The sequence below is a fragment of the Streptomyces sp. NPDC014734 genome (assembly GCF_043083325.1).
Classification (GTDB): domain Bacteria; phylum Actinomycetota; class Actinomycetes; order Streptomycetales; family Streptomycetaceae; genus Streptomyces.
Map to the genome: position 1 here is coordinate 419,581 of NZ_JBIBYN010000003.1, position 57,671 is coordinate 477,251.

The following is a 57,671-nucleotide window of genomic DNA, read 5'->3' on the forward strand; positions in this document are numbered from 1 at the left end:
CCGCCCAGCGTCACCTGGACCTCGTCGGCGCCCGCCCGCAGCGCCGCGAGCGCGTTCGCCAGCGACAGGCCGAAGTCGTTGTGGCAGTGCGTCGAGATCCGTACGGACGGCGGCACCCAGGACCGGACCTTGGCGATCAGCGCGCCGTACTCCTCGGGCACGGCGCAGCCCGTGGTGTCGGCGAGGATCACGCAGTCCGCGCCCGCCTGGACGGCGCTGTCGCACAGCGCGTGCACCAGGTCGTCCGCGCCCCGGCTGGCGTCCTCGATGCCCACCGACACGTGGCTCACCCCCAGCGACCGGGCGAAGGCCACGCTGTCGGTGATCTCGTCGATGGACTGTTGGCGGGTGATGCCCCGTTTGTGCGTCAGATGGATGTCGCTGCCGGTGGCCACGAGCTGCACCTCGTGGTTGTCGGTGCCGGCCGCCTCCACGGCGGTCTCGATGTCGCTGCGCATCGTCCGGGAGAACGTCGCCAGCCGGGCCCGCCTGAGTTCCTGGGCGATCAGCCGGGTCGCCTCGAAGTCGCGGGGCGAGGAAGCGGGGAACGCGGCCTCCACCACGTCGACGCCGAGATCCTCGATGCGCCGGGCCATCTCCACCTTGTCGTCCGGCTGCATCGCGTTGCCGGGCGCCTGCTCCCCGTCCCGCAGCGTGGTGTCGACCACGGCGATCCGCCGGGTCTGTGCCGGTGCTGTCATGGGTCCCTCCGTCAGTCAGTGGTCGGTCCGAGTCAGTGGTCGCTCCGGCCGCCCGCTCAGTCGCCGACCCGGCCGGGCACCGCGCCCGCCCAGTTGCCGGCGAACCGTTCCGCCCTCGCCTCGTCGCGGAAGGCGTACGTCTTCAGCAGCCAGCGCTCGCGGGCCCGGTCGTGGTCGTTGACCTCGATGCGTTCCCGGTTGTGCAGGCCGTCCTGGTTGGCGAAGGTGAACAGGTCGCCGGTGCGGATGCGGTGCCGGGTGCGTTCGGCGCGGGCGAGCGAGTTCTTCAGGGCGATCAGCGCGTCCTTCGCCTCGTCCGGGCTGCCGGCGGCGACCGTGGTGTGGGTGTCCAGGTACCGGAAGCTGTACGCGTTCTCCAGGATCGGGTGGTGCCCGGACTGGGTCAGACCCTGGTTCGCGTCCTTGGAGACGACGTCGAAGGGGGTGACGAAGTACGGCTCGCGCAGCACCTCCTGCTCGACTTCCGTGAGCCGGGCCAGCAGCTCGCGCCCCGACACGAAGCCGGTGTAGACGAGGTCGCCCTCCGGGCAGCGCATGCCGAGCAGGGTGATGAAGTCCGCCCGCACCCGGTGCGCGGTGCGGTCGTTGTGGAAGACCAGCTCGCCCTCGGTGAAGCCGGTCTGCTGACCGGCGTACTGGTCGTGCGCGATGACGTCGGTGAAGAAGTCCCCGTTGAAGCGGGTCGCGTACGCCAGCAGAGGAGCGCCGGTGAGCTGTGAGAACAGCGTGTGCAGGGCTTCGGCGACGAAGGTGGTCTTGCGCGCGTACTTTTCGGCGAGCGGGTCCGCGTTGCCCAGCAGCGGGATCTCGTCGTCCAGCGGGCAGTTGCGCAGGACGTGGACGTCGACCCCGTCGCGCCGGTCGGCCCGGATGCGGTCGCACACCTCGGTGAGGAAGGACGGCACGGAGCCGGAGGCGACGAGGTCCGCCACCGCCTGGGCGAAGGCGGGGTAGTCCCGGTAGGGATTGCCCCGGACCGTCGTGAGGACGGAGTGCAGGGAGCGCCGTTCTGCTTCGGTGAGTTCGTGGGTGAGGTGCATGCCGATCGGTTCCTGACGGATGGGCCGACGTTCAGGCCGGCGAGGGGACGACGGTGAGGAGGAAGGCGGCGAGGCGTGCCAGGATCTCCCTGAGCGCCTCCGGGGGATTGGTGAGCGACAGGCGTACGTGCCCCTCGCCGCCGGGGCCGAACGCCGAGCCCGGGGTGACCGCCACGGCGGCCTCGGACAGCAGCCGTGAGGCGAAGGCGGTGTCGGTGAGGCCGGTGGCCCGGATGTCGGCGAGGACGTAGAACGTGCCGGACGGCGGCCTGGCGCGCACCCCGGGCAGGGCGTTCAGCCCCGCCACGAGCAGCCGGGCCCGGTCGGCGTAGGCGTCCGCCATGGCCCGCAGCGACTCCTGCGGTCCGGTGAGCGCGGCCAGCCCGCCGCTCTGCACGAACGACCCCGCGCAGGCCACCGTGTGCTGGTGGACGGCGAGCATCGCGGCGACGAGGTCGGGCGGACCGGCCGCCCAGCCGAGCCGCCAGCCCGGCATCGCGTACGCCTTGGAGAAGCCGTTGACGGTCACGGTGCGGTCCGCGCAGCGCGGGCGGGCCGCGATGCTGAGGTGCCGGGCACCGTCCAGGACCAGCTTCTCGTAGATCTCGTCGGTGACGATCAGCAGGTCGTGGTCGAGGGCGAGCTTCTCCAGGTCCGCCGCTTCCCGGGGGGTGAGCATGCGGCCGGTCGGGTTGTTGGGGGTGTTGAGCACCAGGGCCCTGGTGCGGGGTGTGACGTGCTCCTCCAGGCGCGAGAGGTCCAGTGCGAAGCCGTCGTCGGCGGACAGGGGAACGCTCACCGGGACCGCGCCCGCCAGCCGTGCCATCGCCCGGTAGCTCACCCAGCTGGGCGTCGGCACCAGGAGTTCGTCGCCCGGATCGAGGAGAGCCATGAAGGCGGCGAAGAGAGCGTGCTTGGAGGACGGGGTGACCAGGACGCCGGTGTTCGCGTCGACGGCGACGCCGTTGTCCCGCAGCAGTTTCGCGGCGATCGCCGTACGCAGCTCGGGCAGCCCCCGGCTGGCCGTGTAGTGGGTGAACCCGTCGGCCATCGCGCGGGTGGCGGCCTCGGTGACATGGGCGGGCGTGTCGAAGTCGGGGTCGCCGCCGCCCGCATCCAGGACGTCGACGCCCTGCGCGCGCAACTCCTTGACCCGGTCGTTCAGCCGGACGGTCACCGACTCGGTGACCGTGGCGCAGCGCGCCGCGATCCGGCCGCTCATGCGGGGGTGGACACCGGCAGGCCGGACCTGCGGCGTCGCTCGTAGGCGGCGATGGCGTCCTCGTGCCGGAGCGTCGCCGCGATCTGGTCGAGCCCTTCGAGCATGCGGGCCCGGGTGTCCTCGTCCAGGGCGAACCCGGCCTCCAGCCCTTCGGCGCGGACCGTCCTCGCACGCAGGTCGACGGTGATCGCGGTGTCCGGCTCGGCCTCGATCCGCTGCCACAGCTCGTCGACCGTCGCGTGCGGCAGGGTCACCGTGAGCAGCCCCGCCATCAGGGAGTTGGCCCGGAAGATGTCCGCGAAGCTCGGGGTGATCACCACCTTGAACCCGTAGTCCTGAAGCGCCCACACGGCGTACTCGCGGGACGATCCGGTGCCGAACATCTCTCCGGCGACGAGGATGGAACCGCCTCGGTGGGCGGGCTGGTTGAGGACGAAGTCGGGATCCTTGCGCCAGTCGCCGAACAGGCCGTCCTCGAAGCCGTTGCGCCGGTGGGTGGCACAGAACCGGCCCGGGATGATCTGGTCGGTGTCGACGTCGCGCCGTCGCAGCGGCACGGCGGTCCCGGTGTGGACGGTGAACTTCTCCATGCGGGTGACTCCTCGCTCACAGATCGGCCGGTGCGGCGAGCCGCCCGGTGACGGCGGTCGCGGCGGCGACCGGGGGCGACACGAGATGGGTCCTGGCCCCGGGCCCCTGGCGGCCCTCGAAGTTGCGGTTGCTGGTGGAGGCGGAGCGGGTGCCCGCGCTGAGCCGGTCCTCGCCCAGCGACACGCACATCGAACAGCCCGCGGCCGCGCGGAACTCGGCCCCCGCCCGCAGGAAGACCTGGTCGAGCCCCTCGTCGACGGCCTGCGCCCGGACCCGCATCGAGCCGGGCACCACCACCATGCGCACCCCGTCGGCCAGCTTCCGCCCGTCGAGCACCTCGGCGGCGGCCCGGAGGTCCTCGATGCGGCCGTTGGTGCACGAGCCGAGGAAGACCAGGTCGATGGGGACGTCCCGGAGCGCGGTACCGGGCCGCAGGTCCATGTAGTCCAGGGCGCGGTGCGCGGCGGCGCGCAGCACGGCGTCCTCGAACTCCTCCGGCGCGGGCACCCGCCCGTCCAGCGGGACGCTCTGCCCCGGGTTGGTGCCCCAGGACACGTACGGGGTCAACTCGCCCGCGTCGGCGGTGATCTCCTTGTCGAAGACCGCGTCGTCGTCGGAGCGCAGCGACAGCCAGTACGCGCGCTCCTCGGCCGAGGGGTGGTCCAGGTAGTCCAGGGTGGTGCGGTCCGCGGCGATGATCCCGGCGGCGGATCCCATCTCGACCGTCATGTTGCACAGGGTCATCCGGGCTTCCATCGACATGTGCGCGATGGCCTCGCCCCGGTACTCCACGATGTGGTCCTGGCCCGCCTGGGTGCCGTACCGGGCGATCAGCGACAGCACGAGGTCCTTGGCGGTCACCCCGGCGGGCAGCCGCCCCTCGACGGTGACCCGCATGTCGCGGGGACGCCGCTTGGGCAGCGTCTGCGTGGCGAGGACGTGCTCGACCTGGCTGGTGCCGATGCCGAAGGACAGGGCGCCGAAAGCGCCGAGCGTGGTGGTGTGCGAGTCGCAGCACACGATCGTCATCCCCGGCTGGACCAGGCCCAGTTCGGGGGCGATGACCGCGTAGATGCCCTGTCCGGGCCGGCCGAGCCGGTGGAAGGGGATGCCGAACTCCGCGGAGTTGCTGCCCATCAGCCTGCGCTGGGCGCGCCTGCCCTCGTCCGGGTCCGGCCGGTCCACCGCGATCGTCGGCGTGCTGTGGTCCTCGGTGGCGACGGTCAGGTCCGGCCTGCGCACGGTCCTTCCCGCGGCGCGCAGCCCGTCGAACGCCTGCGGGGTGTTGACCTCGTGCAGGAGCTGCATGTCGATGTAGAGGAGATCCTCGCCGCCTGTGCCGCGCCGCACGAGGTGGGACTGCCAGATCTTCTCCGCGAGGGTCGTTCCCGCCATACCTAGTGGCCTTTCGCCGCAGGAGGGGAGTGAGGCGTACGGGAGCCGCCGCGCCCCGGGGAGCGGCGGGCCCTTCTTCGCTGAGCCCATGGGAGCACGCACGGCGCGCGCCGCACAGTCGACCGCGGTGGGTGTACTCCTCCGCCTTTTCCGGTGCCTCCACCTTTGATGGAGCCGATCCCCCTCCAACGAGCGAAGACGACGCCCGGCGATCTTGCCATGCTCGCGGTCACGCCCCCGCTGGAGAGCGGTCACAGTCCCCGCGAGAGAGCGGCCACGTCCCCCGCAAGTGATCCGAAAGGCCACCGGTGGAGCCGACAGAATCCGATTCCGTTGCCCCGACGTCCCTGCTCGAAGGCTTCCTTGCCTCCGTGCGGCGCTTCCCCGAGCACACCGCCGTACGGTCCGCCGGCCAGTCCCTCAGCTACCGCGAGCTCGACCGGGCGGCGCACGCCCTCGCCGCCCGGATGACGGGCGGCGAGGGCCCGGTCGTCGTGTACCTGGGCCGCGGCGCGGAGATGATCGTCGCGGCCGTCGCCGCGCTGAGGGCGGGTGCGTCGTACGTTCCCGTGGACCCGGCGACGCCCCGGACCCGGGTCGAGCTGATCCTGAAGGAGGCGGGGGCCCGGCTCGCCGTCACCTCGCGGGAGCTGGCCGACGACCTCGCGGGCATGCTGCCGGTGCTGCTCACCGACTCCGGCGCAGGACCGGCGGACGAGGCCGCCGCCCACGAGGACGACGCCGCCCCCGTGCCGCCGACGGACCCCTCTTCCTGCGCGTACACCATCTTCACCTCGGGAACCACCGGCCGCCCCAAGGGAGTCGAGGTCTCGCACCGCAACGTGCTCGACCTGATCGAGTCGACCCGGCCGCTCTTCGACTACGGCAGCGACGACGTGTGGTCGCTGTTCCACTCCTTCGCCTTCGACTTCTCCGTGTGGGAGATGTGGGGGCCGCTGCTCACCGGCGGCAGTACCGTCGTCGTGCCCGACGAGGCGACGAGGGACCCGGCCGCACTGCGTGCGCTGCTGCGCGACGAGGGCGTCACAGTGCTGAGCCAGACGCCCAGCGCGTTCGGCGCGCTCGCGGAGGAGGAGACGCGCCACCCGGAGCGGTTGCCGCTGAAGTGGGTGGTGTTCGGCGGGGAGGCGCTGCGCTTCGCCGACCTGGCGTCCTGGATGGACAAGTACGGGGACGACGCGCCCGGGTTGGTCAACATGTACGGGATCACGGAGATCACCGTGCACGCGACCTACCGGCGGCTCACCCGCGCCGACCTGGACGAACGGGCGAGCCTGATCGGCATGCCGCTGCCCGGCTCCGGCATCGTCCTGGTCGGCCAGGACCTCGTCCCGGTGCCCGACGGCAGCGCGGGCGAGATGGTCGTCACCGGGCCCGGCGTCGCACTCGGCTACCGGGGACGGCGCGAACTCACCGCCGAACGCTTCGTCCTGCTGCCTTCGGGGGAACGCGGCTACCGCTCCGGCGACCTCGCCCGCCGCCGCCCCGACGGCGACCTCGAATACCTCGGACGCGCCGACGACCAGGTGAAACTGCGCGGCTTCCGCATCGAGCCCGGCGAGATCGAGGCGGCGCTGCTGCGCCACCCCGGCGTCCGGGCCGCCACCGTCGTGCTGCGCCCGCTGCCCACCGGCGAGCCAGGCCTGGTCGGCTACGTCGTGGGCGACGCCGACGCGGACGCACTGCGCGCGCACGCCGCCGCCGCGCTGCCCGACTACATGGTGCCCGCCGCGTTCGTCGCCCTTGACGCGCTGCCGCGCACCGCCAACGGCAAACTCGACCGGGCCGCACTCCCGCAGCCGCAGGCCGCCCCCGCACGCGGGCGCGGCCCGGCGACCCTGCGCGAGGAACTGCTCTGCGAACTCTTCGCGCAGGTGCTGGGCAGGCCACAGGTCGGCGCGGACGAGGACTTCTTCGCCCTGGGCGGCCACTCCCTGGCCGCGATCAGGCTCGTCAACCGGGTCCGCTCCGTGCTCGGCGCGGAGGCCGGACTCCAGGACCTGTTCGACGCCGCCACCCCGGCCGCGTTCGCCGGGCGGCTCTCCGCCCCCGCCACCGGGCCCGCGCTCACTCCGCGCGAGCGGCCCGAGGAGATCCCCCTCTCGCACGCCCAGCGCCGCCTGTGGTTCCTGCATCGCATCCACGGCGGCTCCGCCGCCTACCACGTGCCCTACGCCCTGCGCCTCACCGGAACCCTCGACGTCGCCGCACTGCGCGCGGCGCTCGACGACCTGGTCGCCCGGCACGAAACCCTGCGCACCGTCTACCCCGAGCGCGACGGCGTGCCCTTCCAGCGGGTCCTGCCGGACGCCCGGCCCGAACCCGCCGTCGTCGGAGTGGCCCGCGAGGACCTGGAGGAACGCCTGCGCGAGGCGGTCGCCCGTCCCTTCGACCTCGCCGCCGACCTCCCGCTGCGCGCCACCCTCCTGCGCGTCGACGACGACGAGAGCGTCCTGCTCGTGGTGGTCCACCACATCGCCGCCGACGGGTGGTCCATGACCCCCCTCTTCCAGGACCTCGCCGCGGCCTACACCGCGCGTACGGCGGGCGGTCCGCCCGCCTGGGAGCCGCTGCCGGTGCAGTACGCCGACTACACCCTGTGGCAGTCGGAGCTGCTCGGCGACCTTGAGGACCCGGACGGACTCGTCGCCCGCCAGAGCGCGTTCTGGGCCGAGGCCCTGCACGACGCGCCCGCGGAACTCGCCCTGCCCACCGACCGCAGCCGCCCCGCCACCACCCGCTTCCGGGGAGGCCGGGTGCCCCTGCGCGTCGACGCGGCCCTGCACGCGCGTCTCGCCGCCTTCGCCCGCGAACAGGGCGCCACGGCCGCGATGGTCCTCCAGGCGGCGGTGGCCGGACTGCTCACCCGCATGGGGGCGGGCACCGACCTGCCGCTCGGCGTGCCCATCGCGGGCCGCAACGACGAAGCACTGCACCCCCTCGTCGGCTTCTTCGTCAACACCCTCGTCACCCGCACCGACACCTCGGGGGACCCCAGCTTCGTCCGCCTGCTGGCCCGGGTCAGGAAGGCCGGACTCGCCGCATACGAGCACCAGGACCTGCCCTTCGAGCGCCTGGTGGAGATTCTCAACCCGGAACGCTCCTCGGCCCGCCACCCCCTCACCCAGGTCGTCGTCGGCGTGCAGCCCGCCATCGCCGCGGACCTGACCATGCCCGGCCTCGACGTGGCGGCGCGGCCGGTCGGCGACCCCACCGCCAAGTTCGACCTGTCGCTGAGCTTCGAGGAGCACCGGAGCGCGGACGGCGCTGCCGCCGGCCTCGACGGCACCGTCGTCTACAGCACCGACCTCTTCGACCACGCCACCGTGGAGAACCTGGTGGAGCGCCTCGCGCACTTCCTCCGGGCCGTCGCCGACGACCCCGCCGCCCCGCTCAGCCGTATCGACATCCTGGGCGACGAGGAACGACACCGGCTCCTCGTCGAGTGGAACGACACCGCGGCGCCGCCCGTCGAGAGCCCCACCGTCGCCGCCCTCTTCGAGAAGCAGGCCGACCGGGGCCCCGACCGGCTCGCCCTGGTCCAGGGCGCGACCCGCTGGACGTACCGGGAACTCGACGAGCGTGCCAACCGGATCGCGCACGTGCTGCGCTCCCTGGGTGTCGGCGTGGAGGACATGGTCGGACTGTGCCTGCCGCGCGGACCCGAGTTCGTCGCCGCGGTCCTCGGCGTTTGGAAGGCGGGGGCCGCCTACACGCCCCTGGAGCCCGGCCACCCCGCCGAACGCCGCGTGTACATGCTGACCGACAGCGCGGCCGGGGTGCTGCTCACCTCCGGGGACCTCGCGGCGGACATGGAACTGCCCCCGGACGTCCACCGGGTGGCGCTGGACGCCGACGCACGGCTGTCACGAGCTCCCGTCACCCGGCCGCCCCTGACCACCACCGGCCGCAACCTCGCGTACGCCGTCTACACCTCCGGCTCCACCGGCGCGCCCAAGTGTGTCCTGCTGGAGCACCGCGGCGTCGTCGGACGGCTGCGGGACGTGGCCGAACGCTTCGAGCTGACCCCCGACGACATCAACCTCCAGGTGATCTCCCTCGGTTTCGAGGTCCCCGTCCGGGAGTTCTTCGGTCCGCTGTCCGTCGGAGCCGCCGTCGCCCTGCTGCCGCCGGACGGCGAGCGCGACCCGGCCGCCGTCGTCAGGACCATCCGCGAGACGGGGGCGACCGTCGCCATCTGCGTCGTCCACTCGCTCCTGGAGGCGCTCCTCGCCTACGACGCGAACCCCGCGGACCTCGCCACGCTGCGCCTGGTGGGCACCGGCGGCGAGATCCTGCGCCCGGCCGAGGCCGATACCCTGATGAACGTCTGGGGCTGCCGGGTCGTCAACCAGTACGGCCCCACCGAGACGACGATGATGGCCTGCCTGCACACCGTGCGGCCCGAGGACCTCACCGGGCGCATCCCGGTCGGCCGCCCCCTCGCCGACACCCGGGTGTACGTGCTCGACGACACCCTGAGCCCGGTGCCCGTGGGCACCCCCGGCGAGGTCTACCTGGCGGGCTCCGGGCTGGGGCGCGGCTACCTCAACCAACCGGCCCTCACCGCCTCCCGGTTCGTTGCCAACCCCTTCGGCGCGCCCGGCGAACGCATGTACCGCAGCGGTGACACCGCCCGGTGGCGGGCCGACGGCAACCTGGAGTTCGTCGGCCGCACCGACGACCAGGTCAAGATCCGCGGCTTCCGGATCGAACTCGGCGAGATCGAGGCCGTGCTCGCCGCGCACCCCCAGGTCGCGGCCACCACCGTCCTCGCCAGGGAGGACCGGCCCGGCGACAAACGCCTCGCCGCCTACGTGGTCCCCGCCGCGGCGGGGACCCCCGACCCGGCCGCCCTGCGCGACCACCTCGCACAGCGGCTGCCCTCGCACATGATCCCGCCGACGTTCACCGTCCTGGACGCGCTCCCGCTGCGGCTCAACGGCAAGGTCAACCGCGATCTGCTGCCCGTCCCCGACGCCCCGGACACAGGCTCCGGCGCACCGCGCAACCCGCGCGAGGACATCCTGTGCCAGCTCTTCGCGGAGGTGCTGGGCCTGCCCGAAGTAGGCGTCGACGACGACTTCTTCCACCTGGGCGGCCACTCCCTGCTCGCCGCCCGGCTCATCAGCCGCATCCGTACGGCGCTCGGCGTGGAGCCTTCGATGAGCGCCCTGTTCGCGGCCCCCACTCCCGCCGCGCTCGCCCGCGGCCTCGACGCCGGGAACAGCGGCGACTCCCTGGAAGTCATGCTGCCGCTGCGCCCCCGGGGCGACCGCGAGGCGGTGTTCTGCATCCACCCCGGCGGCGGACTGAGCTGGAGCTACGTCGGACTGCTGCGCCATCTCCCGCCGCAGTTCCCGCTCTACGGCGTCCAGGCGCACGGACTGCGCTGCCCGGACGAGATGCCCGCGACGATCGAGGAGATGGCGACCGACTACATCGAGCGGATCGAGAAGGTCCAGCCCGAAGGCCCCTACCACCTGCTGGGCTGGTCCCTCGGCGGCATGGTCGCCTACGAGATGGCCGTCCAGTGGCGGGCCCGCGGGGCCCGGACCGGGATGCTCGCCCTCCTCGACTGCTACCCGGGAATGCCCGACCACTTCCGGGTGGACGACGCGACCATGCTGCGCTCCCTGCTGGACCCCGAGAACCCCGACGCCGTCCCGGAGGAGGGCTCCGCCGAACTCGGCAAGGCGCTGGAGATCGTCAAGAAGGACACCGGCGCGCTCACCAGCCTGACCGAGCCGCAGATCGTGGCCCTGCTGAAGACCATGGCGCACAACCGGAAGATCGTCCGCGCCTACGAACCGACCTGGTTCGACGGCGACGTGCTGTTCTTCCTCGCCACGCAGAACCGCGTCGAGGACGCCCCGACCGCCGAGGTCTGGCGGGAACACGTGGGCGGCGCCCTCGTGTCCCACCCGGTCGAGGCGGCGCACATCACCATGGCCAACCCCGAGCCGCTCGCCGAGATCGGCCGCATTGTGGCGAGCGACCTGGAGGAACGATGAAATCCGATCTGCTGATCCTGAAGGACCGGTCCGTCCTGGCCCTGCTCACCGCACGGTCCGTCTCCCTGCTGGGCAACGCGATCATGCCGATCGCGCTGGCCTTCGCGATCCTGGACATGCCCGGGGGCTCCGCGACCGTACTCGGTCTGGTGCTCGCGACCCGCATGGTGACCCAACTGCTGTTCGTCCTGCTCGGCGGGGTCTTCGCCGACCGGCTGCCCAAGCAGCGCCTGATGATCGGTGCGGACGTCGCGGCGGGGGCCGTCCAGGCGGTGGCGGCCCTGCTGATCATCGGGGGGTCGGCGTCGCCCGTTGCGCTCGCCGGTCTCGCCGCGCTGAGCGGCGCGGCGGCCGCCCTGTTCGAACCCGCGTCCCGGTCCGTGATGCCGGCGCTGGTCGACGGTGACTCCCTCCAGTCCGCGAACGCCCTGCTGAAGCTGTCCATGCGCGGCGGCAGCATCCTCGGCGCGGCTCTCGGCGGCATCCTCGTCGCCGTCATGGGCGCCGGACACACGCTCCTCGTGGACGCCGGGACGTTCTTCGTGTCGGCCCTGCTCCTTACCCTGGTGCGCACCGTCGCACCGGTCGCCAAGGGGCCCGCCAAGACGATGCTGACGGCGCTGCGCGAAGGCTGGCAGGAGTTCACCGCCCGGCAGTGGGTGTGGGTGATGGTCACCCAGATGGCCGTCGTCAACGTCCTGCTGGCCGGATCCTTCTACGTCCTGGGGCCGGTCGTCGCCAAGCAGACGTACGGCGGAGCCACCGGCTGGAGCACCGTCCTCACCGTCCAGGCGATCGGCTTCGTGGCGGGCACCCTGGTCGCCATGCGCATCCGGCCCGCCCGGCCCATCCGGGTGGCCGCCCTGGCCACGGCGGGCTTCCCGCTCTCCCTGTTCCTGCTGGCCGCCCAGGCCCCGCTGGCCGCGGTGTGCGTGGCCGCCTTCGCCTCCGCGATCTTCATCGACGTCTACGAGGTCATGCTCGACACGACCCTCCAGAAGAACATCCCGCCCGAGGCGCTGTCCCGCGTCATGTCCTACGAAGCCCTGGGCACCTTCGCCCTGGTACCCCTCGGCAGTGCCATCGCCGGCCCCGTCTCCCACGGACTGGGCGTCGGCCCCACCCTGGCCTGGGCCGGAGCCCTCATCGTCGCGGCGGGCGTCGTGACCTTCCTGCTGCCCTCGATCCGTGCGGTGCCGCCGGTCAGGCCCGAGGAACTGGAGGAAGCGCGATGACCGGTTTCACCCACTGGCTGCTGCGCCGCCCCGCCGACGAGGCGAAGGCCCGTGTGTTCTGCTTCCCCTACTCGGGGGTCGGCGCGTCCATGTTCAACCGGTGGCCGCGCTGGCTGGACGGCGACGTGGAGGTGTGCCCCATCCAGTTCCCGGCCCGCGAGAACCGCATCCGGGAGCCGCACTTCGGCACGTACCAGGCGCTGTCGGAGGACATCGCCGAGGCGCTGGCGCCCCACCTCGACCGGCCGTACACCTTCTTCGGCCACTGCGCGGGCGCGCTGCCCGCCTACGAGACGGCGCTGCGCCTGGCCGAGTCGGGGCACCCGGAACCCGCCCGGCTCGTCGTCTCCGCGCAGGCCCCGCCGCACCACTGCCCGCACGACCGGTTCCTGGACCTCGACGACGCGCAACTGGGCGCGGAACTCGGCGCGATCGCGGTGGCACGCGGCGGCGAGGCGCACCCGCTGCTGATCGAGCTGACCCTCTCCGTCCTGCACCAGGATCTGGAGGCCAACCGCGTCTACACCCGGCCGCGCACATCGCTGCCGGGCCCCGTCAGCGTCGTGAACTGGTCGGCCGACCCCGAAGTCGACCTCGCACTGCTCGACGACTGGCGCGGCTACGCCGACGACGTGCAGTTCCACGAACTGCCCGGCGAGCACTACACCTTCCTCACCGCCCCACCGGAACTCCTCACGCTCCTGCGGAAGGGCTGACACAGTGGACGCCGCAACCTCCCTCGTCTCGGTCTTCACCGAGTGCGCCCGCGCCCATCCCGACCGCCCCGCCCTCGGGGACCTCAGCTACGCCGGGCTCGACGCCCGCACCAACCGCGTCGGCCACCAACTCCGTGCGGCGGGCGTGCGCACCGGCGACGTCGTCGGAGTCCGCGCGCCCCGCGGCGAGGAGACCGTGGTGCTGCTCCTCGGGATCCTGAAGGCGGGCGCGGCCTACCTCGCCCTGGACCCCGGGCAGCCCCTCGACTGCCAGCGGCAGATGCTGGCCGACGCGTCGGCGACCGTGCTGTTCGACCTCACGGGCCGGGCGCGGGGCGCCGGGACACCGGCTCCGGGTGCGGGGGAGACCCACGACTTCCCCGGCTGCCGGGTGCTCGCGGAAGTCGACGACGAGGCGCCGGACACCCCGGTGGACGCGGGCGTCGGGTCCGCGGACCTCGCCTACGTCGCGTACACCTCGGGCTCCACGGGCCGCCCCAAGGGCGTGGCCGTACCGCACCGGGCCGTGCTGCGGCTGGTGGTGGACGGGGACGTCGTCGACGCCGGTCCGCAGGACGTGTTCCTGCACTTCGCGCCGGTCGCGTTCGACGCCTCGACGCTGGAGATCTGGGGCGCGCTGCTCAACGGGGCCCGCCTCGCCGTCATGCCGCCCGGCGCGCCGTCCCTGACCCGGCTGCTCGACTTCGTACGGGACGAGCGGGTCACCGTGGCGTGGCTGACCGCGGGACTCTTCCACCGGGCCGTGGACACGGGACTCACCGGGCTGCCGCACCTGCGGCGGCTCATCGCCGGAGGCGACGTGCTCTCGCCCGGCCACGTCGAACGCGCCGTGCGCGACCTGCCGCACGCCACCGTCGTCAACGGGTACGGGCCCACCGAGAACACGACGTTCACCTGCTGTCACCCGGTGACGACGCCGGTCGAGGACAGCGTGCCCATCGGCCGCCCCGTCCGCGGCACCGGCGTCCACCTCCTCGACTCCCGGCTGTGCCCGGTCGCCGACGGCGAGGTCGGCGAGATCTACGCCACGGGCCCGGGCCTCGCGCACGGCTACGTCAACGACCCGGCCGCGACCGCGTCCCGCTTCGTCGCCGACCCCTACGGACCGCCGGGCTCCCGCATGTACCGCACGGGCGACCTCGCCCGCCGGACCGGGAGAACCCTGCACTTCCTGGGCCGTGCCGACGGCCAGGTGAAGATACGGGGCTTCCGTGTCGAGACGGACGAGGTGGCCGCCGCGCTCCTGACCCACCCCGGCGTCCGGCAGGCGGCCGTGACCGCCCCGTGGCGCGACGCCCGGCCCCGGGAACGCGTCCTGACCGCCCACGTCGTGACCGCGCCCGGCGCGTCCGTCCTGGACGTCCGCGCCCACCTGGCCCGGCTGCTGCCGCCGTACGCCGTGCCCTCCCTGATCCGCACTCTGGACGCCCTGCCGCTGCGGGACAACGGCAAGGTGGACCGGACCGCCCTGGAAGAAATCGGCCCCCTGGAACGCCCCGCGGTCAACGCCGCGCACCGGCAGCCGGAGACGGGCCTGGAGGCGGCCGTCGTCCAGCTGTGGTCGGACCGGCTGGGTACCGCGGGCGTCGGCGCCGACGACGACTTCTTCGAACTGGGCGGCCACTCGCTGCTCGCCCTGACCATCACCGGCGAAATCCTGCGGATGTACGGAGTCGAAGTGTCACCGCTCGACTTCTACCTCGACCCGACCCCCGCCGGACTCGCCCGCACCGTCCGGAGAGCCACGCGAGGAGACACCCGGAACGAGTCGCGGGAGGACGCGGACAGAACGACGCCGGAGGCCGCGCGGCCCGCCATGCGCCATCCCGCGCCGGAGGTCTCCTCGTGAGGATTCCCCCGGCCCCGTCCGGCCCCCTCGACCCGGCCGGCATCGACCTGTTCGACCCGCACGTGCACGCCGAGGGCGACCCGCACGCCGTCTGGACCCACCTGCGCGCGCAGGCCCCGTTGCACCGCCAGACCCTGCCCGACGGGCGTGCCTTCTGGTCGGTGACCCGCTACCACGACGCCTGCCGCGTCCTGTCCGACCACCGCGACTTCACCTCCGAGCGCGGCAGCCTCCTGCACCAGCTGGGCCGCCACGACGCGGCAGGCGGCCGCATGCTCGTGGCGACCGACCCGCCGCGCCACACCGAACTGCGCCGCCCGCTGAACCGGCTGTTCGCCCCCGGCGCGCGGGCGGGCCTGGAACAGCGGCTGCGCACCGCCGCCCGGTGGGTGCTCGCCCCCGCCGCCGCACCGGCGGAGTGGGACCTGGCCGAGCGGGCGCGGGCGCTGCCGATGGCGGTCGCGGGCGCGGTGCTGGACCTGCCCGAGGAGGACTGGCCCGAACTGTTCCGCTGGACGGCGTCCGCCGCCGCCCCCGACGACCGGGACCTGCGGGTGGGCGGCAGCTCCGCCGCGACCCTGGCCGTCGCGCACCACCAGCTGTTCGCCTACTTCACCGACCAGGTGGCCCGGCGCAGGGGAACCGCGGGCGAGGACGTGATCCGGCTCCTGATGAGCATGCGGGCGGGCGACCGGCCGCTCACGGACGAGGAGGTCGTCGTCAACTGCTACAGCGTGCTGCTGGGAGCCAACGCGACGACGCCGCACACCGTCTCGGGCACGGTGCAGGCCCTCATGGACCACCCGGAGGTGTTCCGCGCGGTCGCACGGGACCCCTCCCTGGTGCCCGGACTGGTGGAGGAGGGACTGCGCTGGACCTCGCCCGCCAGCAGCTTCCTGCGCCACGCGGTCGAGGACACCGAGCTGAGCGGCGGCGTGGTGCCCGCGGGGGACGCCGTCGCGGTCTGGGTGGGCTCGGCCAACCGGGATGAGCGGGTGTTCACCGACCCGTTCCGCTTCGACCCGGGCCGTACCGGCAACCGGCACATCGCCTTCGGCTTCGGACCGCACTACTGCCTGGGCGCGGCAGTGGCCCGGCAGACCCTGCGGATCTTCTTCGAGGAGGTCTTCGAGCGGGTCGCCGAGTTCCGGCCCGCCGGGGAGCCGCGGCGCCTGGTGTCGAACTTCGTCGCGGGCCTGGCCCGGCTGCCCGTCCACACCCGGCCGCGAACGTCCTGAGCACCGAGCCCTCCGGCCGCGCACGCCCCTAAGGAGCAGAACATGAGCGCCGACACCGACGAGATCGCGGCAGCGTTCCGCACGATCCTGAGCCGGCACCTCGACGGCCAGGGGATCGGCCTGGACGACGACTTCTACGCGATGGGAGGCGACTCCCTGACCGCCCTCAGAGTGGTCGCCGACGCGAACGCGCAGGGCATCGACGTCACCCTGCGGGACGTCCTGCACCATTCCACCCCGCGCACGCTCGCCGCCCACCTGGCCGCCAGGGACGATGAGGCGGCGGACGACCGTCCAGCCACCGGCGGCCTCACCGCCACGGACCGGGCACTGATGCCGCCCGGGCTGGCCGGTGCACTGCCCGCGTCCGCTCTCCAGGTCGCGATGATCTACCTGTGCGACAGCAGCGCGGACCCCGGGCTCTACCACTCGGAGTTCAGCTGGGAGGTGGGCGAGCCCTTCGACGAGCCCCGCTTCCGCAGGGCGCTGGCGGCTCTGTGCGAGCGGCATCCGGCGCTGCGCTCCTCCTTCGACCTCGGCACGTACTCCGTACCGGCGCAGTTGTTCCACCGGAGCGTCGAAGTACCGCTGGTGGTGGGCGCGGCCCCGGACCGCGACACGGCGCTCGACTGGACCGGCGCACCGCTGTTCCGGTGCGGGGTCGAGCCCGCACCGGGGTCGTTCCGGGTGACCCTGCGCGTCCATCACGCCCTCGTCGACGGCTGGGGCTACGGGCGGCTGATCGTGGACCTCCTCGCCCTCTACCAGGAGTCGCCCCTGCCCGGCCTGCCGCAGGGCGTCGAGCAGGCGTTCCTCGACGCCGAGCACGCACAGCTCGCCGACCCGGCGGCCGTCGAGTACTGGCGCGGACAGGCGGGCGAGCCCGTGCTCTTCCCCGGGTCCGCCCGCTTCACCGGGGCCGCCGACGCCCGGGAGAGCGTGGAGTTCCCCCTGCCCGACCCTCTGGTTGCCTCCCTCAAGGACACGGCGAAGGAGCTGCGCGTCCCGCTCAAGTCCCTTGCGTTCGCCGCCCACGCGCAGGCCCTTGCCGTGCTCACCGGTCACAGCGAGACCGTGACGGGCCTGGTGGTCAACACCCGGCCGCAGACCGAGGGCGCCGACCTCGTCGCCGGGCTCTACCTGAACACCGTGCCGGTCCGCGTCCGGGCCCGCGGCTCCTGGCCGGACCGGGCGGTCGCCGCGCTGGTCGCGGAACGCAACGCGCGACGGCACGCCGCGTACCCGCTCGCCCACATCGAGCGCGAACTGGGCCGTCCGGCCTTCGAGGCAACCTTCAACTTCACCCACTTCCACCTCTACCGCGACCTCGACGGACTGGACGGCCTCGACGTCGGGGGCTGGCGAGTACGGGGGAAGCCGAGCTTCCCGTTCCGGGTGGACTTCGAGCTGGAGGGGCTGGAGGCGGGCAGTCGTGTCGTCGTCGCGTACGACCCGGAGCGGCTGCCCGAGGCGCGGGCGAAGCGCTACGCGGACCTGTTCGAGCAGGCGCTCGGCGAGGCGGCCGCCGCATGAGGCGGCCGGCCCGCGACCGCCCCCTCCTGGCGATCGCCTACGACGACGGGGCCGTGTCCCCGGGCGAGGTGGGGGTCGCTCTCGCCGATCTGGGCGATGTCGTGTTCCTGGTGCCCGACACGGCGCACGTGGCCGCGATGCGCCCGGTGCTCGCCCAACTCGGCGACGTACGGGACCTGTCGGGCGACGCGCGGAGCGACGCGGAAGCCGTGCGGGAACTCGCGCCGGACGTGCTCGTGACGTTCAGCGAACGCTTGATCCGGACCACCGCGGAGCTGGCCCGGGCGGCGGAACTGCCCTACCACACCCCGGACACCGCACTGCTGCTCACCGACAAGACCCGGCAGCGGGCCGCCCTGCGGGCCGCCGGGGTGGACGACGTGCGCACGGCTTCGCTGGACTCCCTGGCCGACTGGCCCGCGGCCCTCGCCCACGTCGGACTGCCCGCGGTCGTCAAACCGGTGCGCGGCGCGGGCAGCCGCCACACCCACCCCGTGCACGACGAGGAGGAAGCACTGCGCGTCCTGTCGGAGGTCTTCGCCGACCTGCCGCCCGCGCCGTCCGGTGAACCGCGGCTGACCATGGAGGAGATGCTGGTCGGACGCGACCGGCTGCCGCTGGGGGACTACGCGTCGGTGGAGAGCCTGTGCGGGCCCGAAGGCGTCACGCACCTCGCCGTCTCCGGCAAGCTCCCGCTGGTCGCCCCCTTCCGGGAACCCGGCCGCTACTGGCCGACCCAGCTCCCCGACGGCGAACGGCGGGCGGTCCTGGACCTGGTGACCCGTGCGCTGGAAGCGTTGGGCGTACGGCACGGCCTCACTCACACGGAGATAAAACTGACCCCCGAAGGGCCCCGGTTGATCGAGGTCAACGGCCGTATCGGCGGCCACGTCAACGGCATGGCCCGCACCGCGTGCGGCGTGGACCTCGTGCACGCGGCTGTGCTCCAGGCGCTGGGCCGCCCCACCGGCCTGGGGCCCCTGCGTCCCGACCGCGTTCACTTCCAGCACAACGGCCTCGCCCCGGTCCGGCCCTGCCGGCTGGTTTCCGTGGACGGGGCGGCCGCGGTGCGCGGCATGGCGGGAATCAGCGGCTACCGCAGCTTCGTACGACCGGACGAGCGGCTGCCGGGCGGTGCCATGACCCGCGAACTGGACGTGCTGTGGGGCGTCGCCGACACCCACGAGGAGATGGTGCGGGTCGTCCGGGACGCCCTCGACACCCTCCACTACACCTTCGACTTCACCGACCCGCAGGGCGGAGCGCATCCCACCGGAGCACCGACGGGCCTGCGCACCGTGGCCGCGTCCTCCTGCGGCGCCTGGCAGGACGTACCCGCTCCGGAACCCGCCTGTGAACCTGCCCGCGGGTCCGCGCGGACCCACTCCCAACCCGCCCCCGAAGGAGCCTCATGAGCACTCCCGCCGCCGCCTCTCCCGTCATGGCCCTGATCGACATCATCGACGGGCAGCGCTGGGACGACCTGAAGTCCGTCCTCGCCCGGGACTGCGTGATCGAGCGCCCCGGCTCGCAGCCCATGGTGGGTCTCGGCCGGATCGAGCACTTCTACCGCAACGAACGCCAGGTACGGCACGGGAAACACGCGGTGGACCGGGTGGTCGCCGACGAGGCCGCGGCGGCCTGCTGGGGCACGTTCCGCGGAGAGACCCCCGACGGCTCCGTGATCGAGGCCCGTTTCGCCGACACCTTCGTCCTGGCGGACGGTCTCATCCAGCGCCGCACCACCTACGTCCACGCACCGGCCCACTGACACCCCTTCGCGCACACCGGCCGGGGGGGGGGGGGGGGGGGGGGGGGCCCCCCCCCCCCCCGGCGCCCCCCCCCCCCCCCGGCCCCGGGGGGGGGGGGCCCGGGGGGGGGCCCCCCCGCCGCTCGTGCGGTCACATCCGGAACGGGTGAACCGTGTGCCGTATCTGTACGAGTGCTCTCGCAGGCACCGTCGGGAAGAAGGCCGAATCGGCCCGGGACGGCGCAGTGGCTGCGGGGACGGCGGTCTCGGCAACCCGGGCGCCGGTCGTGCGGTCCGTCGCCCGGGTTGCCGCTCAGTCCATCCCCAGCCCGCCCAGGAACCACGCCTCCGCGGCCCGGACGCGTGCCTCGCACTGTGCGCGGTCGGTGCCCGTGATGACGAAGGCGGCGAGGAAGTCGCCCGAGTGGCAGGCCTCGCCGACCTCGTCGCCGATTTCGGCGAAGCAGTGGTACTTCGCGACGCCGTCGGGGAGGTTCTCGGGGTCCGGCAGGGCGCGCAGTCGGCCCGGACGGCGGGTGAACAGCAACTGGCAGGCCAGTCGGTCGGGTTCGCGGCGGTGTGTGGGGCCCACGGGCAGTCCGAGCATGCGGCGCACCGGGTATTCGGCGGGGTCGAAGCCGAACATCGCCTGCTGGACGTCGCGGACCCCGGCGCCGCCCGCCCGGCAGGCGGCCTCGCAGAGCACCAGGTCGCCCTGCGGAGTGACGAACACCTCGATGTGGAAGGCGAAGTCGGTGCCGCCGCCGAACGCGTCGAGGAGCCGTTCCGCGAACTCCCTCAGCCGGTGCGTCAGCGGGTCGGTCGCGTCCAGCGCGATGTCGACGCGGGCCTTGCGGTCCGTGTAGTCGGCGAGGGCGTACAGGTACATGGACGGCCACAGGGTGGTGATGCCGCCGTCGAGGAACGTCCCGTCGATGTGGCACATCCGGCCCTCGACGTAGGCCTCCACGAGCCAGGCGGGTTCCCCGGCGTCGTCGGTCGGCTCGGCCTGCTCGCGCCAGTGCGCGTACTCCTGCTCGGTGCGCAGGATGCGCAGCCCGATCGAACCGGCGCCCCGGCGCGGTTTGACCACCACGGGGAGGCCGTGCTCGGCGGTGAAGGCGTCGAGGTCGTCCGTGCTGCCGAGCAGCGCGTGCGGGGCCACCGCGATTCCGGCCGCCAGGGCGGTCCGCTTCATCACCCACTTGTCGCGGTAGGGCACGGCGGACTCCGGTTGCTGGCCGCGCAGGCCGAAGCGGCGGCGCAGCAGCGCGGCGCGCTCGATGTCGTTCTCCTGGCAGGCGACGACGTCGCTCACCCCGTAGCGCTCGATGAGTTCGGCGGCGCGTCGTGCGACGTGCGCGCCGTGGTCGTAGTCGTCCAGCGCCTCGGCGTGCACGTAGGGCGCGTGGCCTGGCAACTCCTCGTTGTTGAGCTTGAGTTGTTCGGCGGAGGCGAGGAGGACGAGGTCCGTGCCGAGTCCGTCGAGCCACTTCTCGTACGGGTTGGCCCGCAGGGAGCCGCGGTGCAGAACGAGCGTGGTCATGCCGGTTCCCCTTCGTTCCAGATGCTGACGTAGCGCTCACCCGTGTCGGGCAGCAGGGTGACGACGGTGCGGCCCGCCTGTTCGGGGCGGCGGGCCACGAGCGTCGCGCCGTACACCGCGGCGCCCGAGGACAGCCCGGCGAAGATGCCCTGGTGCCGGATGAGGCGGCGGGCGGTCTCCAGCGCCGCCCCGTCCGGGCAGGTGAGGACCTCGTCGATCAGTGAGACGTCCGTGGTGGGGGAGACGAAGCCGCCGTTCAGGCCCGGAATGCGGTGCTGGCCGCCGAACCCCTGCGACAGGACGGGCGAGTTCTCCGGTTCGACGGCGACCACCGTCAGGTCCGGGTTGCGTTCCTTGAGGCAGCGGCCCGCGCCGGTCAGGGTGCCCCCGGTGCCGACACCGCAGACCAGGACGTCGACCCGGCCGCCGGTGTCGGCCCAGATCTCCGGGCCGGTCGTCTCGTAGTGGGCGCGGACGTTGTCGTCGTTCTCGTGCTGGCGGCTGTACCAGGAGCCGGGCGTGGACCGCTGGATCCGTTCGGCCTCGGCGATGGCACCGGCGAACCCGTCCGCGCTGGGCGTCTGCACGATTCCGGCGCCCAGGGCGCGCAGCAGACCGACCCGCTCCGGGGTGGCGCTGTCGGGCAGCACCACCGTGCACCGGTAGCCGCGGGTCGCGGCCATCGCGGCCAGCGCGATGCCGGTGTTGCCGGAGGTGGACTCGATGACGGTGCCGCCCGGCGGGAGGTCACCGCGCTCCTCGGCCCCCCGCAGCATGTACAGGGCGGCGCGGTCCTTGCTGGACGCGTACGGATTGTGCGACTCCAGCTTCGCCAGGACGTCCACGGAGGCGTCGACACCGGGCAGGGCGAGCCGGACGAGCGGAGTGTTCCCGATGAGTTCGTGCAGATGGTTCGCGACGCGGCGGTGGGGGACGAGTGTGGTCATGGCGGACTTTCTGTGCGGGGCGGGAGGGGCCGGCGGTCGGGATCACCAGGAGCCTGCCGACGCGAGCAGGCGCACGGGGTCCGGCGCGTCCTCGTCACGGGGCCCACGGGTCACGGAGGGCGGGGCGTAGACGCGCGCCCCCGGGCGCACGTCGTGGGTCACGGTGGCCATGGCGCCGATCAGGGCGTCGTCGCCGATGGTGACGGCGCCCAGGACGGTCGCGTTGGCACCCAGGACGACGCGGTCGCCGACCACCGGGTGACGGCGGGCGCCCGGCGGGAGGCCGTTGTCGCTCCACCAGCCGACGGCACCCAGCGTCACCTGGTGGAAGAGCGTGACGTCGTCGCCGATGCGGGCGGTCTCGCCGATGACGACGCCCGAGCCGTGGTCGATGAAGACCCGTCTGCCGACGACGGCGCCCGGATGGATCTCCACACCGGTGCGGCGGCGGGCGCGGCGGGCGACGGCGCGTGCCGCCAGGCGGTGGCCGCGCCGGTGCAGCCGGTGCGCGATCCGGTGCGCCCACAGGGCGGGGAGCGCGGGGTGCCACAGGCCCTCGAACCGGGTGCGGACCGAGGGGTCCCGTTCGACGACGACGTCCAGATCCTCGCGCAGGGTGCGCAGCAGTCCGTTCGGTTCGGGCATGTCCATCGACTCCTGGGAACGGTCGGGTACGGGCCGTCAGGCGGCGACGGGCCGCTGCGGTCCGGCGGGGTCCGGGGCCGCGGCGGCGCCGTCCCGGACCTCGGCCGGGGCGGGGGAACCGGGCACCCCGGCGGTTTCGGCGGTTCCGTTCACCTCGATCCGGATCGTCTGCCGGGTCAGGCGTTCGCACAGCTCGACCGCCGTGTCGGTGTCCTCGGCGCGCACCGCGACGAAGCCCGGCCGGTCCCAGTTGTCGCGCAGCGGCCGAATGGTGTCCCCGGGGCGCGCGTTCAGCTGGAGGGCCAGCACGTCGGGACGGGCACGGACCTCGTCGACCCCCTCGACGGCGGTGACGGTGCCCGGGTCGCTCAGCACGAATCGGGTGCAGGCCCCGCCCACCGGCCGCGGCGGTTCCGTCAGCGGCGCCACGTTGCCCAGCGGCCAGGCCGCCGCGTAGGCGGCCATGTTGATGCCGAGAGCGGCTTCCACCAGTTCGATGATCTGGCCGCCGCCGAGCCGGTTGTGGGACTCGATGACGAGCGGGCCGCGCCCGCCGAGCCTGATCTCGGTGTGGCTGGGACCGTCGGTGACGCCCATGACGGTGAGGAAGTCCGTGACCGCGTCCGCGATCAGACGGTGGGTGTCCGGTGCGAGGCGGGCGGGCACGGCGTGGCCGAGTTCCGCGAAGTGGCGCTCGTCGACGAGCTTCTCGGTGATCGCCACGACCACATGACGCCCGGCGAAACCGAACGCCTCGACACTGAACTCCGGTCCGTCGATGTATTCCTCCATCAGGAAGCCGTCGACGCGGAAGAGGGTCGAACCGCGGTCGGTGCGCCGCCCGAGCAGTTCCCCGATCCGCCGCCACACCCGGTCCAGGTCGTCGGGGCCCTCGGCCCGGATCAGCCCGAAACCGGCCGTGGTGCCGGTCGGCTTGACGATGAACGGGTACCCGGCGCGGGCCCCGAACGCGTCCAGCGAGGCCCGGTCGGTGACCCGGGCGTGTTCGACACCGGGATGCCCCCGTTCGGCCAGGTGAGCCCGCATCAGTGCCTTGTCCCGCATGCGGCGGCTCACCTCGCCGCGCTGCCCGTCGCCGAAGCCGAAGTGGTCGTTGAGCCGGGCCGCCGGGGTCAGACCGCCCTCGGTCAGCGAGAGCACCACGTCGAAGCCGTACAGGGCGCGGGCCGTCTCGGCGAACGGCAGCACGACGTCGTAGTCCGTGTAGTCGATCATCAGCAGGACGTCGGCGGTCGCGGTCTGGTACGGGGTGATCTTGTCGGGGTGCTGGAGGAACACCACGCGCACGCCCTGTTCCTTGACGTGGCGCAGATGCGCGTCGATGCCGCCCACGAGCAGCAGGGTCCGGGTGTCGTCGCTCACTGGAGGCTTCCTTCGGGGGCGAGGGCGGGCGGGACTTCGGCCGTCGTGCCGCGCACGGCGGTCCTGATCCCGTCACGGACGGCGGCGACGCGCGCGGCGGCCTGCTCGGGGGTGGCGCCGTCGACGACCACGTATCCGTGCCGGGTGGCGGAGCTGACGGTCGGGGGCAGTTCGTCGCCCGCGGACCAGGGGAGGTGCAGGGCGTGGACGTGGGGGAGCGCGGCGGCCTCCGCCACCCCGGACACGGTGTCCAGGACGCCGGCCGGGAAGCCGAAGAAGCCGATCGCCGCGGTGCGCCCGGGAACGGGCGCGGTCAGGGGCTCGCCCGCGAGGGCGCGGAAGACCCACGCCTCGATGTCGAAGCCGGCGGCGACCTCCACCAGCAGCGGGATGCGGTCCCCGCCCAGCCGGGCCTGCGACTCCACGACCCGGGGGCCGTCCGGGGTGAGGATCACCTCGGTGTGGGCCGGGCCGAAGCGGTAGCCCGCCAGGTCGAGCACCGACACGGCGAGGTCGCGCAGGGCCGCGGCGTCGGCCTCGGGCAGCGGGGCGGGGAAGACATGCCCGCTCTCGACGAAGTACGGGGCGCCGCCGGTCTCCTTCGCCGTGATCCCGATGACATGGTGGACGCCCCCGGCGCTCAGCGTCTCCACGCTGTACTCCGGGCCCTCCAGGTACTCCTCGACGACGTAGGGCCCCCGGTGGCCGTCCCGTTCGACCCGGGCGCTCCATTCCAGCAGGTCGTCGGGGCGCCGGATCAGGGCGATGCCCCGGCTGCCGGCCAGCCGGGTGGGTTTCACCACGACGGGCAGCGTGAAGTCGTCCAGCACGTCGGCGGCCTGTGCGGGGTCGGCGACCTCGCGGGCCCGTACGACGGACAACCCGGCCCCGTTGAGCAGGCGGCGCAGTGCGGCCTTGTCGTTGAGGCCGCGTACCGCCCGTGCCGGATTGGGGGCGAGTCCCAGTGCCTCGGCCGTCTCGGCCACCGGAACCATGGTGTCCTCGCTGCCCAGGTGCAGGACGAGGTCGATGCCGTGCCCGCGGGCCGTGTCGGCGATCAGCGCGCTCAGCGCGGCGCGGTCGCCGAAGTCGGTGAGGATCAGCTCCTCGGAGTGTTCCGCGACCTGGTCGAGATAGGCGCGTTCGCGCAACGCCGGGTCCCACACGGACCAGACCCGGAACCCCGCCCGCACGGCCTTGCGGACCAGTTGGTGATACGGCATCACCATGAGCAGTCTTCGGGGGGCGGACGCCGACGTCATGACTCGGTCCCTTCTCGGGGGTCGTGGGTTCTGCCACTGGGGGTGCTCATGCCGCGGTCACCGGCTCGGCGGTGGCCTTCTCCAGGGCCCGCCGCTCGTCGCGCACCCTCAGCAGGGAGCGGAAGACGAGGAGCGCGCCCGCGCCCCACACGCCGTACAGTGCGCTCATGCCCAGGGGCGACAGGAAGGCGCCGACGGTGACGCAGGCCGATCCGATGAGCAGGCCGATCCGGGCGTTCAGCCCGTAGGCGGCCATGTACTTGGTGCGGGCGGCCGGGTCGACGAGATCGGCGAGGATGGCCTGCTTGACCGGGACGTTGGCCAGCTCGCCCAGGGTGAGCGCGACGGCGGCGGCGATCAGCAGCCAGCCGGTGTTGCTGAACGCCCAGACCATGTATCCGGCGGTGAACACCACGATGCCCGCGTAGAGCCGGGCCCGGTCCGACAGGCGGCCGAACATCTTGCCCGCGAACAGGGCGAGTCCCACCACCAGTGCGGTGTTGACGGCGCGCAGGATGCCGAGCATCTCCACACCGTTCACGCGCGGCGCCCAGGAACCGACGGTGGCCAGGGTCTGCACCGGGAACTCGTCGGCGAGCCGCACCGCGATGTAGTAGCCGATCTGCACCTCGATGGCGCGCATCAGCACGGCCGCGGTGAGCAGACGCAGGAACACCCGGTCGCGGGCGACGGTCAGGTAGCCGCGCAGCATCGCGACGACACCGGTGGCGGCCTCCTTGGCCCCCTCCGGCGCGCTCTCGGTCACCCAGCGCCACATCACACCGGTCGTGGCCACGCACAGGACGGTGGCGGCGGTCAGCAGCTCGAAGAAGTAGCCCTCGTAGAAGAAACCGCCGATGAGCGCGCCGAAGGTGAACGCCAGATTGATCGACCAGTAGTTGATCGTGTAGACGAGTGTGCGGTTCTCCGGCGCCGAGACGTCGATGATCATGGCGTCGGCGGCGGGGGTCGCCATGTTGGACGCGCAGGTGTTCAGCAGGAACAGTGCGAACGTCGCCCAGCCGGAGCTCCACCAGGGCGAGTTGGCGAGTGCGATCAGCGCGAACGTGACCGCCGCGGCCGCCTCTCCCAGGACCAGCAGCGGCCGTCGGCCGTGCACGTCCGCCAGATGGCCGCCGAGGAAGTTGGACGCGATCCCGGCGGCGCCCACCACGAGCGTCATGACCCCCGCGGTGGCAGGGCCGTACAGCTTCGCCAGATGGATGACGAGCAGGGGCATCAGCATGATGCCGAGCAGGCGCTGGACGAAGCCCACGCCGAGCCTCAGCTTGATGTTGGGATGCAGTTCGCGGAATTTCACCGCAGTCTCCCGGGAGTCGGTTTCAGGCATCCTTGGGAAGGACGCGAAGGGGCGGGACGCGAAGGGGCGGGGCGCGAAGGGGCGGGGCGCGAAGGGGCGGGACGCGAAGGGGCGGGGCGGGGGCACGGAACATGCAGGTGTACCGAGCTGATCACGCCATTTGCGAGTGAGCAAGGGAAAAGAGTAACCGGGCGCGACTTTCGCAAGTCGTGCCGTCCTCCGTACGGCAACGCCCCTGCCCTGACAGGGAGTTGGTGAAGTCGCATCGCCGGAAACCGTACGGTTGCCGACCTGTGGCGCCCATGGTTGGCTCAGCGAGTCCCGGCCACCGAGGACATCGGAATCCCCGCACCGGACTCCCGATGTCGGAATCCCCGCATCGGAATCCTCGCGTCGGAATCCCCACACCGGACTTCCCACGCCAGAATCCCCATATCGGAATCCCCACGCGGAAGGAAATTCCCCGTGCCCGCATTCGACATAAGGAAAGTCGGCGGAAAGATCGGCGCCGAGGTCACGGGAATCGACCTGGGCAGCGAAATGAGTGAATCCGTTTTCCGGCAGATCCACGAGGCGTTTCTCGCGCACAAGGTGCTCTTCTTCCGGGATCAGGACATCACCGACGCCGATCAACTGGCATTCGCCGGCCGTTTCGGCCCGCTCACGCAGAAGCACCCCATGATGCGTACCGTCGACGGGGCGCCCCAGGTGATTCCCGTGGACGGCGAGGACCAGCGCGCCGACCACTGGCACACCGACATCAGCTTCACCGCGACACCGTCGCTCGGCACCACACTGCGCGGTGTCGTCCTGCCGCCCTACGGCGGGGACACCCTCGTCGCCAACGGCGCCGCCGGCTACCGCGACCTGCCCGCCGAACTCCGTGACATCGCCGACCGCCTGTGGGCCGTGCACACCAACCACGCCGAACAGCCCAGGCTGGGCACCGAGCGCGGCGAACGGGTGCGCCGGGCCTTTCTGGCCAAGCGCTACGAGGCCGCCCATCCGGTGGTGCGGGTGCACCCGGAGTCCGGCGAACCGAGCCTGTTCCTCGGCGGGTTCGCCCAACGCCTGGTCGGCATGGACCTGCGGCAGTCCCGGCCCGTTCTCGACATTCTGCAGTCCTATGTCCGCCGCCCGGAGAACACCGCGCGCTGGACCTGGCGCCCGGGCGACGTCCTCGTCTTCGACAACCGCAACACCCAGCACTACGCGGTCAACGACTACGACCGCCATCCGCGCGTCCTGCACCGGGTCTCCATCACCGGAGACGTTCCGTACGGGCTGGACGGCAAGACCGGCTACGTCATCGAGGAGGGCGAGTGAGCACACCGTCGAACCCCCACCGGCCGGCCGACTTCGCCGCCCGGTTGCGCGCTCGCCGACGCCTGGTGGGCTACTGGATCGCCTGCGACAACCCTGTCGGCACCGAGCGGATCGCCCGGCTCGGCTACGACTACATCGGGGTCGACGGCCAGCACGGCGTCATCCACCAGCCCGGCTGGCAGAACGCGATGCTCGCCGTCGACGCCGGGGGCCGCTCGGCCGGTCTCATCCGCGTACCGGCACCCGACCCCGTCGCGATCGGCACCGCCCTGGACACCGGCGCCCACGGCGTCGTCGTCCCCATGGTCGAGACCCCCCGGCAGGCCCTCGACGCGGTGCGCGCCTGCCGCCACTGGCCCGCGGGCACCCGGAGCCTGGCCGGCCCCGTCCGCGCGGAACTGCGCCTGGGCTCCGCCCCCGCCGAGATCGACGAGAAGATCGCCTGCATCGTCATGATCGAGACGGCCGCCGCACTCGACGACCTGGAGGCCATCTGCGCGACCCCCGGCCTCGACGCCGTCTACATCGGGCCCGCCGACCTGTCGATCGCCCTCGGCGCGTCCCACTTCGGCGACCCGGCCGTCGCCGGCGTGCTGGAGGACGCGCTCAAGGCCGTCACCGACGCCGCCGAGCGGGCCGGCATCGCCTGCGGCATCCACTGCCTGGACGGGGCGAGCGCGGCCCGCCGCCTGGACGAGGGGTTCACCTTCGCCACCGTCTCCAGCGACATCACCCACCTGCAGCAGGCCGCGGCGGCGCACCTCACCGCGGCAGGAGGCCCGCCGAGGGCGTGAACCGGCACCCGCCCGACATTGACAACCGGCACCCGCCCGACGTCGACAACCGGCACCCGGCCCATGCCGACAACCGGCACCCGCCCGACATCGACAACGGCCGTCGCCCATGCCGACGACCGGCCACCGAGCTCGCGACAACCACCGGGAACGAAAGAGGAGTTGGGAACCGTGACCACCGAAACAGCTCCGGTCCGCGCGAGCGCCCGCCGCACCGTGGCCGAGTCCGTCGACGACCTCGTGGGGAACACCCCGCTGCTCCGGCTGCGCCCGCACGGAATGTCCCCGCGGGTCCGGCTCCTGGCCAAACTGGAAATGCTCAACCCACTCGCCAGCGTCAAGGACCGTGCCGCCCTGTACATGCTGCGCCGCGCCGAGACCGACGGGCTGGTACCCGCCACCGGCGGCACCGTCATCGAGTGCTCGTCCGGCAGCACCGGCATCTCGCTGGCCGCGCTGTGCGCCGCCCGCGGCCACCGCTGCGTCATCGTGATGCCGGACAACGCCACCGAGGAACGTCGGCTGCTGCTGCGCTCGTTGGGTGCCGAGGTCGTCCTCGTCCCCCACCAGGACGGGCTGCCGGCCGCCTGGCTGCACGCCGAACAACTGCAGCGCGACACCCCCGGCTCGTGGCTGGCCCACCAGGACCGCAACCCCGACAACGTCCGCGCGCACGAGGAGACCACCGGCCCCGAGATCTGGGACGCCACCGGCGGCGACATCGACGTCCTGGTCTGCGGCGTGGGCACCGGCGGCACCCTCACCGGCCTCGCCCGCCACCTCAAGCACCGTCGCCCCGGCCTGCACGTCGTCGCGGTCGAACCGGCGACCTCGGCCGTGCTCTCCGGCGGCGAACCGGGACCGCACGGTATCCCCGGCATCGGCGCCGGATACGTCTCCGACATCACCGACGTCCACCTCATCGACGAGGTCGTTGCCGTCACCGACGACGACGCCGCCGAGGCGGCCCGCGCCGTCACCGCCACGACCGGGCTCCCCGTCGGCATCTCCTCCGGCGCGGCGGTCCACGCCTGCCGCGTCGTCGCGGACCGCATCGCCGACCGGTCACCCACGATCGTCACGGTGCTGCCCGACACCGGGGAGCGCTACCTGTCGCTCTCCCGCGCCTGACCCCGACCCCCTCCTCCGCCCGCGCTCCTCACCCCGGACCCGAACCTCCCGCACTCCGCGCACCGACCCGTACCTCCCGCGTCGAGCCCCGAGCCCCGAACCCCGGACCCCGAACCCCGCCCCGGGCTCCCCGAATCGACCCGAATCCCTTGAATCGAACCTGACCCGCAGCGAAGGACAGGCTGGCATGTGCCGGATCCACGGCTACTTCCACACGACCGCGACCCCGCACGAGATGCGCACGGTCGCCGCGCTCCAGCGCCACGGGGGCCCCGACAGCACCGGGGCCCACCACACGCCCCACGGCGGCGTGGGCAACAACCGGCTCGCGGTCATGGACCTCGACGGCGGCCGGCAGCCGTACCACGCCGACGACCACGTCCAGATCGTGTTCAACGGCGAGATCTACAACCACGACGAACTGCGCCGACGGCTGGAACGGCGCGGCCACGCCTTCCCCGACCGCTGCGACGGCACCATCCTGCCCGCCCTGTACACCGAGTACGGGGACGCCCTCACCGACCACATCGACGGCATGTACGCGCTCGCCGTCCTGGACCGCCGCGCCGAACCCCGGCTGCTCCTGGCCACCGACCACCTCGGCATGAAGCCGCTCTACTACAGCTTCGACCCGGTGACCCGCGCCCTGCACTTCTCCTCCGAGATCCCCGCCCTGCTCGGCTTCGACGCCGTACCGGGCGGCATCCGGACCTCCGGTCTCGACGCCTACCTCGCCCTGAAGACCCCCTTCGGCGAACAGACCATGTTCCACGGCATCCGGGCCCTGCCGCCCGCCACCACCCTGGTCTGCTCCTACGGCGGCACCCCGCACCTCACCCACCGCACCGCCCCCGCACCGGACCCGAACCCCGGCGGCGACGCCCGGGAACTGCGCCGGACCCTGCACGAAGAGGTGGGCCGCCTGCTGGTCGCCGACGTGCCCGTCGCCGTGATCACCTCCGGTGGACTCGACTCCAGCCTCGTCACCGCGCTCGCCGCCCGTCACCGGCCCCTGCACTCCTTCAACATCGCCTACCGCGGCCGATGGCCCTTCGACGAACGCCACTTCGCCCGCGAGGCCGCCGAACACGCCGGAACCGTCCACCACCAGATCGAGGCGGACCCTGCCGGGTTCCCCGAACTGATCGAGGACACCGTCTGGCATCTGGGCCAGCCCAACGCCGACCCCATCACCCTCAGCACCCACGTCCTGTTCCGGGCGGTGCGCGAGGCCGGGTTCAAGGTCGCCCTCACCGGCGACGCCGCCGACGAGATCTTCGGCGGCTACGACCGCATGCGGACGGCCGCCGAGGCCGCCGCCGCGGGAGCCGACTGGACCGGCCGCTACCTCGACGCGCTGGCCGTGCTGCCCGCCGCCCGCCGCACCGCCCTCTACACCGACGCCTACCGCGACCACGTACGCACCATCGATCCGCTGCCGCCCGGCGTCCGTCACGACCTTGCCCACGGCACCGGCACCGCCCTGGACCGCATCACCCGCCTCGAACTCGCCCACCGGCTCCCCGCCTACCACCTGCGCCGCGTCGACCACCTGAGCATGGCCCACTCCGTCGAGGTCAGGCTCCCGTTCTGCCAGCCCCGTGTCCTTGCCGCGGGCCGTGCCCTGGGCGACCACCAGCGCATCCACGACGGCCAGGTCAAACGCGCCCTGTACGCCGCCGCCGAGGGCCTGGTGCCGCACAGCGTCCTCACCCGGCCCAAGCAGCCCTTCACCCTGCCCGTCACCGCCATGCTCGCCCCCGGCACCCCGCTGTGGCAGTACACCCGCGACCACCTCACCCCCGCACGGCTGCGCGAGACCGGCGCGCTGCGGCCGGAGGCAGTCCAGGCGCTGTTCACCGCCCAGGCCGAACGCCCCGACGACACCACCGCACTGACCCTGTGGGCGCTCCTCGTCCACGAGGTGTGGCGCGACATCTTCCACCGCAGGCGCGCGGAACCGCCCGTACCCGTCGGCGCGACCGCCGCCCCGCCGTACCTCAGATCGGCGGTGCCCGCGTGATCGGCCACCTCGCCCACGCCACCGGCAGCCCCTGCCCGACCTGCGTGCTCGACGCGCAGCGGCTGCCCGACGACGAACCGCGCCTGCTCCACAACCTCGCGGAGATCCGCCGCTACCTCGCCGCGGCAGGCGGCTCGCACGTCCTCAAACTCGCCCTGGTGAAGCCCTCGCCGCACCCGATGTTCGATCTCGACTACCGCTTCGTGCAGGCCCTGCCCGACGCCCCCGACCACTTCGAACTGCGCGGCTCCTGCGGGCACTCCATCCTCGCCGCGGTCACCGCCGCCGCCCGCGCGGGCATGCTGCCCCGCCTCACCGCCCGGACCCGGGTACGGGTGCGGGTCCTCAACAACGGCGACAGCGTCGTACTGGAGGCGGACCGCGTCGAGGACGACCGGGCGACGTTCACCGTCCAGTTCGTCCAGCCCCGCCCGGTGCCGTTCGCCGACCTGCTGATGACCGGCGAAACCATCACCCGGCTCGACGTCGACGGACGGCCGCTCCCGGTCTCCCTGGTCTCCTCCGGCAACGCCTACGCCTTCGTCGACGCCCGCAGCCTCGGGATCGACGGCGCCGACGCACTCTTCGACGCGGGCGGCGCCCTGCTGGACCTGCTGCGCCGCATCCGCGACGCCGCGGCGGACCGGCTCGGCTGGGCGCCCGGCGGTGCCTTTCCCAAGGTCGCCGCGATCCTCCCCGCCGACCGCGCCACGATCGCCGCCCGCGCGGCATCCGTGCCCGACTGGCATCCCACCATCGCCCTGACCGGTGCCGTCTGCCTCGGCACCGCCGTCCGCATCCCGCACACCATCCCCTGGCGCATCGCCCGGGAGAGCGGCGCCGCCGACAGCCTCGTCGAGATCCTCACCCCCGGGGGCCGGACCGCCGTCACCTCGGTCACCTGCGGGAGCGACACCGGCGGCGCCCTGATGTGGGCGACCGTCGCCGACAAGCACGTCAGCTTCCAGGGCTCCTTCGTCATCGACCCGCTACGGCATCTGCAATTCGAGGAGGTGGCCCAATGCCTGGCACTGTCGACGGCCGCGTGAGCACCCGCATCACACCCGAACTGCGGGCACGGCTGCGCGAATCCGCCGAACGCACCGACACCACCGCGACACCCGACAGCGGAGCACTCGCCGAACTGCGCCGATCCGGGCTGCTCGCCACCGCCGTGCCCCGCGCGTACGGCGGCGCGGGCGGCACCGCCACCGACGTCAACCGCGTGGTGGAACAGCTCGCGGAGGTCAACCCCTCCGTCGCGATCATCGCCTTCCAGCACTTCGCGGTGAGTGCCCGCGTCACCGAATGGGGCACCCCCGAACAGCATGCCCGTCTGCTGCCCGGCCTCGCCGACGGAAGCTGCCTCGCCGCCTCCTCGTGGAGCGAGACGGGGGCCGGAGCCGCCAAGCAGAACCTCGCCTCGACCGCTGTCCGGCAACAGGAGGGCGGCTGGCGGATCGACGCTGCCAAGTCCTTCACCACCGGAGCCGGCATCGCCGACCTCTACCTCCTGCTGGTACGCACCGGACCGGTCCCGGCAACGGAGGGCAGCGGCTACGGAGCCCCCGGCCAGACCTTCTTCCTGGTCCCCGCCGACGTCCCCGGCATCACCCCCGACCTGGGCCTCGACCTCGTCGGGATGCGCGGATCGGCCACCGGCCTGCTCTCCTTCGACGGCTGCGTGGTCGACGACGGCGCCCGCCTCGGACCACCCGGCCACGCCGCCACCATCATCTCCGGGGTGCGCGCGAGCGGCGCCAGCCTCGGCGCCGTGTCCGTCGGCATCGGCCGGGCCGCCCTGAACCTCGCCCTCGACCACGCCCAGCGCCGCAACCTGCTCGACCTGCCCGCGGTACGCCACCGCCTCGCCGACCTCGCCACCCGCCTGGAATCCGCCCGCGGCGTCGTCGAACTCGCCGGTGCCCGCACCACCGAGGACCCCGGGCTGACGACCCTGCACAGCAAGGTCCACGCCTCCGAGACCGCCGAGGAGATCTGCCTCCGGGCGGCCCGGATGCTCGGCTCCTCCGGGTACCTCACCACCACCCCCCTCAACCGGCTCCTCGCCGACGCCCGCGGCATCTCCCTCATGGGACCGACCAACGACCTGTGCCGAGACATCCTGGCGGCGTCATGGCCGAGCTGACCCGCCCCGGCCCGGCCCCCGACCTCGTCGTCACCGGCCGCCGCATCGTCACCCCCACCGGCGTCCGGGCCGGGCACCTGACCATCCGCGACGGTCTCATCACCGGTGTCCACGTCCACGACCACGTCCACGACGACCACGTCCGGGACGGCCAGGACCCCGTCCCCGTCGGCATCCCCCGCATCGACGCCGGCGACCGCTACGTGCTGCCCGGCCTGATCGACTCCCACGTCCACTTCCGCACCCCCGGACTCACCCACAAGGAGGACTGGGAACACGGCAGCCGCGCCGCGGTGCGCGGCGGCGTCACCACCGTCGTCGACATGCCCAACACCCTCCCGCCCACCCTCGACGAGCAGGACGTCCTCGACAAGGCGGCCCTGGTGCACGGCCACTCCCTCGTCGATCACGCCTTCCACATCGGCGTCCACCCGGACCGCCCGGAAGCCCTCAGGGGCCTGGACCCGCACATCGCCACCAGCGCCAAGATCTTCATGGCGGGCCATCACACCGCACCCACCGTGATCCGGGACGCCGGCCAACTGCGCCGCGCCTTCGCCGCCGCCGCCGAGGCCGACGTGCAACTCGTCCTGCACGCCGAGGACGACAACGTCTTCGCCCTGCTCGACGGCTGGCGCGGTGAACCCGACGCCTACCGCGACTACGCCGCCCACCGCCCGCGCAGCGCCGGAATCATCGCCGTCTCCAAGGTCATCGAACTCGTCAGGGTGCACGGCACCCGCGCCCACATCCTGCACCTGTCCAGCGCCGAGGAGGCCGACCTGGTGTGCGCGGCACAGGCGGCCGGACTGCCCGTCACCTTCGAGGTCACCGGCCACCACCTGTCGTTCACCGACCACGACACCCGCCGCCTCGGCGCACGCACCCGCCTGTCCCCGTCCATCCGCACCCAGCAGGACCAGGACCGGTTGTGGGAGGCGGTGTACGACGACCAGGTCACCACCCTCGGCAGCGACCACGCCCCGCACACCATGGAGGAGAAGACCCGCACCGTCAGCCAGTCCCCGCCCGGACTGCCCGGGGTGCAGGAACTCGCCGTCGCCGTCTGGACCGGGATGCGCCGGCGCCGCCCGCAGGAACACCCCGACGTCGCCATCACCCGGCTCGTGCGCCACCTCGCCGAGGGCCCCGCCGACCTGTTCCGGCTGTCCGGCAAGGGGCGCCTGCGCCCCGGGGCCGACGCCGACCTCGTCCTCTTCGACGCCGACGTGCACTGGATGCTGTCCGCCCACGACGTACAGAGCAAGTGCGGCTGGTCCGCGTACGAGGGCTGGACCCTCACCGGCCGGGTCGAACGCGCCCTGCGCGCCGGACGCACCGTCTACGACCGGGCCCGCGCCACCTTCGGCTCCTACGACGGACGCAGGCTGACCCCCGGCAGCCGCGTCGGTACCCCCGCCCCCGAACTGACCACGACCGGAGCCTGACATGTCCGACACCCACTCGATCGTCGTCGCGGGCGGCGGCATCGGCGGCCTCGCCGCGGCCGCCGCCCTGGCCGGACGAGGCATGCACGTCACGGTCGTCGAACGCGCCGCCGCCGTCGCCGGGGCCGGGGCCGGTCTGATGCTCCAGCCCAACGGCGTCCGCGCCCTCGACGCCATCGGCACCGGACTCGGCCGCCGGGTCCGCGCGGCGGGCAACGTCCTCGCCCCCGACGCGATCCGGATCCTGATGGACGCCGACGGCACCGTCCTGGCCCGCGAACGGCTCGGCGGCGGCCCCGGCCACGACGCCCCGCACCTCCCGATCCTGCGCACCGCCCTGCAGGACACCCTGCTGAAGGAGGCCGTCGGGCGCGGGGTCACCCTGCAACTGGCCACCGCCGTCGTCGGCCGCACCGACGCACCCGGCGCCGTGCACGTCCACCTCTCCGACGACACCACCTTCACCGCGGACGCCCTGGTGGCCGCCGACGGCATCAACTCCCTCGTCCGGCACCGGATGCTCGGCGACGGCCCTCCCCTCTACCGCGGCTACACCTCCGTCCGCGGACACGCCCCCGCCACCCACCTGGGAACGCACTCCCACGTCGTCAACGGCCGCGGCGTGCAGCTCTTCGTCGCCCCGGTCGGCGACGGACGCCTCTACTGGACCGCGAAAATCACCGCCGAGGCGGGGGCATGGCCCGCGAAGGGCCCGGCCGGGGCGCTCAAGGACCTCACCGACGCACTGAGCCACTGGTACGCCCCCGTCGTCCGCACCCTCGCCGACACCGACCCCCGCGACGTCGTCGTCACCGACATCCACGACCGGGACCCCGCACCCCGCTGGACCGACGGCCGGGTGACCCTGCTCGGCGACGCCGCACACCCCATGGTCCCCGCCCTGGGGCAAGGGGCCAACACCGCGCTGGAGGACGCCGTCGTCCTCGCCGACGCGCTCGCCGGCGCCGGGGACGTCCCCCGCGCACTGCTCGCCTACGAGCGCGACCGCCTGCCCCGCACCAGCTCCGTCGCGCTCCTCTCGCGCGGGCAGGGCGAACTCGACCAGGGCGCCGACGCACGGCAGGAACACCTCCGCAACACCCGCATGCGAACCAGCGGACACAAGGACGAAGGCATCGGCGACATCCTCGGCTGGCGGCCCCCCGACCGGGCAGCCGCCTGACAACTCCCCACCCACCCGACAACCCCGGAAGGTGCAGCAACCATGCCCACACCCCACATAGTCCTGGTCAGCGGATCGCTGCGCCCCGGGTCGACCAGCGACCGCGTCGCCCAGTGGTGTGCGCTGCGCTGTGCCGAACAGGGGGCGACGACCGCCGTCCTCACCGGCGCCGACATCGACTTCCCGGCCTACCGGCCGGGACTGGCCGCCACCCACCCCCCGGTGGCGGCCTACCTGGACGGACTGCGCCGCTGCGACGGCGTGATGCTCGTCTCGCCCACCTACCACGCCACGCTCTCCGGGTTGTTGAAGAACGCCCTCGACTACGTCAACGACATCGACGGCCCCCGGCCCTACCTGGAGGGACGCCCGGTCGGCTGCGTCGCCGTCGGCTCCGGAGCCCAGGGCGCGGTCTCCACCCTCACCACCCTGCGCACCATCAGCCACGCCCTGCGGGCCTGGCCCACCCCGCTCGCCGCCGCCGTCACCAGCGCCCCCGCCCCGCTGCCCGCCGGCGCGTCCGTCACCTCCCCGGACGACGAACGCCTCGTGGACATCGTCGGCCAGGTGCTGTGGATGGCCCGCATCCGCGCCGCCGCCCGCCCCCCGGAATCCATCCGCGCCGCCGCCTGACCCGGCCGCGGCCATCCGTGCCGCCACCCGGCCCGGTCGGGAGCACGAAGCCCCGCGCCCGCGCCCGCCCGGCATCACCCCGTCACCACAACACCCCTCACCCCGCCGCCCCATCACCTCGACACCGCGTCACCCAGCCCCGAGAGGCACACCGATGACCGACACCCCGTATCACCACGACCCGGCCGACATCGGCACGATCTGGCGCGACGCCAACGTCCGCTCCGGCCCCTCCCTGCACAGCCCGGTCGTCGAACTGCTGCTCCCGGACGGCGCCACCCGTCACCGGGCGGAGGGCTGGACGCACGGCGACGAGGTCGTCGAGGGCGAGAACCCGGTGGGTGAGATCGTGAGCGACGTATGGTTCCGGCTCGGCGACCACCGCTGGTGCAGCGCCGTCAACTACGACCCGGCCCACCTCGCGGCGCTCCTCGGCGACCGGGCACCCGTGGTCCGGCCGGTCACCTCGTCGGCACCTCCCGCACCCACGGCCGCAGCTTCTCCGGATTGCGGACCACCCAGATCCGGCTGACACGACCGTCGGTGACATCGAACGAGGCCACGGTCGTGACGACGCCGGCACGCCGGGCCACCAGGCCCGGCACACCGCTGACCGACCGCTCCACGAGTTCGAGCCCCGGAGCCCTGTCGGCGATGGCGACCATGTACCGGGCGATGAGCGCGGCGCCCTCGACGGGACGCAGGGCCGCACCGACCAGGCCGCCGCCGTCGGCGGTCATCACGGCGGCCGGGTCGAGGAGGCCGACGAGGGCCGCGATGTCCTTGGACTCCCATGCCTCCTTGACGAGCCGCACCGTGTCGGCCCGCCCGGCAGTCGTCACCGGAGGCCGCCCGACGCGCACCCGCCGCCGGGCGGACGCCGCGAGCTGTTTGCAGGCCGCGGGGGTCCGGCCGAGGACGTCGGCGATCTCGGCGAAGGGGTACCGGAAGACGTCGTGCAGGACGAACGCCACCCGCTCGGCGGGCGTCATCGACTCCAGGACGACGAGGAAGGCCATGGCCACCGTTTCGTCCAGAACCATCTGATCGGCGGGATCGGTGAGGTCGGCGGGGGCGGGGGAGCCGGTGCCGGGACCACGGTTCCGTTCGGTGCGGTCGGGCAGCGGATCCGGCAACCACGCGCCGACATAGCGTTCGCGCCGGGCCCGCGCCGAGCCGAGCACGTCCAGGCAGATGCGGCAGGTCACCGTCGTCAGCCAGGCGCCGGGGGACACGATCTCGTCCCGCCGGCCCCGGGGCAGTGCGTACCAGCGCGCGTAGGCCTCCTGCACCGCGTCCTCGGACTCGGCGAGTGAACCGAGCAACCGGTAGGCGACATTGATCAGTTGACGCCGCTCACCGGCTATCCCCCCGGCGCCCGCCCCAGCCGTCCCCATGCTTCCGACCGCCCCCTCGCCTTACCTTTCGCAGGCCCGCGTCGTCGGGCTGGTGAGACCTTATCGATCTACTCGCCCCCGGGGCGGAAAAGGGGACCGTGGCATGGCGACCCAGGCGACGGCACAGCGCCGATTCTCGTTTCTGCAGATCGCGATCGGCCTGCAGACCCTCACCATCTTCCTCCAGGCGGTCTCCGCAGGACTGCTGCTTACCTCGTCCTACGGAGAGACGCTGCACAGTGCCGGAGCCCGCGTGATGTACGGGGCGTCGATGCTGTACGTGCTCGCGGCGGTGCTGGCCTGGAAGCCGGGCGGCGGCTCGCCCCGGCCCGTCCTGCACGCGTCCGGATTCCTCGCCCTCGCCTCGGTCCAGGTCGTGCTCGGCATCGCGCACATACCGTCGGTCCATCTTCCCCTGGGCGTCCTGATGTTCGGACTGAGCGTGCTGGCGCTGGCCCGGCGCTGAAGTCCGGCAGCGGGAGCACCGGGGCCACCCGGGTACGCAAAACGGCCTCCGTGCACGGGACCGGAGACGTTCCCGCACACGGAGGCTCTCGCCGGGCACGCGGCCCGGGCCGGATCCGTGGATCTCTCAGACCCTGTCGGGCGACCTCTGACCGGGCGGACGTCACCCGACAGGCTCTCAGCCGAGGTAGAAGTTCTTCAGCTCCGGCGCGAGGGCCGCCGGGTCCACGGCGATGTCCTGGTCGGGCAGCGCGTGGTGGCTGCTCTCGGGCAGCGCGTCGGCGAGCGCGCGCGCCGAGGCGTGCAGCCAGGGGGCCGCGTTGCCGCCGTAGACGACGAACACGGGGACCTTCACCGCGTCGAGGCCGGTCGGCAGCCCGAGGTCGTCACCGAGGATCGTGGTGTCGTACGGCAGCGTGTGGGCCAGGGCCTCAAGTCCCTGCCAGAACGGCGCGAACCGCATCTGGGCGACACCCTCGGCCGGGGCGCCCATGCCCTTGGTCATGAAGAGCTCCACCGCGTCACCGCGGCGGTCGGCGTCGGTCAGCTCCTTGAGCTGCTCCGTGAAACCGGCGGGCGGGCGAGGGCCGTCCTCGCCGACGACGAACGGCGGGTCGTAGAGCGCCACCTTGGTGATGCCTTCGACCCCGCTCGCGACTGCCTTGAGCGCCAGCGCCCCGCCCGCCGACAGGCCGAAGACCTTCGCCGAACCGCCGGCCTCGGCGACGAGCGCCGCGAGGTCCTCGATCTCGCGCTCGACCGCGTACTCGGCGGCGTCACCGCTGTCGCCGCGACCGCGGCGGTCGTAGTTGTAGACGGTGAAGTGGGGAGACAGCTCCTGTGCCAGCTGCGACATCGTCGGGTGAGCACGCTCGCTGAACGACCCACCGATCAGGATGAGCGGCTCCCCCTCGCCGGACCGGTCGTAGGCGATCGCGGTTCCGTCGGCGGACTGGACTGTGTTCATTGTTCTCCTGAGACTCAAGGCCGTGTGCGAACGCGGACGTTCTGTCCTGACCCGTCCAGCCTGCAACGCGTCACGAACCGTTCGCATCTTCAGAATTGCTGCATCGCTCCCGTCCCCGCGAGCGCGGCGCCGTTCCCCGGGGACTGAGCAATCCAGAAGATGCAGCAATCCAGAAGATGCCCCGGCCGGATCCGTGTGTGAGGCTGTACGGGCTGGTCCGAACCAGAGGAAGTAGGGATAACCATGGGGAAGTTCGCGCCCGTCGAGGAGTACGTGGCAGGTCTCGCCGCCGGTCCGCTGCGCGACATCGTCGAAAAGCTGCTGCCGGTCATCGACGCGGCGCTGCCCGGGGCCAACTCGGCGGTCTACCACCAGGCACCCACCTGGAGCATCGGTGAGGCACCCGGGAAGGGTCCGGTCTGCTACGTGAGGGCGTACTCGAAGTACGTGACTTTCGGATTCTGGCGCGGCCAGGAGCTCAACGACTCGTCCGGGCGCATGCAGCCCGGCGCACGCGAGATGGGGCAGGTCAAGCTGACGTCCGTCGACGAGATCGACGAGCAGCTCTTCACCGACTGGCTGAAGCAGGCGGGCGAGCTGGAGGCCGCGGAGCTCGCGAAGTCCTGACACCTCGCACGCGGCGGCGCTCCTGACAGCGGTGGCCGTTCCTGACAACGGTGGCCGTTCCTGACCACCCGGGGCCCGGAAGCCTGACGACGGCTTCCGGGCCCCGGGCGTCCTGCGGTACGGGGAGGCCGGTGCGGTCCCGCTGCTACCGGCCCGCCGTGCTGCTCTCGGGGACACCGGTCTCCTGACGGCCGTGCTCCTCGGGCCGGTGCGGGGCGGCCGGTACCGCCCGCGGGGCCGTGGCCCCGCCCCGGCGTTCCGTCCACCGCCCCACCGCGTTGAGGACCGGGCGCTCGACCATGTAGTGGCTGAGGGACGCGACGATGACGGTGCCGATGACGACGGCGGTGATCAGCTCGGGGAAGCCGATCGTGCCGCGCAGCTTGTCCATCAGCGCGGGCGTGGTGCCGAAGATGTTGCCGCTCTCGAACCAGAAGTACATGACGGCGAAGTGCCAGAGGTAGATGCCGTAGGAGATGCGGCCGAGGTAGCGCGTCACCGGGTTGTCGACGATCGCGTCGATGGTGCGGGACTTCGCCTCCGGAACGGTCAGCGGCATCACCAGCAGGTAGGAGAAGGCGAGCAGCAGGAAGTACTGGACGACGGCGAGCTTCAGCTGCTCGTAGTCGCCGTAGCCGGGGCGTCCGAACGGCTGCGTGCAGTTGACGGCGTACACGACGAGTGCGCCGAGCCACAGCACGTTGGGACGTCGGGCGGCGAAGCGGTACAGGGCCGGCTTCCGGTCGGGGTCGATCTCGGCCAGTACGTGGACGACGGCCATCGCCATGCCGAGGGCGAACGCGCCGCCCACGGCCAGCGGCCACCAGTACTCCTTCGGGAAGGGGCCCATGACCGGCCGGTGGATGTAGTACGTCCATGCGGCGGAACCGATCACCATGAGCACCGGCGGGATCATCATCCGGCGCGCCTTGCGCACCGGGTCGGACACTCCCCGGGCCAGCCAGTGCATCAGCACGGCGAGCAGCGGCAGCGCCAGGTAGTACTGCATCTCGGCGGGAACCGTCCAGGCCGGGTCCATGCCGGGTATCCACGTGTAGTCGTAGACCTGGAGCATCAGGATCGGGCGCAGTACGTACCAGACGCCGTCGATGGCGTCGTAGTTGATCAGGAACACACAGGCCAGCGACAGCAGGATGTAGGCCGGCCACAGCCTGGCCAGCCGCTTCAGGAGGAAGGGGCCGACCGCGGGCCGTCGGGTGCCCCGGAGCGTCCAGCGGGCGAACGGGCGGTACAGCAGCATGCCGGAGAGCACGAAGAAGGGGCCGAGGACGATCGGCCGCAGCCCGGCCAGCAGGACGGCAAGCTTCTCGTTGCCCGGAGGAACGGTGTAGGCACCCATGACGCCCGCCGTGAAGGAGACGTGCACGGCGGTCACCGCGAGCGCGCACAGCGCGCGGACGCCGTCGAGCCGCCCGACACGTTTTGATCTCTGGGCCGGTGCGACGGCCCCATTGGCATTGACCACGGAGAGCTCCTCTGTTCGATGGCCCGTTCAGGATCGGCGTGGCTCAATTCCTCGGCATCCTCTGGATTGCGCTGTTGGCCGACGAATCGCCTTTGATGTCAAAGGAGTTGTCCGGGCGGCACATGAGGAGATGCGCCGCCCGGGGGCTGCGGCGATCATGCCGGGCGGAGCCGGAAAGAGGTGGCCCCCGAAAGCGTGGAAAAGGGCCGGAGAAAACAACAGGGCCCGGTGCCGGGCTCCCGAAGGAACCCGGCACCGGGCGGGCCGTCCGATGTCCGTTACCGCTTAGGAGAAGGAGATGTTCTCCTGCCGCTTACGAGAAGGAGATGTTCTGGGCGCCTCCCTCACCCTTGTCGCTGCCCAGGCCCACGGCGCAGGTGCGCGAATTGCAGTCCACGGTGCCCCACGGCTTGGCCTCCGCACCGGTGACGGCGTCGAACTTCGCGAACACCTTGACCTGCGCGGTCACCTTGCCGGACGCGTCGGCGGCGACGTCGACCGAGGTGGCCGGGTTGCAGGCCGCCACGTCCGTCTCGACGTACGAGCACTGCCCGACGTGGTACACGGTGCCCGGGGTCAGGCCCGTGGCCGTCAGGGTCACCGTGGCGCCGTCGGTCAGGCCGCTCGCGGGGGTCACCGAGACCGCGGGGGCGGCCATGGCGGAGGACTGCAGGCCCACCGCGAGACCGATCGCAACGGCGGCGGTGGCACCGGCGCGGACGAGGAGGCCGGCCTTGGTCTTCACGCTCATGTCATTTCTCCGTTTCGCAGAGGGGAAGGAACTCGAAGTTCCGGAAAACCGTTCGCCATGAACGCTAATGACTTGCCCAAGTCGCTCTCATCTTCCAGATTGCGCTGGACGAAAGGTCGTTGGTGATGGCCGAAACAGCGGCACGTTCCGGAAGAGAGCACACATGAAGATGTGCCGGGGCTTTCGTGCGCGGGAGGCTCGCACGAGGACTGTTGCGCATTCCCCGGCGGGCGCGCGGCGACGGTCGGGGTCCAGGGGACAGTCCCCAGGCGGTTTTGGAGTGCCGGGTGCGAGAAGCCGGGCCGGCCCAGACGACGAAAGCTGAGGAAGCATGACTGTTGGCGATACGCCCAGGGCCGGGCGGAAGGAGTGGCTGGGGCTCGCGGTCCTCTCCCTGCCCACCCTGCTCGTGGCCCTCGATGTCTTCGTACTGCTGTTGGCACTGCCGCATCTGGCGGTGGACCTCCACGCGGACAGCACCCAGCAGCTGTGGATCATGGACATCTACGGCTTCATGGTCGTCGGGTTCCTGGTCACCATGGGTACCCTCGGCGACCGCATAGGCCGTCGCAAACTCCTCCTCATCGGCGCCGCGGCCTTCGGCGCGGCCTCGGTGCTCGCCGCTTTCTCCACGAGCCCCGCCATGCTGATCACCGCGCGCGTCGCCCTCGGTATCGCCGGCGCGACGCTGACGCCGTCGACGCTCGCGCTGATCAGCAGCCTCTTCAAGGACCCCAAGCAGCGCGCCATGGCGATCAGCCTCTGGGCCAGCCTCTTCCCGCTGGGCGCCATCATCGGGCCCATCATCGGCGGTGTGATGCTGGAGCACTTCTGGTGGGGGTCGGTGTTCCTGCTCGGCGTGCCCGCCATGGCGCTGCTGCTCGTGGCCGGGCCGAAGCTGCTGCCGGAGTTCCGCAACGAGGACGCGGGCCGGCTCGACCCCCTCAGCGTCGTCCTCACCCTGGGCTCCAGCGTGCCCGTCATCTACGGCGTCAAGGAACTGGCCCGCAACGGCTGGCAGCCGGTGCCGGTGATCGCCCTGGTCGTCGGCCTCGCGCTCGGGGTGGCGTTCGTCCGCCGTCAGCGCTCGCTCAGCGAACCGCTGCTCGACGTCGGCCTCTTCGCGCACAGCCGGTTCAGCGCGGCGCTCGTCGGCATGCTGGCCAACAGCGTGGTCGGCGGCACGGTCATGCTCCTGATGACCCAGTACTTCCAGTCGGTGCAGGGACTGTCCCCGCTCAGGGCGGCGCTCGGCCTGATGCCCAGCATGGTCCTCGCCACCATCGGCTTCATGGTGACGCCGATCCTGGCGCGCAGGATTCGTCCCGCCTATGTGGTCGGCGGGGGACTGGTCGGTGTGGTCGCCGTGCTCCTGGTGTTCGCGAACATGGGCACAGGGTCGGGGACGGCCGTGCTGATCGTCGGTTTCGCCCTCTTCTCGTTCTTCGGCACCCCGGTGGTGGCCCTCGGTACCAACCTGATCGTCGAGGTCGTTCCGCCGGAGAAGGCGGGGTCGGCCGGATCGATGTCGCAGATGGGCAACGAGTTCGGCGCCGCGCTCGGCGTCGCGACGCTGGGCACCCTGGGGCTCGCCGTCTACCGGAACGAGATCGCCGAGCAGGTGCCGGCGGGTATCCCGGCCGCGGCGGCGGACGCGGTCCGCGACAGCGCGGCCGGAGCCTCGGGCGCGGCGGCGGGCCTCCCGGACAAGCTCGCCGCCACCCTGTCGGACCCGGTCCGCGAGGCGTTCACGGCCGGTCTGCACAGCGTGACCGCCGTCGGCGCGGTCCTGATCGCCGCGGCGGGCATCGCCTTCGTCCTCCTGCTGAAGCACGTCCCGCCGATCGGCCAGGCCGAGACGGGGGCGGCGCCGGACGAGGAGACGGCGCCGGACGAGGGAGCGGCCTCTCCGGGCAACGACGCCGCAGTCCAGCCCGCCACCGCATCGGACAGGCCCTGACGGGCTGGGCTCCCGGGACCAGTCGATTTCGGCTACCGCAATTTCCACCTCCGCATCGGCGGCCTCGTCGCGACGCGCCTCAGCATCCGCGCCCTCGCCGTCAACGCGGTCCTCACGGCCGTCGCCATCGTGTCGCGGTGCTGTCCCTCGGCTTCGGCGGCCGTCCGCTCACCCCCGTCCAGGTCGTGCGGGCGCTCGCCGGGCAGGGCGACGACTTCCACCGGCTTATCGTCGTCGAATGACGTCTGCCGGTGGCGTTAGAGTCGCCGTCATGGACGATCGCTCCGGACCTCGGGCCGTATCGCCGGCGCTGCTCGGCATCGGAGGCGACTGGCTGCCTGTCACCACCGGCGAGTCGGGGGCCTTCGTCTTCCGCGGCGCGGACGGTGCCCGGTATGCCAAATGCGTACCCGCTGTGGAGGCAGCCGACCTGACGGCCGAGCGCGACCGGATCGCCTGGCTGGGCGGTCGGGGCGTACCGGGTCCGCGGGTACTCGACTGGTACGCGGGTGATGCGGGAGCCTGCCTGGTGACCAGTGCCGTCCGCGGCGTACCTGCTGATCAAGTGTCGTCCCGGGATCTGCGCGCCTCCTGGAACCGCATCGCTGACGCGGTCCGTCGACTGCACGAGGTCCCCGTGTTCACGTGCCCGTTCCACCGGAGCCTGGACACCATGATCGCCCTGGCACACGACGTCGTGGCCCGTGACGCCGTGAACCCGGAGTTCCTCCCCGTCGAGCAGCGGCACACACCCCCCACGGAGCTGCTGGCCCGGCTCACTCGGCAGGTCCCTCGGCGACGGGACCAAGAGGCCGCCGACACGGTCGTCTGCCACGGGGACCTGTGCCTGCCCAACATCGTGCTCGATCCACAGACCCTGGACGTGTCGGGTTTCATCGACCTGGGCCGCCTCGGACAGGCCGACCGATACGCCGACTTGGCACTGCTCCTGGCCAATGCGCGCGAGACATGGACGAACGAAGAGCAGGCACAGGCCGCGGACGTGGCGTTCGCCGAGAGGTACGGCATCGCCCCGGACCACGACCGGCTGCGCTTCTACCTCCACCTCGACCCGCTCACCTGGGGCTGACGGCCCAGTCCGGGACGCCGGTCGAGCGGACCGGTACACGGCGAGGCCGCACGGGATCCGGTGCGGCCGGTGCCGGCCGGAACGCCCGCCCTCTCCTGTTCCTCAGGCCGTACGTGGTATGCGCGTTCCCGGACATGCGAGGTCCGGCCCCGTCCGCTCGCGCGGCGGGGCCGGACACGGGATCTTCACCCCCTCTCGGATTCCCGGGGAAACGGTCGGCCCGGAGCGTGCGGCGCAACCGACCGGGTGGCTCGCACAGCCGTCCCCACCGCCGTGCGCCCAGCCGCTCGCCCCGCTCCGGTCACTCGGAGGGCAGCCTGATCGACAGCTTGTGGTGGAACTCGTCACGCGGGTCGTACCGCTTCTTGACCTGCTGCAGACGTGCGTAGTTCTCCTTGTAGTAGAGCGTGTACCAGGGCACTCCGGAGGTGTTCCACCGCGGGTCGGCGAGGTCGGCGTCGGGGTAGTTGATGTACGAGCCGTCGTTGATCTCGCCGGGCACCGGCACGCCCCCGGTCTCCGCGTACACGTCGCCGTAGAACTCCCGCAGTTTCCCGATGTGGGTGGCGTCCTCGGCCTCGCTCGCCCAGGCCCCCATGAAGGCCGCCTTCATGATCGAGTCGCGCTGCGCTATCGCCGTCGCGTCGGAGTCGACCGTGTTCACCCGGCCGCCGTACCCGATCAGGATGAAGTGGTACGGGTTGTGCTCGCCCCCCGTCGTCAGGTGGCGGTAGACCGTCGACAACTGCTCCCGCTTGTAGCCCCTGCGCAGGTACGCCGCCTTGATCTTGATGCGGCGCACGTCCTGGTTGCCGATGTCGCCGTAGTTCGGATAGGCGGAGAAGTACAGCCAGGGCTTGACCGACTCGTGGCGCATCGGCTCGATGCCGACGCCGTCGCACACCGCGTCGAAGTACCCCTGGATCACGTCCGCCCCGTCCGGGACGGCGTCGTCGACCATGGCGCCGATCGACAGGATTCCGGCGTCACGGTGCGACGCGTAGAAGAACGCCATGATCTGGGCGCCCGGCGTTCCGGGCGCGCTGTTGTGCTCGAACCAGTCGCCGACGTTGCCGACGATCCGGGCGAAGTCCTGCTCGGACACCTTGTCCCACGGCCATGCCAGGTTCACGGTGCGCCAGGTGCCCGGCGCCTTCGGCAGCAGTTCCGCCGGGTCCGAGGAGGTGGTGCCGGGGGAGCGGACCCAGTAGCGGGTGACGACGCCGAAGCTCCCGCCGCCCGCGCCGGTGTGCGCCCACCACAGGTCGTGGTGCGGGTCGGAGGGGTCGTCGGTGGCGACGACGGCACGGGCCCGCCCGTCCTCGTCGACGACCACGACCTCCACGGCACTGATGTAGTCGACGACCGAACCGAGCCGCCGCGACAGCGGTCCGAAGCCTCCGCCGACGAAGTGTCCGCCCACACCGACCTCGGTGCACTCGCCCGCCGGGAGCGTCACGTTCCAGCCCTTGAACAGCACACGGTAGACGTGACCGAGCGTCGCACCGGCCTCGATCGCGAACGCGCGCCGGGCCGGGTCGAAGAACACCCGGGTCATCTCCGACATGTCCAGCAGCGCACCGCCGTCCGTGGACGCCGCCCCCTCGAACCCGTGCCCGCCACTGCGGACGGTGATCCGTCGGCCCTCGGTGACGGCCCTGTTCACGGCGTCGACGACCTGACCGGTGGTGTTCACCACGCACACGTAGTCGAGGTTGCCGACGAACCGGTGGTTGCTGCCCCGCCGCAGGCTCTCGTACCTCGGGTCGTCCGCGGTGATGACGGACGCGTCGACCACCCCGGCGTGGGCCCGGTCGGCATCGTCGGCGCCGCCGTTTCCGGCAGTTCGCCCGGTCTGGGATTCCCGGAACTCCACAGCGGTCACGTTGCTACCTCCAGGGCGTGTGGCGTCGATGCCACGGTTCGATGGTCGTTGGTGTGGTCGTCGTGGGTGTCGGTGCGCTCATGGGTGTGGGCGTGGGTGTCGGTGTGTTCGTGGGCGTGGGCGTGGAATGTGGGTGTGGGCGATGTCGCGCCTGCGGTCCGCTCGGCGTCGACCCGACGGGAGAAGCCTGCCTTCAGGACGAACCCGATGTCTTCTCCCCGTGTGCTCTTTAGCGCGGGCCATCCGCCCCGGGCGCCGCGGGCGCGGGTCGCCGCGTCCGAGACGTGGTGACGGCCGCGGCGGTGCCGGGTACGGACGGCGCGGATCACGGGTGCCGCGCCGCATGCGGGAACACCGCAATCCAGGAGGGGACCGGCGAACGCCCCGGGTGCCACCATCACAACCGCATCCCCCGAGTCCTGCTGGTTCACGGTGGTACTCGGCACCGGACCGATGACCGAGTACAGGAGGCGTGGCGTGAAGGTTGGTTTGGAGTTTGGAGAGTTCGCGTGGGAGGGCGGTCCCGCCCGGATGGGCGAGACGGTCGCCGGGATAGCCCGCACCGCCGACGACGCCGGATTCTCACTCATCGGGGTCGGCGACCACCTCTGGCAGGGGCCCCACGCGGGTGGCCCCGAGCAGCCGGTACTCGAATGCTTCACCACGCTCGGCGTCATCGCCGCGCACACGAGGCGCGTGCTGCTCGCCCCGATCGTGGCCGGGGTGCACTTCCGTGAACCGGCCGTCCTGGCCAAGATGGTGACCACGCTCGACGTGCTGTCCGGCGGCAGGGCGATGCTGGGCATCGGCGCCGGCTGGTACGAGGACGAAGCCGTCGGCATGGGTGTCGCGTACCCCTCGATGGCGGAGCGCTTCGAGCGGGTCGAGGAGGCCATCCGGATCTGCCTGCGCCTGTGGCACGGCGAGCGTGGCGACGAGCGCCCCTTCGAAGGGGCGCACTACCGCCTCGAACGGCCGCTGAACGTCCCGCAGAGCCTGACCCGCCCGCACCCGCCGATCCTCATCGGCGGCGGGGGCGAGCTGAAGACCCTGCGTCTGGTCGCCCGCTACGCCGACGCCTGCAATCTCTTCCCGTCGCCCGATCTGGCGGACAAGCTGGATGTGCTGCGCAGGCACTGCGACACCGAGGGCCGTGACTACGACGCCATCGAGAAGACCGTCATCCTTCCCGTCGACGTCATCGGCGACGGCGCCAAGGCGGACGAACTCGCCGCACTGCTGAGGCAGTTGTCCGGGCTGGGCATCCGGACGGCGATCGGGATCCTCTCGGGCCCCGAGCCCCTGCGCCAGGTCGAGATCATCGGCGAGAAGGTGATTCCCGCGGTGGCAGACGCGTAGCACCATCGCGTCCGGCATCCGGCATCCGGCATCCGGCATCCGGCGTCCGGTATCCGGCACTCGGCACTCGGCACTCGGTATTTCGAGGGTTTGCACCCGGTCGGTCCCCGCATGCGGCAGTGCCCGCGGAGCGATGCCTCCGCGGGCACCGCCGCATGCCGGAAACCGCGCAATCTGGAAGTTGTCCGTGTGGATGAACGCTCGGGACGATGAAGCACTGCCCGCCCCCGCACATCACCGCGGGGGTGCACAACGTCCCCATGCATAAGGAGAGTTCCCCCATGCGAGCGTGGCTCGATCGAGGGGTCGCCGTACCCGGCGGCCGTCGTGGAAAATGGCTGGTCCTCGCCGTCTGGCTGATCGCTGCCATGGCGCTCGGCGCACTGGCGGGGAAGCTCGGCGAGGTCCAGGACACCAGCGCCAACGCCTTCCTCCCGCGCGGGGCCGAATCCGCGCAGGTCAACACGGAGCTGGAGAAGTTCCGCACCGACGACCTCCTTCCGGCGGTCGCCGTCTACAGCGCCGAGGGCGCCCTCACCGACGAGGTCCGGCAGAAGGTCGACGCCGACCGCACCGCCTTCGCCGGGATCGCCGAGAAGGGCCAGCAGGTGCCGCCGGCCGTCGCCTCCGACGACGGCAAGGCGCTCATGCTCGTCGTGCCGTTGTCGGGCAAGGACCAGGCCGTCCTCGCCGACAAGGTCGAGCAGCTCCGCAGTGTCGCGGCCGCCCACGCGCCGCCGGGCCTCGACACCGAGGTCGGCGGTCCGGGGGGCGCCACCGCGGACGCGTTCAACGTGTTCGACACGCTCGACGGCACCCTGATGATGGCCACCGGCCTGATCGTCATCATTCTGCTCCTGCTCACCTACCGCAGCCCGGTGCTGTGGCTGGTCCCGGTCCTCGCCGTCGGCTTCGCCTCCGTGCTGACCCAGGCCGGGACCTACCTGTTCGCCAAGTACGCGGGGCTCCAGGTCGACCCGCAGAGCTCCGGCGTCCTGATGGTGCTGGTCTTCGGCATCGGCACCGACTACGCGCTGCTGCTCATCGCCCGCTATCGCGAGGAACTCCACCGCCATGAGGACCGGCACGAGGCGATGAAGATCGCCCTGCGCCGCTCCGGACCGGCGATCCTCGCCTCCGCGGGGACCATCACGGTCGGTCTCGCCTGCCTCGGCTTCGCCGACATCAACTCCTCCCGCTCGATGGGCCTGGTCGGTGTCATCGGCGTCATCTGCGGCTTCCTCGCGATGATCACCGCCCTTCCGGCGCTGCTCGTCATCTGCGGACGTTGGGTGTTCTGGCCGCTCGTGCCGCGCCACGGCACCCCGGTGCACAAGTCCCGCACGGTCTGGGAGCGCATCGGCACGTCCGTGGCCGCCCACCCCCGCCGCTCCTGGTTGCTGTCGCTTGCCGTCACCGCCGTGCTCGCGGTCAGTGCGTTCGGCATCGACATGGGCCTCGCCCAGACCGGCTGGTTCCAGAACAAGCCGGAGTCCGTCGTCGCCCAGGAGACGCTGTCCGCGCACTTCCCGTCCGGCGCCGGTGACCCGGCGGTCATCATCGCGAAGACGACGGACGTGGACCAGGTGACGAAGGCGGCCGAGGGGACGAAGGGCATCTCCGACGTCAAGGTCGTCGGCCGCACCCCGGACGGCGATCACACCCAGCTCTCCGCGGTGCTTCCGGGCGCACCGGACAGCGACACCGCGAAGGACGCCGTCAAGAATCTGCGCGAACGCACCGACGCGCTGGTCGGTGGAACCGCGGCCCAGGCACTGGACAAGCAACTCGCCACCGAACGCGACCTGTCGGTCGTCGTCCCGCTCGTCCTGCTCGTCGTCCTGATCGTGCTGATCTGGCTGCTGAGGGCCCTCGTCGCGCCGGTGCTGCTGCTGGCGACCGTGGTCGTCTCCTACTTCGCCGCCCTCGGCGCCGCGAACTTCTACTTCGAGCACGTCATGGACTACTCCGGGGTGGACTGGACGATCCCGTTGCTCGGCTTCGTCTTCCTCGTCGCCCTCGGCATCGACTACAACATTTTCCTCATGCACCGGGTGAAGGAGGAGACGGTCCTGCACGGCCACCGGCAGGGCGTGCTGACAGGCCTCAGCAGCACCGGCGGTGTGATCACCTCGGCGGGTCTCGTGCTGGCCGCGACGTTCGCCGTCTTCGCCGGGCTGCCGCTGGTCTCCATGGCGCAGATGGGTGTGGTCGTCGGCATCGGCATCCTGATCGACACGTTCCTGGTCCGCACCGTTCTGGTTCCGGCCCTCGCGCTCGACCTGGGCCGCCGGTTCTGGTGGCCGGGAGCCCTGTCCAGGACCGCCGCGGCGCCCTCCGCCGCCCAGCCGCCTTCCACGGACGAGCCGGGACGTGATCTGGAACGCGTCTGAGTCCCAGGATCCCCTCGTCGTGACGTGAGATGACACGACATGAAGTGAAATGACATAACAGACTGTGCCGGGATCCTCGCGCTCCGGGCCGCGGCAGAACACGCCGTGACCCGGGGCGCGCCCGCGCCTCCGGGGACCGCACCACACCGGACGCCGCGAGCTTCCCGGCGAACCTTGCCGGTCACAGCACCAGCTCGGACAACGGGACCCGTGCCGCGTCCGTCGCGGGCCGTGACAGGTACAGCGCGGTGTGGAAGTACCCGTCACTCTCCTTGCCGCGCGGATCCTCACCCATCGCGGTGACCGCCTCCACCGCGTATCGCTGCTCCCGCGCGTCGGTGAAGCGGCGTTGTGGGAAGGTGCGCCCGGTTGCCTTCTCGGTCACCAGGCCGAATTCCGCCAGGCAGTCGGCAATGGGCCGGTAGGAGCCGGTGCGCAGGGCGAAGGCGGCCACCCATACCGGGCCGCGGACGTTCTGCAGGAGCGGCCGGAAGGTACGCGAGGACAGGAAGCTGGTTCCGCCCGTGATGGTGATCAGACGGGTGTGACGCACGGCCCGGCGCAGGTCGGGTCCGGCCGGTCCGGTCTCCAGGTTCTCGGCGAACGCCTCTTCCAGCAGACCCACGGCGCGAGCGTAGGCGACGGCACGCGGCGCGATGTCGAGCCCGATCACGGGGACCGGGTCCGGACGTCGCCGGGCCGCGTAGAACTCCTTGTCCCACTCGATCAGTTCGGCGGTGGTCAGGGCCGCTGCCCGCGCGGATGTGTAGTGGGCGTGCAGATCGTCCCAGGTGAGGTGGTGGTTGAGCAGCGCGGCGTTGAAACCGTACGAGCAGCAGATGTCCAGCACCGTCGTCGGCGGTCGCGGCACGTCGTCCGGGGTCCCGCAGGCGTCGAGCACCCGACGGAAGACGCCCTGGGCACGGTGGGGGGTCTGGTACTCCCAGGGACCCAGCACACGGAAGTACGGCCGTGGGTCCGGCCGGTCGTAGATGTCGTCGAACGGGGTCATGCCTTCGTCAGCGGCGTCGGCGTCCCCCGGGGAATCCCCGGCCGGGGGCGGCCCCGGCCGCTTCGACTCGGCGGGTGTCATCGCATGTCCTCTCCGGTCGATGCGAACCCGGCTCCGCCTCTGATGCACCCGCGTCCGGCGGAGGCGGCTCGCGTCACCGCGTGTCAGGAGTTCCGGTGCGACGGGCGGCGGCACGGAGCCGCCGGCCCGTCCATGGCCGACGACCAAAAGACAAGGGCAAGGAGATCCCACTCCTTGCCACTCTCAACCTATAGCGCACCGGGGGGCTTGCGGCAAGACCCCGGTCGTACCGCACAATCGGCGGCCGAAGCCAGGACCTGCGGAAAATGGGAGTCGCGAAATGCGCGTGCTGTTGACGAGCTGGGGATCGCGTGGAGATGTCGAACCGCTGGTGGCACTGGCGGTGGGCATGAGGGAACTGGGCGTGCGTGCGCGGGTGTGCGCGCCGCCGGACGAGGAGTTCGCGGAGCTGCTCGCGCGTGTCGACGTGCCGCTGGTGCCGCTCGGCCCGTCGGTGCACTCGGTGGTCGCCGGTGAGAAGCCGCCGACGGCGGACGACGCGTTCCGGCTCGCCGCCGAGCTGGTCGCCGCCCGGTTCGAGACGCTCACCGCGGCGGCCGAGGGGTGCGACGCGCTGGTGGCCACCGGGCTGATGCCGGCCGGTGCACGGGACGTGGCCGAGAAGCTGGGCATGCGTTACGTGCTCGCGTGCTTCCACACTCTCGGACTTCCGTCGCGGCACTCCGCTCCGGGAAGGCGGCCGGGCAAGCAGTCCCCGCAGGGCGAGACCGACAACCGGGTGTTGTGGAAGCAGGACGCCCAGCGGGTGAACGCCCTGTACGGCGAGGCGCTCAACCGGGGGCGGGCGGCGATCGGCCTGCCGCCGGTGGACAACGTCCGCGACCACGTCCTCACCGACCGGCCGTGGCTGGCGGCGGACCCGACGCTGTGCCCGTCGCAGGGGATGACGGACCTCGACGTCGTGCAGACCGGGGCGTGGCTCCTGCCCGACGACCGCCCGCTCCCGGAAGGGGTGGAGGCGTTCCTGGACGCGGGTGAACCGCCGGTGTACGTGGGCTTCGGCAGCATGGCCGCGTACGTCCCGAAGGACATGGCCGGGGTGGCCGTCGAAGCGGCCCGCGCGTGCGGCCGCCGCGTACTCCTCGCCCGGGGCTGGGCGGGCCTGGCGCCGGTCGACGCAGGTGACGACTGCTTCGTCGTCGGCGAGGTCAACCAGCAGGCACTGTTCCGCCGGGTGGCCGCGGTCGTGCACCACGGCGGCGCGGGCACCACGACGACGGCCGCCCGGGCCGCCGTGCCCCAGGTGGTGGTTCCGCAGATCGCGGATCAGCCGTACTGGGCCGCCCGCGTGGCCGCACTCGGCATCGGCTCGGCGCACGACGGCCCGAAGCCGACCGTCGATTCGCTCTCCGCCGCACTCACGACAGCCCTGACGCCGCAGACACGCGCACGAGCGGAGGCCGTGGCGGGCACGATCCGCACCGACGGGGCGACGGTGGCCACGAAACTGCTGCTCGACGCCGTCAACCGGGAACGGCCGCCCGTGTCCGGGTGAACCACACGCATCAACGGGCCGGGCCCGGCGGGCGACGCCCTCCCCGCGTCCGGGGTCGCCCGGGGTACTGGGCGGCCCCGCTCCGGGGTTTCGGGCGTCCTCGCTCCGCGGCCCGCGAAGACGTTCCCGGAGCGCACCCCAGCAGACGTTACTGAAGCGCACCCCGGCAGACGTTCCAGGAGCGCACTTCAGAAGATGGGCCGCCGTCGTCGTTGCGCGACGATGAGACGCCCGCGGGGCCACGGGCTGTGCCGTACCCGCTCATGAGGGAGGACATGCCGTGCTGGGCGACGAGGACGGGACGGCCGCCACACTGTGGTCGATGGCGGGTCTGGGCACCCCGATGGCCGTGCGGGTGGCCGCGACACTGAGGATCGCCGACCACATCGTGGCAGGACACGACACCGCACCGGAGCTCGCACGGGTGGTCGGCGCGCACCCCGACGCACTCGACCGACTGCTGCGCTATCTCGGCGTGCGCGGTGTCCTGGACCGTGACGACGCGACCGGCCGCTACACCTTGACGGCCCTGGGACAACCTCTCCGCGACGACCATCCGGCCGGAATCCGGGCCTGGTTCGACATCGAGCGCGGCGGACGCGGCGAGCTGTCGTTCGTCGAGCTGCTGCACAGCGTGCGCACCGGCGAGGCCGCCTTCCCGGTGCGCTACGGACGCCCCTACTGGGAGGACCTGGCCGCCGACCCCGACCGCGCCGCCTCCTTCAACAAGCTTCTCGGGGACGACGTCGCATCCCGCGCGCCGGGCATCGTCACCGGTTTCGACTGGGCGTCGCTCGGATATGTCGTCGATGTCGGCGGTGGTGACGGGTCCCTGCTGGTCGCCCTGTTGCGGGCCAACCCGGGCCTGCGCGGGACGGTGGTCGACCTCCCGGACGCCGCGGGCACGGCCAAGGAGTCGTTCGTCGCATCCGGGCTGGGCGACCGCGCCGACGCCGTGACGGGCAGCTTCTTCGACCCACTTCCCCCGGGTGCCGACGGCTATCTGCTCTCACTGATCCTGCACGACTGGGACGACGAGGCGGCCATCGCCATCCTGCGGCGCTGCCGCGAGGCGGCGGGGCCCACCGGTTCGGTGTTCGTCATCGAGTCGATCGGCCCCGACGGCGACGCCCCGCACACCGGAATGGATCTGCGCATGCTGTGCGTCTACGGGGCCGGGGAACGAGGTGTCGCCGAATTCACCGCGCTGGCCGAGGCGGCCGGACTCGGGGTCGTTGCCGTCCACCCCGCGGGCCCGTCCGCGATCGTCCAGCTCGCCGCCGCCTGAACACGGCTGCCGCCCGGCGGCACCCGCGCACCACTGCCACCCCGCACGGCTTCCACCCCGCGTGAACCGAGCGCGCCACCCCGAGGAGATCTCCATGGCAGGGCCGGTCCCGTCGCTGACCGAGACGTTCACGGCCCTGGGCACACCCGCCGGACGTCAGGACCCCTACCCCCTCTACGAGGCGATCAGGGCCCACGGAAACATCGCACGGCTCAAACCCGGCCGACTTATCGTGACCGGCTACGAGGAGTGCGCCCGCGCCCTGCGCGACCCCCTGCTGCACGTCCAGGACGCCAGGAGCTACGACGCCGCCCGGCCGGGCTGGCGGGCGCACTCCTCCCTGCGCGCGTTCACCGGCTCCATGCTCTACAGCAACCCCCCCGACCACACACGGCTGCGGAACCTGGTGAGCTTCGCGTTCACCCCGCCTCGGATACGCGAACTGCGCACCGTCATCGAGGAGATGGCCGATCTGCTGCTCGACCGCATGGCCGGTCTCGGTGCCCACGGCGCCCCCGTGGACCTCGTCGCGGAGTTCGCCTCCCGGCTGCCGATCGCCGTCATCAGCACCATGCTCGGCTTCCCCAAGGACGACCAGGTCTGGTTCCGGGAGATGGCCTCGGCCATCGCCGTTTCCACGGACGGCTTCAACGATCCCGGCGCGTTGCACCGGGCCGACGCCGCGATGGACGACCTGAGCGCCTACTTCGCCTCGCTCGTCGACCACCGCCGCCGCCACCCTGCCGACGATCTCGTGACCCTCATTGCCGCCACCCACGACACCGAACCGGGCAGGCTCAGCCGCGACGAGCTGATGGGCACCCTGATGGTGCTGCTCACCGCGGGTTTCGAGACGACCAGCTTCCTCATCGGCCACGGCGTCCTGCTGGCCCTGGACCACCCCGAGTACGCCCAACGCCTGTGCGACGAAGCGGTCTTCACCGATCCCTACGTCGAGGAGATCCTGCGTTACGAGCCTCCCGTGCATGTCACCAGCCGCCGGGCCGCCGCCGACACCGACCTCCTGGACGTCCCCGTACCGGCCGGCACCGGACTCGTCCTCGTCCTGGCGGCGGCCAACCGCGACGCCCGACGCTTCGCCGAGCCGCACCGCTTCGACCCGGACCGCCGCACCGGGCAGCCGCTCAGCTTCGGCGCCGGTGCGCACTACTGCCTCGGCGCACCGCTGGCCCGTCTCGAAGCGGGGATCGCCCTGCCCCGGCTGATCCGCCGCTTCCCGGGCCTGGCCCGCGTCGAACCGCCCGTCTACCGCGACCGCTGGGTCGTGCGCGGCCTCGACACCTTCCCCGTGGCGCTCAACACCTGATCGCACGCCGCACCCAACTGCCCCCGGCCAACCGCGTACCGCCCGCCGCCCGTACGGCGTCCCGCCACCTCGTGCCGTCCGTCGCCCGACCGGCATCCCGTCGCCCCGTACCGCCCGTCGCCCGCGCGGCATCACCCTCAGCGGCACCCGACTGCGACCGCCCCGTACGCACTGCCCCCGCACCGTCCCGACCGGAGGCACCCCGCACCCCGAAGGCAGCCCCGCCCGCGTCGAGGCTGCCTTCTCCGCGTCGTCCGCGCATCCTCGGAACTGCCCCGTTCCCACACTCCGGTGCCGAACGCCGCACAGCATTTACGGAGATGCGTCCGAATACCCCAAGCCATGACGATTTCGGAAAGTCGACGGGCCACCGAGGGCAGGCGAACCACACGACGCTGACGGGCCACGGGACGCAGGCGCTCCACACGACGCAGACGGACCGCAGGGCGCGGACGCTCCGCAGAACACGGGGAGCGCGGGCCGGACCGGCGGACGACCGTCCCTCGCACGTAGGTGCGCGCCGGCCGTCCTCGCCGCCGGAACGGCGTCGGTCCCACGGCCGACATCGCCGACCGCGGCCGATTCCTTCGAAGGAGACATCTCGTGACAGCAGCACTGAAGATCCTCGCGATCAACGGATCCGAGAGGGACGGCAACACCGCCGACGTCCTGCGGCACGCGGCCCGGACCGCCGCGGCCCGCGGTGTCGACTTCGAGACCGTCGACCTCCGTTCCATCCGGATGGAACGCTGCGGCCCCTGCGGAGACTGCAACGACCGCCCGGTGCCCTGCGCACTCGCGGACGGCGTACCCGGTGTGGTGCGGAAGATGGTCGAGGCGGACGGCATCGTCTTCGCCGCGCCCGTGCACGGCTTCGGCACCGCCAGCCTGATGCAGACGTTCATCGAACGGGCCGGGGTGGGCTTCCT

The 57,671-nt window shown here is 72.3% G+C and carries 46 protein-coding genes (2 of these 46 only partly in view); 28 read left to right on the forward strand and 18 right to left on the reverse strand.

Annotated features, from left to right (window positions below; all coding sequences use genetic code 11):
• The 5 genes in view from ACF1CT_RS08300 to leuC are tightly spaced (at most 56 nt apart) and all read right to left on the reverse strand, a layout consistent with a single transcriptional unit that may run on beyond the window.
• On the reverse strand, positions 1–701 hold the 5' portion of the coding sequence (locus tag ACF1CT_RS08300) for a LeuA family protein (RefSeq protein WP_391782967.1). The gene continues 499 nt to the left of window position 1, outside the view; the window shows 701 of its 1,200 coding nt (coding positions 1–701); its start codon is at positions 699–701; its stop codon lies off the left edge, out of view.
• 56 nt (positions 702–757) lie between these two features.
• Complete coding sequence (locus ACF1CT_RS08305) at positions 758–1,762, reverse strand: TauD/TfdA family dioxygenase (RefSeq protein WP_391782968.1); 1,005 nt, start codon at positions 1,760–1,762, stop codon at positions 758–760.
• Between the two features lie 31 nt (positions 1,763–1,793).
• The gene (locus ACF1CT_RS08310) at positions 1,794–2,984 is read right to left on the reverse strand and encodes a pyridoxal phosphate-dependent aminotransferase (protein ID WP_391782969.1); all 1,191 of its coding nucleotides are present in this window, start codon (positions 2,982–2,984) and stop codon (positions 1,794–1,796) included.
• Positions 2,981–3,574 (reverse strand): 3-isopropylmalate dehydratase small subunit, encoded by a 594-nt coding sequence (gene leuD, locus ACF1CT_RS08315; RefSeq protein ID WP_391782970.1) that lies wholly within the window; start codon positions 3,572–3,574, stop codon positions 2,981–2,983. Before leuD ends, ACF1CT_RS08310 begins: the two co-directional genes overlap by 4 nt.
• Positions 3,575–3,590: 16 nt before the next feature.
• Entirely contained in the window at positions 3,591–4,970 is a 1,380-nt protein-coding gene (leuC, locus tag ACF1CT_RS08320) for a 3-isopropylmalate dehydratase large subunit (protein WP_391782971.1), read from the reverse strand.
• 308 nt (positions 4,971–5,278) lie between these two features.
• On the opposite strand from leuC, the gene ACF1CT_RS08325 reads away from it, so the two are divergent.
• Genes ACF1CT_RS08325 through ACF1CT_RS08360 form a run of 8 tightly spaced genes read left to right on the forward strand, consistent with a single transcriptional unit; the run spans position 5,279 to position 19,368 of the window.
• Complete coding sequence (locus tag ACF1CT_RS08325) at positions 5,279–11,005, forward strand: amino acid adenylation domain-containing protein (protein WP_391782972.1); 5,727 nt, start codon at positions 5,279–5,281, stop codon at positions 11,003–11,005.
• Entirely contained in the window at positions 11,002–12,240 is a 1,239-nt protein-coding gene (locus tag ACF1CT_RS08330; RefSeq protein ID WP_391782973.1) for an MFS transporter, read from the forward strand. Before ACF1CT_RS08325 ends, ACF1CT_RS08330 begins: the two co-directional genes overlap by 4 nt.
• Positions 12,237–12,956, forward strand: coding sequence for a thioesterase II family protein (locus tag ACF1CT_RS08335; RefSeq protein ID WP_391782974.1), 720 nt, complete (start codon positions 12,237–12,239; stop codon positions 12,954–12,956). Before ACF1CT_RS08330 ends, ACF1CT_RS08335 begins: the two co-directional genes overlap by 4 nt.
• 4 nt (positions 12,957–12,960) lie before the next feature.
• The gene (locus ACF1CT_RS08340) at positions 12,961–14,826 is read left to right on the forward strand and encodes a non-ribosomal peptide synthetase (RefSeq protein ID WP_391782975.1); all 1,866 of its coding nucleotides are present in this window, start codon (positions 12,961–12,963) and stop codon (positions 14,824–14,826) included.
• On the forward strand, positions 14,823–16,064 hold the full coding sequence (locus ACF1CT_RS08345; RefSeq protein ID WP_391782976.1) for a cytochrome P450: 1,242 nt from the start codon (positions 14,823–14,825) through the stop codon (positions 16,062–16,064). The genes ACF1CT_RS08340 and ACF1CT_RS08345 overlap by 4 nt, the downstream gene beginning before the upstream one ends.
• Before the next feature lie 42 nt (positions 16,065–16,106).
• A complete protein-coding gene (locus ACF1CT_RS08350; protein ID WP_391782977.1) occupies positions 16,107–17,597 on the forward strand; it encodes a condensation domain-containing protein in 1,491 nt (496 codons plus the stop codon).
• Positions 17,594–19,012 carry an acetyl-CoA carboxylase biotin carboxylase subunit family protein gene (locus ACF1CT_RS08355; RefSeq protein ID WP_391782978.1) on the forward strand — a complete coding sequence of 473 codons (1,419 nt, stop codon included), beginning with the start codon at positions 17,594–17,596 and terminating at the stop codon, positions 19,010–19,012. Before ACF1CT_RS08350 ends, ACF1CT_RS08355 begins: the two co-directional genes overlap by 4 nt.
• Positions 19,009–19,368, forward strand: coding sequence for a nuclear transport factor 2 family protein (locus ACF1CT_RS08360; RefSeq protein ID WP_391782979.1), 360 nt, complete (start codon positions 19,009–19,011; stop codon positions 19,366–19,368). Before ACF1CT_RS08355 ends, ACF1CT_RS08360 begins: the two co-directional genes overlap by 4 nt.
• Positions 19,369–19,660: 292 nt before the next feature.
• Here the strand turns inward: ACF1CT_RS08360 and ACF1CT_RS08365 are convergent, their stop codons facing one another.
• From ACF1CT_RS08365 to ACF1CT_RS08390, 6 genes are read right to left on the reverse strand one after another with little or no spacing between them, the layout of a single operon-like run.
• On the reverse strand, positions 19,661–20,893 hold the full coding sequence (locus ACF1CT_RS08365; protein WP_391782980.1) for an ATP-grasp domain-containing protein: 1,233 nt from the start codon (positions 20,891–20,893) through the stop codon (positions 19,661–19,663).
• Positions 20,890–21,840 carry a PLP-dependent cysteine synthase family protein gene (locus ACF1CT_RS08370; protein WP_391782981.1) on the reverse strand — a complete coding sequence of 317 codons (951 nt, stop codon included), beginning with the start codon at positions 21,838–21,840 and terminating at the stop codon, positions 20,890–20,892. Before ACF1CT_RS08370 ends, ACF1CT_RS08365 begins: the two co-directional genes overlap by 4 nt.
• Before the next feature lie 42 nt (positions 21,841–21,882).
• Positions 21,883–22,485: a serine O-acetyltransferase EpsC gene (gene epsC / locus ACF1CT_RS08375; RefSeq protein WP_391782982.1), complete on the reverse strand. Its 603-nt coding sequence runs from the start codon at positions 22,483–22,485 to the stop codon at positions 21,883–21,885.
• Positions 22,486–22,521: 36 nt separating this feature from the next.
• The gene (locus tag ACF1CT_RS08380; protein WP_391782983.1) at positions 22,522–23,868 is read right to left on the reverse strand and encodes an ATP-grasp domain-containing protein; all 1,347 of its coding nucleotides are present in this window, start codon (positions 23,866–23,868) and stop codon (positions 22,522–22,524) included.
• On the reverse strand, positions 23,865–25,130 hold the full coding sequence (locus ACF1CT_RS08385) for an ATP-grasp domain-containing protein (protein WP_391782984.1): 1,266 nt from the start codon (positions 25,128–25,130) through the stop codon (positions 23,865–23,867). The genes ACF1CT_RS08380 and ACF1CT_RS08385 overlap by 4 nt, the downstream gene beginning before the upstream one ends.
• 46 nt (positions 25,131–25,176) lie before the next feature.
• A complete protein-coding gene (locus ACF1CT_RS08390; protein ID WP_391782985.1) occupies positions 25,177–26,451 on the reverse strand; it encodes an MFS transporter in 1,275 nt (424 codons plus the stop codon).
• A 465-nt stretch (positions 26,452–26,916) separates the two neighbouring features.
• On the opposite strand from ACF1CT_RS08390, the gene ACF1CT_RS08395 reads away from it, so the two are divergent.
• From ACF1CT_RS08395 to ACF1CT_RS08440, 10 genes are all read left to right on the forward strand, one after another.
• Positions 26,917–27,777 carry a TauD/TfdA dioxygenase family protein gene (locus ACF1CT_RS08395; RefSeq protein WP_391782986.1) on the forward strand — a complete coding sequence of 287 codons (861 nt, stop codon included), beginning with the start codon at positions 26,917–26,919 and terminating at the stop codon, positions 27,775–27,777.
• Positions 27,774–28,571 carry an HpcH/HpaI aldolase/citrate lyase family protein gene (locus ACF1CT_RS08400; protein WP_391782987.1) on the forward strand — a complete coding sequence of 266 codons (798 nt, stop codon included), beginning with the start codon at positions 27,774–27,776 and terminating at the stop codon, positions 28,569–28,571. Before ACF1CT_RS08395 ends, ACF1CT_RS08400 begins: the two co-directional genes overlap by 4 nt.
• Positions 28,572–28,742: 171 nt before the next feature.
• Positions 28,743–29,702: a PLP-dependent cysteine synthase family protein gene (locus tag ACF1CT_RS08405; protein WP_391782988.1), complete on the forward strand. Its 960-nt coding sequence runs from the start codon at positions 28,743–28,745 to the stop codon at positions 29,700–29,702.
• A 187-nt stretch (positions 29,703–29,889) separates the two neighbouring features.
• Entirely contained in the window at positions 29,890–31,725 is a 1,836-nt protein-coding gene (gene asnB, locus ACF1CT_RS08410; RefSeq protein ID WP_391782989.1) for an asparagine synthase (glutamine-hydrolyzing), read from the forward strand.
• Entirely contained in the window at positions 31,722–32,774 is a 1,053-nt protein-coding gene (locus ACF1CT_RS08415) for a PrpF domain-containing protein (RefSeq protein WP_391782990.1), read from the forward strand. Before asnB ends, ACF1CT_RS08415 begins: the two co-directional genes overlap by 4 nt.
• Positions 32,747–33,874: an acyl-CoA dehydrogenase family protein gene (locus ACF1CT_RS08420; protein WP_391782991.1), complete on the forward strand. Its 1,128-nt coding sequence runs from the start codon at positions 32,747–32,749 to the stop codon at positions 33,872–33,874. Before ACF1CT_RS08415 ends, ACF1CT_RS08420 begins: the two co-directional genes overlap by 28 nt.
• Positions 33,862–35,322, forward strand: a complete 1,461-nt coding sequence (locus tag ACF1CT_RS08425) for a dihydroorotase family protein (RefSeq protein ID WP_391782992.1) — start codon at positions 33,862–33,864, stop codon at positions 35,320–35,322. The genes ACF1CT_RS08420 and ACF1CT_RS08425 overlap by 13 nt, the downstream gene beginning before the upstream one ends.
• 1 nt (position 35,323) lies before the next feature.
• Positions 35,324–36,505: an FAD-dependent monooxygenase gene (locus ACF1CT_RS08430; protein ID WP_391782993.1), complete on the forward strand. Its 1,182-nt coding sequence runs from the start codon at positions 35,324–35,326 to the stop codon at positions 36,503–36,505.
• A 42-nt stretch (positions 36,506–36,547) separates the two neighbouring features.
• Entirely contained in the window at positions 36,548–37,138 is a 591-nt protein-coding gene (locus ACF1CT_RS08435; protein ID WP_391782994.1) for an NADPH-dependent FMN reductase, read from the forward strand.
• A 154-nt stretch (positions 37,139–37,292) separates the two neighbouring features.
• The gene (locus tag ACF1CT_RS08440; RefSeq protein ID WP_391782995.1) at positions 37,293–37,670 is read left to right on the forward strand and encodes a hypothetical protein; all 378 of its coding nucleotides are present in this window, start codon (positions 37,293–37,295) and stop codon (positions 37,668–37,670) included.
• Here the strand turns inward: ACF1CT_RS08440 and sigJ are convergent.
• Positions 37,600–38,535 carry an RNA polymerase sigma factor SigJ gene (gene sigJ / locus ACF1CT_RS08445; RefSeq protein WP_391782996.1) on the reverse strand — a complete coding sequence of 312 codons (936 nt, stop codon included), beginning with the start codon at positions 38,533–38,535 and terminating at the stop codon, positions 37,600–37,602. The two genes, ACF1CT_RS08440 and sigJ, sit on opposite strands and share 71 nt — an antisense overlap.
• Before the next feature lie 103 nt (positions 38,536–38,638).
• Between sigJ and ACF1CT_RS08450 the strand changes: the two genes are divergently transcribed.
• Positions 38,639–39,001, forward strand: a complete 363-nt coding sequence (locus ACF1CT_RS08450; RefSeq protein ID WP_391782997.1) for a hypothetical protein — start codon at positions 38,639–38,641, stop codon at positions 38,999–39,001.
• Positions 39,002–39,178: 177 nt separating this feature from the next.
• On the opposite strand, the gene ACF1CT_RS08455 is transcribed toward ACF1CT_RS08450, so the two are convergent.
• Positions 39,179–39,967: an alpha/beta fold hydrolase gene (locus ACF1CT_RS08455; RefSeq protein WP_391782998.1), complete on the reverse strand. Its 789-nt coding sequence runs from the start codon at positions 39,965–39,967 to the stop codon at positions 39,179–39,181.
• Positions 39,968–40,210: 243 nt separating this feature from the next.
• Here ACF1CT_RS08455 and ACF1CT_RS08460 point away from each other — a divergent pair, with 243 nt between their 5' ends.
• Positions 40,211–40,594 carry a DUF1801 domain-containing protein gene (locus tag ACF1CT_RS08460; RefSeq protein WP_391782999.1) on the forward strand — a complete coding sequence of 128 codons (384 nt, stop codon included), beginning with the start codon at positions 40,211–40,213 and terminating at the stop codon, positions 40,592–40,594.
• 145 nt (positions 40,595–40,739) lie between these two features.
• Here ACF1CT_RS08460 and ACF1CT_RS08465 read toward each other — a convergent pair whose 3' ends face one another.
• Complete coding sequence (locus tag ACF1CT_RS08465) at positions 40,740–42,080, reverse strand: acyltransferase family protein (protein ID WP_391783000.1); 1,341 nt, start codon at positions 42,078–42,080, stop codon at positions 40,740–40,742.
• A gap of 313 nt (positions 42,081–42,393) precedes the next feature.
• On the reverse strand, positions 42,394–42,831 hold the full coding sequence (locus tag ACF1CT_RS08470) for an enediyne antibiotic chromoprotein (protein WP_391783001.1): 438 nt from the start codon (positions 42,829–42,831) through the stop codon (positions 42,394–42,396).
• A 331-nt stretch (positions 42,832–43,162) separates the two neighbouring features.
• Between ACF1CT_RS08470 and ACF1CT_RS08475 the strand changes: the two genes are divergently transcribed.
• Positions 43,163–44,791, forward strand: a complete 1,629-nt coding sequence (locus ACF1CT_RS08475) for an MFS transporter (RefSeq protein WP_391783002.1) — start codon at positions 43,163–43,165, stop codon at positions 44,789–44,791.
• A 271-nt stretch (positions 44,792–45,062) separates the two neighbouring features.
• Positions 45,063–45,881 carry an APH(3'') family aminoglycoside O-phosphotransferase gene (locus ACF1CT_RS08480; RefSeq protein WP_391783003.1) on the forward strand — a complete coding sequence of 273 codons (819 nt, stop codon included), beginning with the start codon at positions 45,063–45,065 and terminating at the stop codon, positions 45,879–45,881.
• A gap of 301 nt (positions 45,882–46,182) precedes the next feature.
• Here the strand turns inward: ACF1CT_RS08480 and ACF1CT_RS08485 are convergent, their stop codons facing one another.
• Positions 46,183–47,766: an FAD-dependent oxidoreductase gene (locus ACF1CT_RS08485; protein WP_391783004.1), complete on the reverse strand. Its 1,584-nt coding sequence runs from the start codon at positions 47,764–47,766 to the stop codon at positions 46,183–46,185.
• Positions 47,763–48,095, reverse strand: coding sequence for a hypothetical protein (locus ACF1CT_RS08490; protein WP_391783005.1), 333 nt, complete (start codon positions 48,093–48,095; stop codon positions 47,763–47,765). The genes ACF1CT_RS08485 and ACF1CT_RS08490 overlap by 4 nt, the downstream gene beginning before the upstream one ends.
• A 148-nt stretch (positions 48,096–48,243) precedes the next feature.
• Between ACF1CT_RS08490 and ACF1CT_RS08495 the strand changes: the two genes are divergently transcribed.
• Both ACF1CT_RS08495 and ACF1CT_RS08500 read left to right on the forward strand, forming a co-directional pair.
• A complete protein-coding gene (locus tag ACF1CT_RS08495; RefSeq protein WP_391783006.1) occupies positions 48,244–49,125 on the forward strand; it encodes an LLM class F420-dependent oxidoreductase in 882 nt (293 codons plus the stop codon).
• A gap of 281 nt (positions 49,126–49,406) precedes the next feature.
• Positions 49,407–51,518, forward strand: coding sequence for an MMPL family transporter (locus tag ACF1CT_RS08500; protein ID WP_391783007.1), 2,112 nt, complete (start codon positions 49,407–49,409; stop codon positions 51,516–51,518).
• Positions 51,519–51,699: 181 nt separating this feature from the next.
• On the opposite strand, the gene ACF1CT_RS08505 is transcribed toward ACF1CT_RS08500, so the two are convergent.
• Positions 51,700–52,611, reverse strand: a complete 912-nt coding sequence (locus tag ACF1CT_RS08505) for a hypothetical protein (protein WP_391783008.1) — start codon at positions 52,609–52,611, stop codon at positions 51,700–51,702.
• A 280-nt stretch (positions 52,612–52,891) separates the two neighbouring features.
• Between ACF1CT_RS08505 and ACF1CT_RS08510 the strand changes: the two genes are divergently transcribed.
• The 4 genes from ACF1CT_RS08510 to ACF1CT_RS08525 form a co-directional block, all read left to right on the forward strand.
• Positions 52,892–54,127: a glycosyltransferase gene (locus ACF1CT_RS08510; protein WP_391783009.1), complete on the forward strand. Its 1,236-nt coding sequence runs from the start codon at positions 52,892–52,894 to the stop codon at positions 54,125–54,127.
• A gap of 280 nt (positions 54,128–54,407) precedes the next feature.
• Entirely contained in the window at positions 54,408–55,415 is a 1,008-nt protein-coding gene (locus ACF1CT_RS08515) for a methyltransferase (RefSeq protein WP_391783010.1), read from the forward strand.
• 94 nt (positions 55,416–55,509) lie between these two features.
• Positions 55,510–56,742, forward strand: a complete 1,233-nt coding sequence (locus tag ACF1CT_RS08520; protein ID WP_391783011.1) for a cytochrome P450 — start codon at positions 55,510–55,512, stop codon at positions 56,740–56,742.
• 603 nt (positions 56,743–57,345) lie between these two features.
• Positions 57,346–57,671 carry the beginning of a flavodoxin family protein gene (locus ACF1CT_RS08525; RefSeq protein WP_391783012.1) on the forward strand. Its footprint extends 346 nt past the window's final position, so 326 of the gene's 672 nt are visible here — the first part of the coding sequence; the start codon lies at positions 57,346–57,348; the stop codon falls past the right edge of the window.

Excerpts from the sequence above, each read along its gene's own strand:
- ACF1CT_RS08425 (WP_391782992.1), top strand. The coding sequence starts at position 33,862 with ATGGCCGAGCTGACCCGCCCCGGCCCGGCCCCCGACCTCGTCGTCACC.
- leuD (WP_391782970.1), bottom strand. The coding sequence starts at position 3,574 with ATGGAGAAGTTCACCGTCCACACCGGGACCGCCGTGCCGCTGCGACGG.
- ACF1CT_RS08330 (WP_391782973.1), top strand. The coding sequence starts at position 11,002 with ATGAAATCCGATCTGCTGATCCTGAAGGACCGGTCCGTCCTGGCCCTG.
- ACF1CT_RS08355 (WP_391782978.1), top strand. The coding sequence starts at position 17,594 with ATGAGGCGGCCGGCCCGCGACCGCCCCCTCCTGGCGATCGCCTACGAC.
- ACF1CT_RS08450 (WP_391782997.1), top strand. The coding sequence starts at position 38,639 with ATGGCGACCCAGGCGACGGCACAGCGCCGATTCTCGTTTCTGCAGATC.
- leuC (WP_391782971.1), bottom strand. The coding sequence starts at position 4,970 with ATGGCGGGAACGACCCTCGCGGAGAAGATCTGGCAGTCCCACCTCGTG.
- ACF1CT_RS08420 (WP_391782991.1), top strand. The coding sequence starts at position 32,747 with ATGCCTGGCACTGTCGACGGCCGCGTGAGCACCCGCATCACACCCGAA.
- ACF1CT_RS08305 (WP_391782968.1), bottom strand. The coding sequence starts at position 1,762 with ATGCACCTCACCCACGAACTCACCGAAGCAGAACGGCGCTCCCTGCAC.
- ACF1CT_RS08435 (WP_391782994.1), top strand. The coding sequence starts at position 36,548 with ATGCCCACACCCCACATAGTCCTGGTCAGCGGATCGCTGCGCCCCGGG.
- ACF1CT_RS08505 (WP_391783008.1), bottom strand. The coding sequence starts at position 52,611 with ATGACACCCGCCGAGTCGAAGCGGCCGGGGCCGCCCCCGGCCGGGGAT.
- epsC (WP_391782982.1), bottom strand. The coding sequence starts at position 22,485 with ATGCCCGAACCGAACGGACTGCTGCGCACCCTGCGCGAGGATCTGGAC.
- ACF1CT_RS08510 (WP_391783009.1), top strand. The coding sequence starts at position 52,892 with ATGCGCGTGCTGTTGACGAGCTGGGGATCGCGTGGAGATGTCGAACCG.
- ACF1CT_RS08365 (WP_391782980.1), bottom strand. The coding sequence starts at position 20,893 with ATGACCACGCTCGTTCTGCACCGCGGCTCCCTGCGGGCCAACCCGTAC.
- asnB (WP_391782989.1), top strand. The coding sequence starts at position 29,890 with ATGTGCCGGATCCACGGCTACTTCCACACGACCGCGACCCCGCACGAG.
- ACF1CT_RS08460 (WP_391782999.1), top strand. The coding sequence starts at position 40,211 with ATGGGGAAGTTCGCGCCCGTCGAGGAGTACGTGGCAGGTCTCGCCGCC.
- ACF1CT_RS08455 (WP_391782998.1), bottom strand. The coding sequence starts at position 39,967 with ATGAACACAGTCCAGTCCGCCGACGGAACCGCGATCGCCTACGACCGG.
- ACF1CT_RS08370 (WP_391782981.1), bottom strand. The coding sequence starts at position 21,840 with ATGACCACACTCGTCCCCCACCGCCGCGTCGCGAACCATCTGCACGAA.
- ACF1CT_RS08480 (WP_391783003.1), top strand. The coding sequence starts at position 45,063 with ATGGACGATCGCTCCGGACCTCGGGCCGTATCGCCGGCGCTGCTCGGC.
- ACF1CT_RS08475 (WP_391783002.1), top strand. The coding sequence starts at position 43,163 with ATGACTGTTGGCGATACGCCCAGGGCCGGGCGGAAGGAGTGGCTGGGG.
- ACF1CT_RS08385 (WP_391782984.1), bottom strand. The coding sequence starts at position 25,130 with ATGACGTCGGCGTCCGCCCCCCGAAGACTGCTCATGGTGATGCCGTAT.
- ACF1CT_RS08470 (WP_391783001.1), bottom strand. The coding sequence starts at position 42,831 with ATGAGCGTGAAGACCAAGGCCGGCCTCCTCGTCCGCGCCGGTGCCACC.
- ACF1CT_RS08520 (WP_391783011.1), top strand. The coding sequence starts at position 55,510 with ATGGCAGGGCCGGTCCCGTCGCTGACCGAGACGTTCACGGCCCTGGGC.
- ACF1CT_RS08440 (WP_391782995.1), top strand. The coding sequence starts at position 37,293 with ATGACCGACACCCCGTATCACCACGACCCGGCCGACATCGGCACGATC.
- sigJ (WP_391782996.1), bottom strand. The coding sequence starts at position 38,535 with ATGGGGACGGCTGGGGCGGGCGCCGGGGGGATAGCCGGTGAGCGGCGT.
- ACF1CT_RS08430 (WP_391782993.1), top strand. The coding sequence starts at position 35,324 with ATGTCCGACACCCACTCGATCGTCGTCGCGGGCGGCGGCATCGGCGGC.
- ACF1CT_RS08350 (WP_391782977.1), top strand. The coding sequence starts at position 16,107 with ATGAGCGCCGACACCGACGAGATCGCGGCAGCGTTCCGCACGATCCTG.
- ACF1CT_RS08500 (WP_391783007.1), top strand. The coding sequence starts at position 49,407 with ATGCGAGCGTGGCTCGATCGAGGGGTCGCCGTACCCGGCGGCCGTCGT.
- ACF1CT_RS08310 (WP_391782969.1), bottom strand. The coding sequence starts at position 2,984 with ATGAGCGGCCGGATCGCGGCGCGCTGCGCCACGGTCACCGAGTCGGTG.
- ACF1CT_RS08360 (WP_391782979.1), top strand. The coding sequence starts at position 19,009 with ATGAGCACTCCCGCCGCCGCCTCTCCCGTCATGGCCCTGATCGACATC.
- ACF1CT_RS08335 (WP_391782974.1), top strand. The coding sequence starts at position 12,237 with ATGACCGGTTTCACCCACTGGCTGCTGCGCCGCCCCGCCGACGAGGCG.